The 57,671-nt window shown below is 55.0% G+C and carries 52 protein-coding genes (2 of these 52 running past the window's edge); 32 read left to right on the top strand and 20 right to left on the bottom strand.

Translation table 11 applies throughout. The annotated features are described in order from the left end of the window. Positions 1–705: the 3' portion of a GTP cyclohydrolase FolE2 gene (gene folE2, locus ACT3T6_RS10870; protein WP_193054254.1), read on the top strand. 186 nt of this gene lie to the left of the window's left edge; 705 of the gene's 891 nt are visible here — the last part of the coding sequence; the start codon falls outside the window, past its left edge; its stop codon occupies positions 703–705. Positions 706–719: 14 nt separating this feature from the next. Here folE2 and ACT3T6_RS10875 read toward each other — a convergent pair whose 3' ends face one another. Next, positions 720–1,760: a GlxA family transcriptional regulator gene (locus ACT3T6_RS10875; RefSeq protein WP_193054255.1), complete on the bottom strand. Its 1,041-nt coding sequence runs from the start codon at positions 1,758–1,760 to the stop codon at positions 720–722. Positions 1,761–1,882: 122 nt separating this feature from the next. Between ACT3T6_RS10875 and ACT3T6_RS10880 the strand changes: the two genes are divergently transcribed. Next, entirely contained in the window at positions 1,883–3,046 is a 1,164-nt protein-coding gene (locus ACT3T6_RS10880; RefSeq protein WP_193054256.1) for an S-(hydroxymethyl)glutathione dehydrogenase/class III alcohol dehydrogenase, read from the top strand. Between the two features lie 122 nt (positions 3,047–3,168). Here ACT3T6_RS10880 and ACT3T6_RS10885 read toward each other — a convergent pair whose 3' ends face one another. The 6 genes from ACT3T6_RS10885 to mtnB form a co-directional block, all read right to left on the bottom strand. Then, entirely contained in the window at positions 3,169–4,221 is a 1,053-nt protein-coding gene (locus ACT3T6_RS10885) for a substrate-binding domain-containing protein (protein WP_226913543.1), read from the bottom strand. 47 nt (positions 4,222–4,268) lie between these two features. Then, on the bottom strand, positions 4,269–5,357 hold the full coding sequence (locus ACT3T6_RS10890; RefSeq protein WP_287076845.1) for an ABC transporter permease: 1,089 nt from the start codon (positions 5,355–5,357) through the stop codon (positions 4,269–4,271). Beyond that, positions 5,293–6,786: a sugar ABC transporter ATP-binding protein gene (locus tag ACT3T6_RS10895; protein WP_193054257.1), complete on the bottom strand. Its 1,494-nt coding sequence runs from the start codon at positions 6,784–6,786 to the stop codon at positions 5,293–5,295. The genes ACT3T6_RS10890 and ACT3T6_RS10895 overlap by 65 nt, the downstream gene beginning before the upstream one ends. A 168-nt stretch (positions 6,787–6,954) precedes the next feature. After that, the gene (locus ACT3T6_RS10900) at positions 6,955–7,503 is read right to left on the bottom strand and encodes a 1,2-dihydroxy-3-keto-5-methylthiopentene dioxygenase (RefSeq protein WP_193054258.1); all 549 of its coding nucleotides are present in this window, start codon (positions 7,501–7,503) and stop codon (positions 6,955–6,957) included. Between the two features lie 34 nt (positions 7,504–7,537). Continuing rightward, a complete protein-coding gene (gene mtnC / locus ACT3T6_RS10905; protein WP_193054259.1) occupies positions 7,538–8,257 on the bottom strand; it encodes an acireductone synthase in 720 nt (239 codons plus the stop codon). Then, positions 8,254–8,841 carry a methylthioribulose 1-phosphate dehydratase gene (mtnB, locus tag ACT3T6_RS10910; protein ID WP_193054260.1) on the bottom strand — a complete coding sequence of 196 codons (588 nt, stop codon included), beginning with the start codon at positions 8,839–8,841 and terminating at the stop codon, positions 8,254–8,256. Before mtnB ends, mtnC begins: the two co-directional genes overlap by 4 nt. Before the next feature lie 126 nt (positions 8,842–8,967). On the opposite strand from mtnB, the gene mtnA reads away from it, so the two are divergent. Continuing rightward, on the top strand, positions 8,968–9,984 hold the full coding sequence (gene mtnA, locus ACT3T6_RS10915; protein ID WP_193054261.1) for an S-methyl-5-thioribose-1-phosphate isomerase: 1,017 nt from the start codon (positions 8,968–8,970) through the stop codon (positions 9,982–9,984). Positions 9,985–9,996: 12 nt separating this feature from the next. Here mtnA and recQ read toward each other — a convergent pair whose 3' ends face one another. The 7 genes from recQ to ACT3T6_RS10950 all read right to left on the bottom strand — a co-directional run bounded on the left by recQ (position 9,997) and on the right by ACT3T6_RS10950 (position 18,450). Then, complete coding sequence (gene recQ, locus ACT3T6_RS10920) at positions 9,997–11,817, bottom strand: DNA helicase RecQ (protein WP_193054262.1); 1,821 nt, start codon at positions 11,815–11,817, stop codon at positions 9,997–9,999. Positions 11,818–11,895: 78 nt separating this feature from the next. Then, complete coding sequence (locus ACT3T6_RS10925) at positions 11,896–12,756, bottom strand: carbohydrate ABC transporter permease (RefSeq protein ID WP_193054263.1); 861 nt, start codon at positions 12,754–12,756, stop codon at positions 11,896–11,898. Then, positions 12,753–13,637, bottom strand: coding sequence for a carbohydrate ABC transporter permease (locus ACT3T6_RS10930; RefSeq protein WP_087111098.1), 885 nt, complete (start codon positions 13,635–13,637; stop codon positions 12,753–12,755). Before ACT3T6_RS10930 ends, ACT3T6_RS10925 begins: the two co-directional genes overlap by 4 nt. A gap of 60 nt (positions 13,638–13,697) precedes the next feature. After that, positions 13,698–14,978, bottom strand: a complete 1,281-nt coding sequence (locus ACT3T6_RS10935; RefSeq protein WP_193054264.1) for an ABC transporter substrate-binding protein — start codon at positions 14,976–14,978, stop codon at positions 13,698–13,700. Between the two features lie 18 nt (positions 14,979–14,996). Beyond that, entirely contained in the window at positions 14,997–16,124 is a 1,128-nt protein-coding gene (locus ACT3T6_RS10940) for an ABC transporter ATP-binding protein (protein WP_193054265.1), read from the bottom strand. 162 nt (positions 16,125–16,286) lie between these two features. Further along, entirely contained in the window at positions 16,287–17,234 is a 948-nt protein-coding gene (locus ACT3T6_RS10945) for a hydroxymethylglutaryl-CoA lyase (RefSeq protein ID WP_193054266.1), read from the bottom strand. Between the two features lie 10 nt (positions 17,235–17,244). Then, positions 17,245–18,450 carry a CaiB/BaiF CoA transferase family protein gene (locus ACT3T6_RS10950; RefSeq protein WP_193054267.1) on the bottom strand — a complete coding sequence of 402 codons (1,206 nt, stop codon included), beginning with the start codon at positions 18,448–18,450 and terminating at the stop codon, positions 17,245–17,247. A gap of 150 nt (positions 18,451–18,600) precedes the next feature. Between ACT3T6_RS10950 and ACT3T6_RS10955 the strand changes: the two genes are divergently transcribed. From ACT3T6_RS10955 to ACT3T6_RS10970, 4 genes are all read left to right on the top strand, one after another. Then, positions 18,601–19,503: a LysR substrate-binding domain-containing protein gene (locus tag ACT3T6_RS10955; protein WP_193054268.1), complete on the top strand. Its 903-nt coding sequence runs from the start codon at positions 18,601–18,603 to the stop codon at positions 19,501–19,503. 300 nt (positions 19,504–19,803) lie between these two features. Further along, positions 19,804–20,790, top strand: a complete 987-nt coding sequence (locus tag ACT3T6_RS10960) for a TRAP transporter substrate-binding protein (protein WP_087111111.1) — start codon at positions 19,804–19,806, stop codon at positions 20,788–20,790. 57 nt (positions 20,791–20,847) lie between these two features. Then, a complete protein-coding gene (locus ACT3T6_RS10965; RefSeq protein ID WP_087111113.1) occupies positions 20,848–21,387 on the top strand; it encodes a TRAP transporter small permease in 540 nt (179 codons plus the stop codon). Then, a complete protein-coding gene (locus ACT3T6_RS10970; protein ID WP_193054269.1) occupies positions 21,384–22,679 on the top strand; it encodes a TRAP transporter large permease in 1,296 nt (431 codons plus the stop codon). The genes ACT3T6_RS10965 and ACT3T6_RS10970 overlap by 4 nt, the downstream gene beginning before the upstream one ends. A 57-nt stretch (positions 22,680–22,736) precedes the next feature. Here the strand turns inward: ACT3T6_RS10970 and ACT3T6_RS10975 are convergent, their stop codons facing one another. Further along, positions 22,737–24,314, bottom strand: a complete 1,578-nt coding sequence (locus ACT3T6_RS10975) for an aldehyde dehydrogenase (NADP(+)) (protein WP_193054270.1) — start codon at positions 24,312–24,314, stop codon at positions 22,737–22,739. Between the two features lie 11 nt (positions 24,315–24,325). Continuing rightward, the gene (gene araD1 / locus ACT3T6_RS10980) at positions 24,326–25,324 is read right to left on the bottom strand and encodes an AraD1 family protein (protein WP_193054271.1); all 999 of its coding nucleotides are present in this window, start codon (positions 25,322–25,324) and stop codon (positions 24,326–24,328) included. Between the two features lie 427 nt (positions 25,325–25,751). Here araD1 and ACT3T6_RS10985 point away from each other — a divergent pair, with 427 nt between their 5' ends. Both ACT3T6_RS10985 and ACT3T6_RS10990 read left to right on the top strand, forming a co-directional pair. Beyond that, on the top strand, positions 25,752–26,555 hold the full coding sequence (locus tag ACT3T6_RS10985; RefSeq protein WP_287076821.1) for a FadR/GntR family transcriptional regulator: 804 nt from the start codon (positions 25,752–25,754) through the stop codon (positions 26,553–26,555). Positions 26,556–26,594: 39 nt separating this feature from the next. Then, positions 26,595–27,521 (top strand): Gfo/Idh/MocA family protein, encoded by a 927-nt coding sequence (locus tag ACT3T6_RS10990; RefSeq protein WP_193054272.1) that lies wholly within the window; start codon positions 26,595–26,597, stop codon positions 27,519–27,521. 117 nt (positions 27,522–27,638) lie between these two features. On the opposite strand, the gene ACT3T6_RS10995 is transcribed toward ACT3T6_RS10990, so the two are convergent. From ACT3T6_RS10995 to ACT3T6_RS11005, 3 genes are all read right to left on the bottom strand, one after another. Next, complete coding sequence (locus tag ACT3T6_RS10995; protein ID WP_193054273.1) at positions 27,639–28,583, bottom strand: glycoside hydrolase family 43 protein; 945 nt, start codon at positions 28,581–28,583, stop codon at positions 27,639–27,641. Positions 28,584–28,615: 32 nt separating this feature from the next. Next, positions 28,616–30,016 (bottom strand): MFS transporter, encoded by a 1,401-nt coding sequence (locus ACT3T6_RS11000; protein ID WP_193054274.1) that lies wholly within the window; start codon positions 30,014–30,016, stop codon positions 28,616–28,618. 502 nt (positions 30,017–30,518) lie between these two features. Next, positions 30,519–31,487: a LysR substrate-binding domain-containing protein gene (locus ACT3T6_RS11005; protein ID WP_193054275.1), complete on the bottom strand. Its 969-nt coding sequence runs from the start codon at positions 31,485–31,487 to the stop codon at positions 30,519–30,521. A gap of 180 nt (positions 31,488–31,667) precedes the next feature. Between ACT3T6_RS11005 and ACT3T6_RS11010 the strand changes: the two genes are divergently transcribed. The 19 genes from ACT3T6_RS11010 to ACT3T6_RS11100 all read left to right on the top strand — a co-directional run bounded on the left by ACT3T6_RS11010 (position 31,668) and on the right by ACT3T6_RS11100 (position 52,927). Beyond that, complete coding sequence (locus ACT3T6_RS11010; protein WP_193054276.1) at positions 31,668–32,888, top strand: aldose epimerase family protein; 1,221 nt, start codon at positions 31,668–31,670, stop codon at positions 32,886–32,888. 75 nt (positions 32,889–32,963) lie between these two features. After that, complete coding sequence (locus tag ACT3T6_RS11015) at positions 32,964–33,956, top strand: arabinose ABC transporter substrate-binding protein (RefSeq protein ID WP_193054277.1); 993 nt, start codon at positions 32,964–32,966, stop codon at positions 33,954–33,956. Between the two features lie 40 nt (positions 33,957–33,996). Then, the gene (gene araG, locus ACT3T6_RS11020) at positions 33,997–35,490 is read left to right on the top strand and encodes an L-arabinose ABC transporter ATP-binding protein AraG (RefSeq protein WP_193054278.1); all 1,494 of its coding nucleotides are present in this window, start codon (positions 33,997–33,999) and stop codon (positions 35,488–35,490) included. 37 nt (positions 35,491–35,527) lie between these two features. Next, entirely contained in the window at positions 35,528–36,538 is a 1,011-nt protein-coding gene (gene araH / locus ACT3T6_RS11025; protein WP_172117992.1) for an L-arabinose ABC transporter permease AraH, read from the top strand. 57 nt (positions 36,539–36,595) lie between these two features. Further along, entirely contained in the window at positions 36,596–38,341 is a 1,746-nt protein-coding gene (locus ACT3T6_RS11030) for an IlvD/Edd family dehydratase (RefSeq protein WP_087111171.1), read from the top strand. Positions 38,342–38,407: 66 nt separating this feature from the next. Then, positions 38,408–39,934 (top strand): arabinosylfuranosidase ArfA, encoded by a 1,527-nt coding sequence (gene arfA, locus ACT3T6_RS11035; RefSeq protein WP_193054279.1) that lies wholly within the window; start codon positions 38,408–38,410, stop codon positions 39,932–39,934. Beyond that, positions 39,931–41,010, top strand: coding sequence for an ABC transporter ATP-binding protein (locus tag ACT3T6_RS11040; protein WP_193054280.1), 1,080 nt, complete (start codon positions 39,931–39,933; stop codon positions 41,008–41,010). Before arfA ends, ACT3T6_RS11040 begins: the two co-directional genes overlap by 4 nt. A gap of 116 nt (positions 41,011–41,126) precedes the next feature. After that, complete coding sequence (locus ACT3T6_RS11045) at positions 41,127–42,404, top strand: extracellular solute-binding protein (RefSeq protein ID WP_193054282.1); 1,278 nt, start codon at positions 41,127–41,129, stop codon at positions 42,402–42,404. A gap of 100 nt (positions 42,405–42,504) precedes the next feature. Beyond that, positions 42,505–43,383 (top strand): carbohydrate ABC transporter permease, encoded by an 879-nt coding sequence (locus tag ACT3T6_RS11050; RefSeq protein WP_193054312.1) that lies wholly within the window; start codon positions 42,505–42,507, stop codon positions 43,381–43,383. Next, the gene (locus ACT3T6_RS11055) at positions 43,380–44,279 is read left to right on the top strand and encodes a carbohydrate ABC transporter permease (protein WP_287076802.1); all 900 of its coding nucleotides are present in this window, start codon (positions 43,380–43,382) and stop codon (positions 44,277–44,279) included. The genes ACT3T6_RS11050 and ACT3T6_RS11055 overlap by 4 nt, the downstream gene beginning before the upstream one ends. A gap of 506 nt (positions 44,280–44,785) precedes the next feature. Continuing rightward, the gene (locus ACT3T6_RS11060) at positions 44,786–45,943 is read left to right on the top strand and encodes a carbohydrate porin (RefSeq protein ID WP_193054283.1); all 1,158 of its coding nucleotides are present in this window, start codon (positions 44,786–44,788) and stop codon (positions 45,941–45,943) included. Positions 45,944–46,331: 388 nt separating this feature from the next. After that, positions 46,332–46,631 carry a hypothetical protein gene (locus ACT3T6_RS11065; RefSeq protein WP_193054285.1) on the top strand — a complete coding sequence of 100 codons (300 nt, stop codon included), beginning with the start codon at positions 46,332–46,334 and terminating at the stop codon, positions 46,629–46,631. A gap of 172 nt (positions 46,632–46,803) precedes the next feature. Continuing rightward, positions 46,804–47,910, top strand: coding sequence for an acyltransferase family protein (locus ACT3T6_RS11070; RefSeq protein ID WP_193054287.1), 1,107 nt, complete (start codon positions 46,804–46,806; stop codon positions 47,908–47,910). 11 nt (positions 47,911–47,921) lie between these two features. Continuing rightward, positions 47,922–49,082 carry a serine hydrolase gene (locus ACT3T6_RS11075; RefSeq protein WP_319022145.1) on the top strand — a complete coding sequence of 387 codons (1,161 nt, stop codon included), beginning with the start codon at positions 47,922–47,924 and terminating at the stop codon, positions 49,080–49,082. Between the two features lie 86 nt (positions 49,083–49,168). Then, complete coding sequence (locus ACT3T6_RS11080) at positions 49,169–49,447, top strand: peptidylprolyl isomerase (protein ID WP_192527931.1); 279 nt, start codon at positions 49,169–49,171, stop codon at positions 49,445–49,447. A 183-nt stretch (positions 49,448–49,630) separates the two neighbouring features. Further along, positions 49,631–50,566, top strand: a complete 936-nt coding sequence (locus ACT3T6_RS11085; protein WP_172119067.1) for an ABC transporter ATP-binding protein — start codon at positions 49,631–49,633, stop codon at positions 50,564–50,566. Further along, positions 50,563–51,324, top strand: a complete 762-nt coding sequence (locus tag ACT3T6_RS11090; RefSeq protein WP_172119068.1) for an ABC transporter permease — start codon at positions 50,563–50,565, stop codon at positions 51,322–51,324. The genes ACT3T6_RS11085 and ACT3T6_RS11090 overlap by 4 nt, the downstream gene beginning before the upstream one ends. 58 nt (positions 51,325–51,382) lie before the next feature. Then, positions 51,383–52,387 (top strand): nucleoid-associated protein YejK, encoded by a 1,005-nt coding sequence (yejK, locus tag ACT3T6_RS11095; protein WP_193054289.1) that lies wholly within the window; start codon positions 51,383–51,385, stop codon positions 52,385–52,387. A 36-nt stretch (positions 52,388–52,423) separates the two neighbouring features. After that, a complete protein-coding gene (locus tag ACT3T6_RS11100; RefSeq protein WP_193054291.1) occupies positions 52,424–52,927 on the top strand; it encodes a tellurite resistance TerB family protein in 504 nt (167 codons plus the stop codon). A gap of 17 nt (positions 52,928–52,944) precedes the next feature. Here ACT3T6_RS11100 and ACT3T6_RS11105 read toward each other — a convergent pair whose 3' ends face one another. Next, the gene (locus ACT3T6_RS11105; protein WP_193054292.1) at positions 52,945–53,955 is read right to left on the bottom strand and encodes a serine hydrolase domain-containing protein; all 1,011 of its coding nucleotides are present in this window, start codon (positions 53,953–53,955) and stop codon (positions 52,945–52,947) included. A 204-nt stretch (positions 53,956–54,159) separates the two neighbouring features. Here ACT3T6_RS11105 and ACT3T6_RS11110 point away from each other — a divergent pair, with 204 nt between their 5' ends. From ACT3T6_RS11110 to fliD, 4 genes are all read left to right on the top strand, one after another. Beyond that, positions 54,160–54,456 carry a helix-turn-helix domain-containing protein gene (locus ACT3T6_RS11110; RefSeq protein ID WP_193054293.1) on the top strand — a complete coding sequence of 99 codons (297 nt, stop codon included), beginning with the start codon at positions 54,160–54,162 and terminating at the stop codon, positions 54,454–54,456. Beyond that, positions 54,453–55,691: a type II toxin-antitoxin system HipA family toxin gene (locus ACT3T6_RS11115; protein WP_193054294.1), complete on the top strand. Its 1,239-nt coding sequence runs from the start codon at positions 54,453–54,455 to the stop codon at positions 55,689–55,691. The genes ACT3T6_RS11110 and ACT3T6_RS11115 overlap by 4 nt, the downstream gene beginning before the upstream one ends. A gap of 1,136 nt (positions 55,692–56,827) precedes the next feature. After that, the gene (locus ACT3T6_RS11120) at positions 56,828–57,130 is read left to right on the top strand and encodes a hypothetical protein (RefSeq protein ID WP_193054295.1); all 303 of its coding nucleotides are present in this window, start codon (positions 56,828–56,830) and stop codon (positions 57,128–57,130) included. A 151-nt stretch (positions 57,131–57,281) separates the two neighbouring features. After that, positions 57,282–57,671, top strand: partial view of a flagellar filament capping protein FliD gene (gene fliD / locus ACT3T6_RS11125; RefSeq protein WP_193054296.1) — the 5' end (the start) only. It continues 1,014 nt past the right edge of the window; the window shows 390 of its 1,404 coding nt (coding positions 1–390); the start codon lies at positions 57,282–57,284; the stop codon falls past the right edge of the window.

Below are 57,671 nucleotides of genomic sequence, written 5' to 3' on the forward strand. Positions count from 1 at the left end.
TATCTAGCGCTGGATGCTCTAGAGAATGAGACATTGACACTACCTGTCGTTCACACGGTATTGGACACATTTGTAAAGGGCCAGGGCGGTCTGTCCCAACATGCGTATCTCAGTGTTGAGGGCAATATGCCTCTTAAACGCAGCGCGTTAATTAGCCCGCTCGCAGGATGGAAAAACTACCCGTTCTCGCTACATTGCCAACTGACTCCAGCGGGTTTCCAAGCGCAGTTGGATATTAAAATAGGCTACTCATCGACCTGCCCCTGCTCGGCGGCGTTAGCCCGACAGCTCATTCAGCAAGCCTTTGCAGAAGACTTCGAAGAAATACCGCTAACCAAGTCAGCGGTATCGGCTTGGCTCGGTAGTGAAGAGGGCATACTGGCAACTCCCCATAGTCAGCGAAGTGACGTCACCTGCTCGTTGCGTCTGTCACCAGAAAGTGGCGACACACTGCCGTTGGAAGCCACCATCGACCGGGTCGAGAACGCCCTGGGCACCGCGCTGCAGACGGCGGTGAAGCGTATCGATGAACAGGCCTTCGCCCTCGCCAATGGCCAAAACCTGATGTTTTGTGAAGATGCCGCCAAGCGTGTGGATAACACGCTGCGCAAAATGCCTTGGGTCACGGGATTTCAACTCAAGGTCGTGCATGCAGAGAGCCTGCATGCTCACAACGCCGTCGCGCGCAGCGAATGGCAGTGGTGATGTGATGATCGTAATCAATGAAGCGATAGGGGCGTGCGGGCGGTTTGAAAGCGTGCCCGATAGGCGGTAGGCGTCAGCGCGTAACGACGAGAAAACACCTTGCGCATCTGTTCGTCGGAGCTAAATCCCGCGCGCCAGGCAATGCTTTTCATGGGCAGCGCTGTGTCGAGCAGCAGCGACTTGGCGCGTTCACAACGGGCGTTTTCAAGCCAGGCCGATGGCGTCATGCCAAACTCGTCAAGAAACGTGCGGCTGAAATGGCGGGGGCTCATACCCGCCTTGGCGGCCATATCTGCAAGCTTTAAAGGTTTATCAAGATGAGTGATAAGCCAGCTCTGTAACTCGCGCATACTGGGCGAACCCGTCATTTGGCTGGTGAGGGCGGCGCTAAATTGCGACTGGCCACCCGGGCGTTTGAGATAAACCACCAGATCGCGCGCTACGCCCAGCGCCAGATCGCGTCCAAAATCCTGCTCGACAAATGCCAGCGTCAGATCAATCGCGGCCGTCACCCCGGCGGAAGTCCAGAAACGACCGTCCTGCACAAAAATCGCATCGGCATCTACCTGCAACGCGGGAAAACGCTGCTGTAGCAGGGCCGCGTAGTGCCAGTGCGTTGCCGCACGACGGCGGTTAAGAAGCCCCGCTTCAGCGAGAAAAAATGACCCGGTACATAGCGCGGCGAAGCGCTGAACATCATCTGCCCGACGGCGACACCAATCGATAAGTGCGGGTTGGCTGGTGAGTGCTTTTTCGATATCGGCAGCGCCTGCCACCATTACGGTTGAAAGCGGGCCATTTTCAGGCAGCCCGCTCTGTGCTTGAAGTGGCACCATCGTCTCCGACGCAATCACGCCAGGCTGTGGGGCGGCCAGCGTCACCTTGTAACGTCGCGGATCGCCTCGCTCGGCCAAGCGTTTGTTGGCGTAGGTGAATACGCTGAGCGGTCCGATGGCCTCCATGATTTTAAACCCCGGATAAATGATGAGATGTACACGGTCGCTGTTTTCGGCTGCTGTGATCCCTGGGATGTTATTGGCTTCGTCATTTTTCATGGGTATTACTCTTTCGAGGCCTGATTGCCGTGAACTCTGTCTTGATTTGACCGGAGTACTCGCTGGGGTAATTTAACAAAACGTTATAACGTATCATTTTGGCTCAAGTAAAAGGAGAGAAAATGAAAACGCGCGCCGCGATTGCATGGGAGCCGAACCGCCCACTGGAAATTGAAGAAATCGACCTGGAAGGTCCCAAAGACGGTGAAGTGCTGGTCCGCATTGTTACCACCAGCCTCTGTCATACGGATATGTTCACGCTTTCGGGTCGCGACCCTGAAGGGCTATTCCCTGCCGTGCTCGGTCACGAAGGCGTAGGGGTCGTCGAGGAAGTGGGCCGTGGTGTTACATCGGTTAAGCCCGGGGATCACGTGATTCCTCTCTACACGCCCGAAGACCCCAACTGCCCCTATATCAAGTCGGGTAAAACCAATCTTTGCCAGACGATTCGCGAGACACAAGGGCGCGGCGTGATGCCCGACGGCACCTCGCGGTTCTCTTACAAAGGGAAGATGATCCATCACTATATGGGGACCAGCACTTTCAGCGAATACACGGTACTGCCTGAAATTGCGGTCGCAAAAATTGCTAAAGAGGCGCCCCTTGCCAAGGCAAGTGTTATGGGCTGCGCGGTGCCGACCGGGATGGGGGCGGTGCGTAATACTGCCAAGGTTACACCTGGCGCGACCGTCGTGGTTTTTGGCTTAGGCGCGGTGGGCATGGCGGTAATTCAAGGCGCCAAAATGGTCGGCGCTGGCCGTATTATCGGTATCGATACCAACCCCAACAAGTTCCCGCTGGCACGGGACATGGGTGTCACGGAGTGCGTTAATCCCGCCGACTTCAGGCAGCCCATCCAGGAAGTCATCGTCGAAATGACCAATGGCGGCGCAGATTACTCCTTTGAATGCATTGGCAATGTCAACGTGATGCGTGCGGCACTGGAGTGCTGCCACAAAGGATGGGGCGAGTGTACGGTGATCGGCGTGGCGGGTGCGGGCGAAGAAATTTCTACGCGGCCCTTTCAACTGGTGACCGGGCGTGTATGGCGAGGTTCGGCCTTTGGCGGTGTGCTAGGGCGCAGCCAGCTGCCGGGGATGGTCGATGAATGGTTACGCGGCGACTTCGATGTCGACCCCTACATTACCCACAATATGGCGCACGATCAGATCAACACCGCCTTCGACTTGTTGCACGCAGGGAAATCGATCCGTTCGGTCATCCATTTCCAGCCCAAGGAGACGATGCAGCTGGAAGGATTGGCTGGCAAGATTGTTTCAAGCTGAACATATACGCTTGGAAGGTAGGCGGGTTCTGATTGAACCCGCCTCCGTGTAACCATAAAAAAGCCCGCTATCAGTTCCAGCGTTGCACAGCTTTTGAATGGCTGGTTTAGCACTGGGCAGGATTAACGCTCAGGCAGGGGCAGCCAGTCGGCAAGCGCTACTTCGGCATGGGAGAACTGCGGCATATTCTCGCCCAGCGTTCCCATATTGGTGATGGCGTTATCGTTCAGGAAGTCCTGAGTAATCAGTGTGGGCGGCACGATAACCTGCTGGCCGGGCGCTTCACCGGCCATTAATAGCGCCAGCGTACGTACCGAGACTTCACCCACCACGGTTGGGTTGGTGGCAACCGTTGCGGCCCAGGGCGAGCCGGGTTCACGCATGGCGGCAATGTCGGAGGTGGAGATATCGGCGGAATAAATAGCGATATCCTCACCCAGTCCCATTTCATCCACGGCTATTTTCACGCCCGCTGCAAACTCATTATAGGGCGCGAAGAACACATCAATCATTGGGTTGGCCTGAATCACCGCGCGGGCCTGATTGGCAACCGAGTTGGCGATCGGGTTATCCAGCGTGCCGAATACGGCGGCTTCGGTCACACCAGGGTGAGTTTCTTTAAAATCTTCCCAAGCGGCGTTGCGGCGATCAAGCGGCGCGATACCTGGCACGTAAACATAGCCTGCGGTAAAGCGGTCACCGTTATCCTGTAGCGCCTGGTTAAGTACCAACTCGCCCAGCAGGTAATCGGACTGCTCGACTTGCGGGATGGCGGGGTTGTCCACTTCCACATCGAATGCCACAACATCAATACCCGCCTCTACAGCGCGCTGGGCAGCGTCTTTCATGGACTCCGGCAGCCCGTGTTGAATGATGATGCCGTCCACGCCGAGCGCGATGGCCTGGTCCACCATATCTGCCTGCAGGGCCGCATCCTGGCGGCTATCCAGCACGCGCAGATCCACGCCCAGCGCAGCGGCTTGCGCCTCTACACCCGACAGATAGGCTTGGAAAAAATCGCCCGTGGAGATATAGCGGATAAGCGCGATGGTGACATCTTCCGGCGCATCGAAGGGTGCCGGGCGCTCCTCAGCTGTTGTCAGGCTCGTTCCCAGTAGCACCATGGCGGCGGTAAAACTTACAGCAAAGCGTTTGAGCATACGGTGTTTAAGCATAGCGGTGTCCCGATTGTTAACGTTTTTAGCGTTGATGCGTTTATTAATTAATGACGGCCTGATTGGCCACGCCGTGAGGAGAGATAAAAGGTGAACATGAGCGCCACCACCAGTACCGCGCCTTTAACAAAATCCTGGGTGTAGTAGGGTGCATTCATCATCGTCATGCCTTGAAGAAGAATCCCCACAAAAAGTGCGCCCATGGCCGTGCCAAATGCGTTGGGGCGTGCAGCGCCCAGTACGGCAAAGCCAATTAGCGCCGCGGCCACGCTATCCAGCAGTAGGTTGTTACCACTGGCAATATCTCCCCGGCCTAAACGGGCGGCCAGCAAAATACCGCCAATCGAGGCAGTAACACCAGAAATCATATACGCCGCGATCTTGTAGCGCTCTACCGGCGCCCCCACCAAGGCGGTCGCACGCTCGTTGGAGCCAATGGCATACATCAGCCTGCCGTGACGGGTGAAGCCTAAAAACAGCCAGATAGCGACCGCGATCAATACGAACACCACTACCGGCACCGGAATCAAACGCTCCAGAATCAGGTCAAAGCGGTGCCTGCCCAGCCACAGAAACGCCGCCGAGAACGTGCCTTCCGCAGTGGAGCCATCGGCCAGCGACATACCGGTGGCGATAGAGTTGCCCTGGGTAGGAATGCGCTGAAGGCCAATCAGCAAAAACATCATGCCCAGGGTGGCCAACAGGTCAGGGATGCGGAACTTGACGATCAGCAGGCCGTTAATAAGCCCGATGAACGCACCCATCAACAGGCAGACTGCCACGGCCACATAGGCGGGCTGTTCAAGCACCACCATGCAATACGCCGCCAGCATCAACGAGGTGGTGGCCACGGCACCAATGGATAGGTCAAACCCGCCTACCACCAGCGTGGTGGTCACGCCCAACGCCAGAATGCCGGTAATTGCCACAGACTGAAGCACAAATACCGCCGAACGCGGGTTCGCAAAGCCTGAGGCCGCCAGGCTGAAGTAAACGACTAGCGCCACCAGCAACAGCAAGAAACCGTAGCGAATGGCTAGCTCCAGGCAGCGAGCTTTCGCGGCGCTGGTGTCAGGCTTTTCCGGAGGCCTGGGCGACGAGGGCGTTGAGGTCGATATCTCGGTTGGATTGCTCACCAGCAATGGCTCCTTCATGTAACACAATAATTCGGTCAGCGATTTCAATCGCCTCGTCTAGTTCAGAGACAAACACCAGCGTGGCGCGCCCTTTGGCGGTTGCCCGTATATGACGGCCTATATCCTGCCGGGCACCGATATCCACGCCTTGAAAGGGCTCATCTAGCAGCAACACGCGGCTGGGCGATTGAAGCCAGCGCCCGATCATGACCTTTTGCTGGTTGCCCCCGGAAAGCGTGCCAATCGAATCCGCGTGGGATTGGCAGACGATCCCCAGCTGGGCAATCATCTGTTCCGTGCTAGCACGCTGCTGACGCGCGCTCAGAAACGCCCCACGGGTAAAGGCTTTTAAAAACGGCAGCGTCATATTGTCGGCGATATTGAAATCCCCAATCACACCGTTGGTCGCTCTGTCTTTTACCGACATGAACACGCCCCGGGCAAGCGCTTCACGTACATTGGCGGGCGCATAGGGCTGGCCATCAACCTGCATGGTGCCGCTGCTTAAAGAGCGCAGCCCAAACAGGGTTTCGACAAGCGCCGACATTCCACTGCCCAGCAGGCCGGCAAATGCGACGATTTCGCCGTCACCCACGCTCAAACTGACCGGCGCCGCCCCTTGAGCCAGTTCGACACTTTGCAGCGTGAGGATAGGCGCGCCCGGTGTGGCCGGTTCGATATCAGCATTCTTGATCGCTTGGCCCAGCATGGCGTGCACAGCGGCGGTAAGATCCAGCGGCGCTTGATCGAATACGCCGGAGATCTGGCCATCGCGCAGGCAGATGATGCGATCCGCCAAGCGTCTGATATCGGACATGCGGTGCGATATATACATAATCGCCACACCCTGGGCGCGCAAACGGTCGATCACCGTAAACAAGCGCTCGGCCTCAGAGGCGGAGAGCGATGAGGTCGGTTCATCCAGAATCAAAAGTCTGGGGGCGTGGGCCATGGCCCTGGCAATGCTGATCATCTGCCGGTCGGCCACCGAAAGATCGGCAACGCGGGCGTTCAGGTCGATATCCAGGCCCATGGCGTCGGCAACTTCGCTTGCCTGCTGACGAAGCTTCTTAGCGCTGACCCATAAGCCGTGCGCGCCGGAGGCTAATCTATCCAGCATCAGGTTGTTGGCCACGTCCAGGTCGGGGATAACGCCGTCATCGATGGATTGATGCACGGTCACCACGCCCTGGTGAATCGCCTCACGCGCATCGCGGGGGTGGTAGGGCATACCGGCAAGCTGCATCTGGCCGTGGTCGGCTGCGTGGTAGCCGCTAAGTACCTTAACCAGGGTCGACTTGCCTGCCCCATTGGCGCCCATCAATACGACGACTTCGCCAGCATTGATATGCATATCAATGCCACGCAAGACCTGATTGTTCCCAAAGGATTTATGAATCCCCTGGATATCAAGCACGCTCGCTTGCAAGACGTTTCTCCTTGGTAGGCATACGCTGTGAAGGGCGCAAGATCATCGGTAACGAGGGTTGGAAAGTCAATCGCCGTGGCAGGGCATATGGCAAGCACGAAAAGCCTGAGGCCAGCGCAAAAAAGGACGCGGGAATTGAACCCGCGTCCTTTTAGTTACTGCCGATATTTACAGCTGATCAATCCGGTCAAACTTGCCAGCGATATCGCTCTCGGTCCAGTGGGGCACCCAGCCTTCTACGTTGTCGAAGAAACGCAGCGCGGTAAATTCAGGCGCGGGGCCCATATCGAACCAGTGGGGCGTGTTGGCGGGTACGCTGATCAGGTCGTTGCGGGTGCACAGCACCTGATACACCTTGTCGTCGATATGCAGGCAGAAAAGCCCTTGGCCTTTGACGAAAAAGCGCACTTCGTCCTCAAAGTGGCGATGTTCGTTTAAAAACTTCTGGCGCATGGCATCCTTTTCAGGATGCGTAGGCACCATGTGCAGCACATCCACCGTCTGGTAGCCGCCCTGGGCTTTTAGCCGCTCGATATCATCCTGGTAGAGCGCCAGAATATCGTCCTGAGTGGCGTCGTCGGCAATTTCGCCCGGCGTTGCCCAGCGTTCAAACAGCACGCCTACACGGTTGAGCTCAGTCTTGATCTGCTCGCCGTCGGTAATATCGACCAGCGCGCTGTTCGGGTCTTGATCGGCAAATACTTTAAGTTGTGACATTAAGGCGCTCTCCGCTAGTTAAAAGCTTGAACCGTTACAGATCGATCTCATCGAAGCTTGTCACGCAAGCGTGCTGTGTGCCTGCCTGGGTGCCTTCACGCACCAGTTGCAGCGTCTGCATGCCCGCCTGCTTGGCGGCATCCAATTCTCCTACCACATCGGATAGGAACAGGATTTCGTCGGCGGGAAGCTGTAGCTTGCTGACGATACGCTGATACGCCAAGGCTTCGCGTTTGTGGCCAATATGGGTGTCGAAATAGCCGCTAAACAGCGGGGTTAAATCGCCCTCTGTGCTGTAGCCAAACAGCAGCTTTTGCGCCTGCACGGAGCCTGATGAGTAAACATAAAGCTGCTTTCCGGCCTCTGCCCATTGGCGAAGGCGTGGGGCGACATCGCTATACAGATGCCCTTTAAAGGCGCCACGCTGGTAGCCATCAGCCCACATCATGCCCTGAAGCGCTTTGAGCGGCGTAACTTTTTGATCAGTTTCGATCCAGTAGAGCAGGGTTTCAACGACTTTATCCAGCGAGGCGTCCGGTTCATTGAGCTCATTGCGTACCGCGTCTATCTGCTCTTCCACATCAGGTTGGGCCGAGTGGGTGTACACATACTCGGGCAACTGATCATGAGCGTAGGGGAACAGCACCTTATGCACAAAGCTGATATCCGTCGTGGTGCCTTCGATATCGGTGACCACGGCGCGAATGCTGGTGTTATCAAGACTTGGCTTATTAACATCTGGATGATTGATCATTTGGACCACCGGCTCTCTTCAAGGACACAGGCAAGTAAAAACTCAATGGCTTCCAAATGGCGGCGACACTCGGCAATGCTGCTGCCCACGGCATAAATACCGTGGCCCGCCACCAGAAAGCCCCAGGGCATCGGCCAACCTGCCCGTACATGGTCGGCCAGCTCGCTCATATCCTGGGAGTTGGGGACCACCGGCAAGTGAATGGTGGCGTCATGCGTGCTATTACCCTGTAGCGCCTTTTGCATTTCAAAGCCGCTTAGCGCAATGCCTTCAGGAAAACGACGCGAAAGAACGGTGCTTGCCACGGTGTGGGTGTGCAGTACGCAGCCAATCTGTTCATCCATCCGATAAAGTGCCGCGTGAAGGTCGCTTTCGGCGCTGGGTTTGCCACTGCCTTCAAGTACGCGCCCTTCAAGGTCGCAAAGCAATAAGTCATCGGCTTGAATGTGCGTTTTATCACGGCCCGAGGCGGTGACCAGATAACCTTGCGGCACTCGGGCAGAAAAATTACCGCCCGTGGCGGGCGTCCAGCCTTGTTGGGCCGCCCAAGAGATCGCTGCTAGCAGTTCGTCTTGTAATGTCATCGTAGGGTCAGTATCGCGTCGCTTTCAAAGGCTTTCATTCTATATGATATGCTCCGCGGCTGATAAGCCATGCGCCGTATTCGTTCTTTCCATACGTTCTTTATCGCAGTACTCAAGGAGCCCCTGATGCCTCATCTTCAGTCACGCAGTTTACGGGTGTACGCCGACTCGCTTGAGTACTTGGATCAGACTCGCCTGCCGCAGGCCGAAACGTGGGTACGCTGTGCAAGCCCAGAAGATTGGCAGGTGGCGGTAAAAAGCCTGGCGATTCGCGGCGCGCCATTAATCGGCCTGAGTGCGGCCTTTGTGCTGGCGCAGTATGCCGCGCAACATCCAGGGCAGGAGAGCGAATGGCAGCTGGTAAGTGATCACTTACGGGCTACGCGCCCCACGGCAGTTAATTTGATGTACTGCCTGGATGCCATGGAGGCCTGCTTTGCTCAAGGGCCGGCTGCGCTTGCTGAGCGCGCCGCCATGCTGTTTGAAGAGGACCGCGAGCTGTGTTTGCAGATGGCCGAGCGCGGCGCGGACTTACTGAATGACGGCGAGCGAGTGCTTACTCACTGCAATACCGGCGCCCTGGCCACGGCCGGTGTTGGCACGGCGATTGGCGCGCTGGCGGTCGCCAAAAAGCGCGGCGTAGCGCTGCATGTGTACGTTAACGAAACCCGCCCGCTGCTTCAGGGCGGCCGATTAACCGCCTGGGAAATGGCCGACCTGGATATTCCATATCAACTGATTGCCGACAGCATGGCCGCAAGCCTGATGGCCGCCGGCAAAGTGGATAAAGTAATGGTCGGCGCCGACCGTATCTGCGCCAACGGGGATTTCGCCAATAAAGTGGGCACTTACATGCTGGCAGTGGTCGCTAACTACCATAAGGTGCCGTTCTACGTAGTGGCGCCCTACACCACGGTAGACAAGGCCTGCGCCACCGGCGATGACATTCCGATTGAGCAGCGCGACGCCGCTGAAATACGTGGAGCCACCGGGGCATTCGGGGAGGTCGTCTGGGCGCCGGAGAATGCGCCGGTGTGGAATCCTTCTTTTGATGTTACGCCCGCCGCGCTAGTCACCGGCTGGGTGCTGGATACCGGCGTGTTTGACCAAGCCGCTATCGCCCGTGGTGAACACTGCCGATAACGGCCTCTATACTTAAAGCGTGGCATCGTCGTGGGTTTGAATCACCGCTAGAAAGCCTTCGCCATAATCCTCAAGTTTGCGTGCGCCAATGCCGGAGATATCGCCAAGCGCCTGCAAATTCTGCGGCTTCTGCTCGACCATTTCGGCAAGCGTGGCGTCGTGGAAGATAACGTAGGCAGGCACACCCTGGGCTTCGGCAAGCGCCTTGCGGTGCTGGCGCAGGGCTTCCCACAAAGGGCCGTGGCCGGGTGCTGCCGAATTGCTCTTGCTGCCGCGCCGGGCGGTCCTGGTTTTGCTGGGCTTGCGCAGGGTTAGCGGCTGCTCGCCGCGTAGCACCGGCTTGGCGTCTGCCGTTAAGCGAATCCCGCCATGACCTTCCATATCCACGCTTAGAAAGCCGCTGGCAATCAATTGGCGAAACAGCGCCTTCCATTCGTTGGCCGAGAGATCCTTGCCGATGCCAAAGGTGCTGATCTTGTCGTGACCAAAGCGGGTGATGCGCTCGTTGCTTTTACCCAGCAACACATCCACCAAGTAGGTGACGCCGAAGCGCTGCTCGGTGCGGTAGACACACGACAGCGCCTTTTGCGCGGCCACCGTGGCGTCCCAGGTCTCAGGCGGCGTCAGGCAGTTGTCGCAGTTACCGCAGGGCGCATCCAAATGATCGCCGAAGTAGTGCAAAAGCGCCTGGCGGCGGCAGCTGATTATTTCGCAAAGCCCCAGCATGGCATCGAGCTTTTGCTGCTCGATACGCTTCTGGTGATCATCTGCGCTGGAGTCCTGCTGCATCTGACGCAGCGTAATCACATCCTGCAAGCCGTAAGCCATCCACGCATCGGCGTGGAGGCCATCGCGCCCGGCGCGGCCGGTTTCCTGATAGTAAGCTTCAATGCTCTTGGGCAGGTTGAGGTGGGCGACAAAGCGCACGTCCGGCTTGTCGATGCCCATACCAAAGGCGATGGTGGCCACTACCACCACGCCATCTTCACGCAGAAAACGGGTCTGGTGATGCTGGCGCTGCTCGGCGGGGAGTCCTGCATGGTAGGGCAGTGCGGTTAGTCCTTGGCGCTCAAGCCAGGCGGCGGTGTCATCTACCTTGCGCCGAGATAGGCAGTACACAATCCCGGCTTCGCCTGCGTGGTTGTCGCGGATAAAGCGCAGCAACTGTTCACGGGCGTTGCCCTGATTTTCAGCGATATGGTAGCGGATGTTGGGGCGGTCAAAGCCGCTGTTATAAAGCGCTGCCTCGCCCAGTTGCAGGTGCTCAATGATATCGCCTCGCGTGGGCACATCGGCGGTGGCGGTGAGCGCGATGCGCGGCACCTGGGGAAAGCGCTGATGCAACTGAGAGAGTTGGCGATACTCAGGGCGGAAGTCATGGCCCCACTGGGAAACGCAGTGGGCCTCGTCAATCGCAAACAGGGCAATCCTGGCCTGCTCCAGAAGCGCCTGCATGCGCGGCGTGGCAAGCCGCTCGGGAGCGACATACAGAAGGTCCAGCTCGCCTGAGCGCAGGCGGCTCTCCACCTCGACCGCTTCATGATAGTCGAGGCTGGAGTTGAGGTAGGCGGCGCGTACGCCGTTTTGAACGAGTGCTGCCACCTGATCCTGCATCAGTGCGATCAGCGGGGAAACCACGACGGCGGTGCCGTCGCGCAACAGCGCAGGGACCTGGTAGCACAGTGATTTTCCACCGCCGGTGGGCATCAATACCAGTGCATCGCCACCGGCAACCACATGATCAATAATCGCCTGCTGCGGGCCGCGAAAGCTGTCGTAGCCAAAGACTTCCTGCAACACCTTGAGGGCCGCCGGGTTGGGTTCGCCGTGCATCCTCGCTCTCCTTTTTGCCGAGCGGGGATTGTCGCACGAAAAGCCGCTTGCCCGTTGATTAGGGTTCTCGTACTAAGCCTAACGGATGCCAGCCCGTAGGAAAGACTGCACAAACTGGCGCTGAAAGAGCAGAAACGCGACTAACATCGGCGCGATGCTGAGCAGCGTGGCCGCGCTGACGGTGGCCCAGTTAACCCCCGTTTCCGGGGCGGAAAATACGCCCAAGCCAACGGTTAGCGTGCGGCTTTCCACCGAGTTGGTGACCACCAGCGGCCATAAAAAGTTGTTCCAGTGATGGCTAATGGAAACCAGCCCATAGGCCAGGTAGGTAGGCTTGGCTAGTGGCACGTAGACCTTCCAGAGAATTTCCAGCCAGTTGCAGCCCTCAATGCGCGCGGCATCTTCAAGCTCGCGGGGAATGGTCTTAAACGTCTGGCGTAATAGAAAAATGCCAAAGGCGCTGGCCACATAAGGCAGCCCAATACCGGTGATGGTATTGATTAACCCCAGCTCGCTGGCGATACGGTAGTTCTCCACGATCAGCACTTCGGGAAAGACAAACAGCTGAATCAGCACCAGCATAAACAGCAGGTTTTTACCCGGAATGGGAAACCGTGCAAAGGCAAAAGCGGCCAGCGTACACACCACAAACTGGCCCAATACCACGCCGGTAACCAGAGCAAAGGTGTTGAAGTAATAGCGGGCGAAGGGCGCCTGCGCCCAAGCGTTAGCGAAATTATCCAGCGTCAGCGGGGCGAACAGATCAAAACGCACCATAAATTCGCTGGGGTGGAAGGCCGCCCAAAAAGCGTACAATAGCGGAAAAATCCAAATCACCGCCAATAGCCACGCCGCCAGAGTTTCAAGCGATGGCAGTGATAGTTGGCGAGATCGAGGCGCAGGTTTTTTGGCGCTTGAGTGTATTGTCGTTGAACTCATTGGTAGTGCGTCCTGCGATCTAGTACCGTGAACTTCAGCGTGGCGACCACCGCGAGTACCAGCAGAATCACCACCGTAATGGTGGCCGCCGTGGTGCGATCAAAAAACGAGAAGGCATTTTCGTAGACGTAATACAGCAGCAGATTGGTCGCGTTATTGGGACCGCCCTTGGTCAGAATAAACAGGTGATCAACCACGCGTACCGCATTGATTAATGCGTTGATCAGCACAAACAGGGTGGTGGGCATCAAGAGCGGAAACGTCACTCGCCAGAAGAAGCTCCAGCGGCTGGTGCCTTCAAGGTCGGAGGCTTCTTTAAGCTCGGGCGGAATGCCTTGAAGCGCCGCGAGATAAAAAATCATAAAAAAGCCGGCTTCTTTCCAGACCGACATCACCATCACCGAGCCCAGCGCGACGCTTGGGTCGCCCAGCCAATTCACCCCGGAAAACCCCAACGCCCCGAGCAGCTTGTTAAACAGGCCAATTTGCGGGGCGTAGAAAAACATCCAGATATTGGCGGCGGCAATCATGGGCAAAATAGTTGGTGTGAAGTAGGCCATACGCACAAGGCCGCGCCCCGGTAGTTTGCCGTTGACGAACAGCGCCATACCCAACGCTAGGGCGATGGAGGCGGGGATTGTGCCCAACGCGTAGATCAAGTTATTGCGCGCCACCTTCCAGAACTTGGCGTCATCGAACAAAAAACGATAATTCTCAAGCCCGACAAATTCCGGCGGGGCACCGCGAAAGCCGGGCAGAAACAGGCTTTGAATCACGGTCGTAATCGTGGGCAGGTACGCAAAAGTGGCTAACAGCACGGCAGCGGGCAGTAACAGCAGCGCGCCATACATCTGCATTTTGTGGTGGGCGGTTAATGCCATGGGGAACGGCTACTTATAGGAAACGCCGGGGCGAACCCCGGCGAATGGGTAAGAAAGGGCTTAACGTGCGTAACGCCGCAGTATGGCGTCCGCTTCCTGCTGGGCCTGGTTAAGCGCGGCTTCCGGTTCCATCTGGCCGGTTAACGCTGCCTGAACGGCGTTATCCAGCGTGCGACGAATGCGGCCACCCTGATAGGTGGAAAGCTCGGCAGTACCATATTCCAGCTGGTCGCGGGCAACAGCGGCGGGCGGGAAGCTCTCCACGTATTCGCGCAGCGCGTCAGTCTCGTAAGCGGCGGGGCTAACGCCCATGTAGCCTGTTTCAATCGACCAGTCGGCGGCGCGCTCGGGTGCGGTCATCCAGCGGATAAACGTCATCGCAGCGCGCTGCTCCTCTTCAGAGGCATCTTTAAAGACGTAGAAGTTGCCGCCGCCGGTGGGGCTGCCGCGCTGGGTGTTCATGGGCAGCATGGCGACGCCAAAATCAAAACCGGCTTCATTGCGCACGGCGGTTAGATTGCCGGTGGTATGCCACATCATGGCGGTAGATTGCTCAAGGAAGTTCTGGCGCAGCGTGCCCCATTCGATGGTGCCATCTGGCATGGCGTCATGTTCGGTTGCTAGCGACACCCAGTACTCAAGCGCTTCAACGGCGGCGGGGTCATCAAAATAGACCTCGGTGCCGTCTTCGCTCATCAAGCGGTGGCCGTTCTGAAACGCGAACGCCTGGAACATCCAGTACGGGTAGCCGGTAGACGGCACCATCACGCCCCACTGCTCCCCGTTGGAGGCTTCGCGAATCGTCGCCGCCATCTCGGCCATTTCCTGCCAGTTTTCCGGCGGGGTTTCAGGATCTAAACCGGCCGCTTCAAAAGCGTCCTTGTTCCAAAACAGTACAATGGTGGAGCGCTGGAAAGGAATGCCGTAGGTGTTGCCATCCAACTGGCCGTTTTCCATCAATCCTGGGTAGAAGCCGTCAAGCCAGTCGCGCTCTTCATCGGTTTCGACCAGATCATCGAACGCCACAATAGCGTCCTGTTCAACCAGTTCGTAAAGGTCGATGGAGAACATCACCGATAGCTGCGGTGTATCGCCTGACTCAATTGCCGACATGGTGCGCACGCGGGTGTCGTCGTAGTTGCCGGCGTAGATGGCTTCTACCGAAATGTCGGGATGCTCGCTCTCAAACTCGGCCACTAAGTCGTCAATGACGTTAGTTAGCGCGCCGCCCACTGAAACCGGGTAGTACATGGTCAGGTCAACGGTATTAGCGTTGACCTGGGTGGCGCTTAACATGCCAGCCACAAGCGCGGTGGTAGCGAAGGGGATACGCAAACGCATAAAAAGACTCCACGAATATCAGTCTTGGAAAGAGCCCACCGCCGGTGGACGAGAAACGACGCGAGGCGAGTCTGGTAACGCACTTGGCAAAACGCTATCCAGACGTAACCCGTTATTCGCAAACAAGTGGGCATTTTCTGGCGCCCAATAGAGCCGACAAGTGCCGTTAGTCAGTGCGGGTTTGCCGTTGATGCGTACGCGCAGGCTGTGTCCGCCCACCGCCACATGGACAATCGTGTCGGCGCCTAAATACTCTTCGCTAAGTACGGTGGCCAGCACGCCTGGCTTCGACGCCGGGCGCAGCTCAATATCCTCCGGACGAATACCTAGCTGACCGCCAACGGCTTCCAGCGGTGCGACCGTGGTGGTCGGTTCGCCGTCGATAACAGCGCCTTGGTCGCCTTTAACAAGTGGCAGCAAGTTCATGGCAGGGCTCCCTATAAAGCTAGCGGCAAAGGCGCTGGCAGGCTGGTTATAAAGCGCGTCAGGCGACCCGTCCTGAACGATGCGGCCGTGCTGCATCAGAATCACGCGGTCCCCCATGCTCATGGCCTCGACCTGATCGTGGGTCACGTAAATCACCGTCATATTCAGGCGGCTTTGTAGCGCCTTGATTTCCCGGCGCATATCGCTGCGCAGCCGCGCATCCAGATTGGAGAGTGGCTCATCCATCAAACAGATCGGGTGTTCCGAGATAATCGAGCGGGCCAGCGCCACCCGCTGGCGCTGGCCACCAGAGAGTTGGGCAGGTTTACGGTTCAGGTAATCGGTAAGGTCGACAAGCTCAGCCACCTTGGCCAGCCGCTCACTCTGTTCAGCTTTGGGCACCTTGCGGCTGCGCAGGCCAAACACGATATTGTCGGCAACGCTTAAATGCGGGAATAGCGCATAGGATTGAAACACCATGCTTAAGCCGCGGTCGCCCGGCGGCAAGCGCGTAACGTCACGCTCACCAATATGGATCTGACCGTTGCTTGCCTCTTCCAGGCCCGCAATCATGCGCAGCGTGGTCGACTTTCCACAACCTGAAGGGCCCAGCAGAATGACAAACTGGCCGGGCGTTACTTCAAAAGAAATTTCATCGACCGCAGCGGTCGCACCCCAGCGTTTAGTAACGCGCTCCAGGCGGATACGCGATTGGCTCATACACACAGGCCCATGTCTTCACCACCAGCGGTTATTTATTGTTGGCCAGCTTGCGGTGAAAATGTTGCCGTTGAGTGACGTTTGTATGGCGAAGTTGTGTCAGGTAATAGTTATATAGCTCTTTTGGCTAAAGGCCTCAATGTAGCCTGAGACTAGTGCCGTTCATTGTTGAAGAGCGGATGCTGGCATCGCATAACGCCGTGTCGATTTACCCGCTTTCACCACCTGCCCCGGTACCTCATGGCCGATAAGCTCGGGGAGAGTAGCGGCGACGTCAAGCAGGGCATCCAGGTCAACGCCGGTGTCCACGCCCATGGCTTCAAACATATGCACTAAATCTTCGGTGCATACGTTGCCGGTGGCGCCGGGGGCAAAGGGGCAGCCGCCCAGGCCGCCGAGTGCTGAGTCGAAGCGGGTAATACCTGCCTGCCAGGCTGCCAGCGCATTGGCCAGGCCCATGCCGCGGGTGTTGTGAACATGCAGGGTAAACGGCGTTTCAGGCCAGCGCTCAAGTACCGCTTCACACAGGCGTTTGACCTGGGCCGGGTTGGCCATGCCGGTGGTGTCGCACAGCGTTACCCCTTGGATGCCCAGCGTAATCAGCTTTTCAACCAGTTCCAGCACCCGCGTTTCGGGCACTTCGCCTTCAAAGGGGCAACCAAAGGTGGTGGAGAGTGAAGCGTTGATAAACACGCCGCTGCCCTGAGTCACGTCCAAAATAGCCGCAAATTGTTCAAGGGATTGCTCGGGCGTCATGCGCAGGTTGGCCAGGCCGTGGCTGTCGCTTGCCGACATCACCAGGTTGATCTCATCGACGTTGCAGGCAAGCGCGCGTTCGGCACCTTTTACGTTGGGCACCAGCGCGGTGATGTCCACGCCTTCCCGGCGCTGAATGCCGGTAACAACGTCGGCGGCATCGCGCAGGTTGGGAATCGCCTTGGGGGAAGTAAACGACGTCGCCTCGATGCGCTTGAGGCCCGTGGTGGAGAGTGCGTCAATCCAGCGGATTTTGTCCTGTGTGGGTACAAAACGCGCTTCAATTTGCAGGCCGTCACGGGGGGCGACTTCGTTGATCTCGATTTTCAAAGGGCAGGGTGATAACTGGCTCATAACAAACTCCTTAAATGATGCCTGCCTGGCGCAGTTTGGTGCGGGTTTCTTGATCGATACCCAGCTCGTCCAGTACGTCGTCGGTGTGTTGACCAAGCTTCGGGCCGCCATTGCCCAGGCGCCCAGGCGTGGCGCTTAGCTTGGGCAGTACGCCGGGCACTTTGAGCGGCTGGCCATTGGGGCGAGTAAAGGTTTGGATCATCTCCCGCGCCAGGTAGTGGGGATCAAAGGCGATATCTTCAGCGGTGTAGGGGTAGCCGGCGGGCACCCGGGCATCGTCCAGGGCCTGTAGAATGGCATCGCGCGGGCGTTCTAGCGTCCAGGCTTCAATGGCTGCATCAATCATGGTGGCTTGCTGGCTGCGCCCATCGTTATGGGCAAGTGCTGGGTCATTGGCTAAATCCTCGCGGCCAATCACGCCCATCAAGCGTTTAAAGATGCTGTCGCCATTGCCAGCGATAAGCACGTAGTCGCCGTTCAGGCAGCGGTAGGCGTTTGAAGGCGTAATGCCGGGCAGGGCGCTGCCGCTGGGCTCGCGGACCTGGCCGCTGGCATCAAATTCCGGCAGCAGGCTTTCCATCATGGCAAATACTGATTCATACAGCGCGACATCAATTTCCTGGCCCAGGCCGCTGCGGTTTCGCTCTTGAAGGGCCAGCAAGGTGCCGATCACCGCGTAAAGGGCGGAAAGTGAGTCGCCGATGCTCACGCCCACCCGCACGGAGGGTTCGTCCGGCTGGCCGGTAAGGTAGCGTAGCCCGCCCATTGCTTCGCCAATTACGCCAAAGCCGGGCTTGTCGCGGTAGGGGCCGGTCTGCCCGTAACCTGAGATATGCACCATGATCAGCCGTGGGTTGAGGGCTGATAACGCTTCCCAACCCAGCCCCCAGCTCTCCAGCGTGCCGGGGCGAAAATTCTCCACGACAACGTCTGCCTCGGCAGCAAGTTGGCGTACCAGGGCCTGGCCCTCTTCGCTGCGTAAATCCAGCGCCACCGAGCGCTTGTTGCGGGTTTGCACGTGCCACCAGATCGAGGTGCCGTCTTCAATCATTCGCCATTTGCGAAGTGGGTCACCGGTGCCGGGCGGCTCAATCTTGATCACGTCAGCGCCAAATTCACCCAGCAGTTTGGTGGCGAAGGGGCCGGCAATCAGCTGGCCTAGCTCAAGCACTTTTAGGTCCTGCAAGGGAAGCTTGCGCGCTTCAGGAGCATTCATTAAGGCTCTCCTCTACTTGTCGTTATTCGTAGTGAGCGCCAGCATGGGGCAGCCGTTTTGGGTCGACAATTAGGCAATGGGTAACAAAGGGTTCGTGGCTGGCGAAGGTATGCGTTAGCATAAGCAGACTGTTGGTTAAGAGATGTGATCATGCGCCGCTTCGACTTTGTCACCCTCAAGCTGTTTATTTCTGTGGCAGATGAAGGACGCCTGACGGCAGCGGCTGAGCGTGAGCATTTAGCGCTTGCTGCGGTGAGTAAGCGGATTAGCGACCTTGAGGCGCTGGTCGGGACCACGCTGCTGTATCGCCGCCCCAGAGGCGTTGAGCTAACCCCCGCTGGCCAGGCGTTTCTGCACCACGCCCGGCGCATTATGGATAATATCGAGCGCCTGGAAGCGGAGCTAAGTGAATATGGCGAAGGGGTACGCGGCCATGTGCGCATCCACTCCAACACCTCGGCCATTATTGCGTTTCTTCCTCAGGATCTCAGCACTTTCTCTCACCACTATCCCGATATTAAAATCGACCTGCAGGAGCGGGTGAGTAGTGAAATTGTGGCCGCCGTGCGCGATGGATTGACCGATATCGGCATCTTCGCTGGGCATGTCGCGGCACCTGACCTCCAACAGCTTTCGTACCGGAATGACCGGCTGGTATTGGTAACGCCTGGCAATCACCCGCTGGCGGCGCGTGAAAGTATTGCCTTCAATGAGGCGCTCGACTTCGATTTTATCGGCCTCCAGCAGGATGCCTCGCTGCAAGCACTACTGCATGAACAAGCCAATATTGCTGACAAGGCGTTACGGATGCGCATTCAGGTGCGTAGCTTCGATGCCATTTGCCGCATGATTCATCACGGGATGGGCGTGGGCATACTGCCTGAAAAGACCATCTATCGTGAACTGGGCGATCTGGAGTTGAACAGTATTCCGCTTAGCGACCCTTGGGCGCAGCGCGAACTGGTGATCGGTATGCGCCGTTACGCCACCCTGCCGGCCACTGCCCGTCATTTAGTGGATCATCTGATTAAGGCTGAAACGACGTCTTCTTAAATGCCACGCATCCCCCTTCGGGTTCGCGTTTGGAGAAAGCTCATTAGCATTCTGAGCCCTCCCTTATAGGCGGGCCCCTGAATAAACATGGCTAACGACTGCCAACGCCTCTCCATCTTTAGTCGTATGCTGTTTTACGAGAGCCCTCAAACGCCCGGTGCCATGGGGTCTCCAGCCATCGTATTTTGCGAAGTCAGCCTTCTTGAACGTCGATTTGAGCGTACCGGCGGCTTGTTTCAAGATCGATAGAACAACATCGCACCATTCTGCCTATAACGACAAATTGAGAGAGTACATCTCATGCAAAAATCACTGTTTGCCACGCTCACCGCGTTAGGCATTTTAGCGGTTGCTCCCTTCGCGCTGGCCAACCCGATTGAAATTCAAGTTAACAACACCATGAGTGAAGGCGGCTCTGAAAGTGCAGCGGTTGAACGCTTTGCGGAGTATCTGGAAGAGCAGGCGCCGGGGCGCTTCAACGTACGGCCTTTCCTCGCGGGCTCCTTGGGCGGTGAAGATTCCGTACTGGAGCTGCTCAACCTGGGCCAGACCCAGCTTTCACTCACCGGTGGCAACTGGCGCCAGCAATATGCGCCGGAGTACGACGCCATTACCGTGCCCTTCCTGTTCACGACCTGGGATGAGGTAGACAGCTATATCGATAGCCCATCGGGCCAGACGCTGATCGAACAGGCAGAACAGCAGGGCGGCCTTAAGTTTCTGGGTGTTCAGCACCGTGGCCCACGTCATATGACCGCCAATAAAGAAATCCATACGCCAGAAGATTTGCAAGGCTTCCGGCTACGCCTGCCGTCATTACCGATCTGGCTAGAGGTCTGGGAGGAACTGGGCGCGCAGGTAGTGAACGTGCCCGCGCCGGAAATCTATCTCGCCATGCAGACCCGCCAGGTTGATGGCCACGAAAACTCCCTCTCTTCGCCCTACACGCGGCGCTTGTGGGAAGTGCAGGACTATCTCATTACCACCAGCCACGTGCAGTTCCCCTGGAGCTGGGTTGCCAGCGCGCGTTGGTGGGACGGCTTGGAGGAAGAGGATCAGGCGCTGATTTCTGAGGCGGTTGATGTCGCTCGTGCCTACGGCACCGAGCAGGAGCTCGAACTGGATGATTTTTATCTGGATGCCCTTCAGGAAGAGGGTATGACGGTTGTCCAGCCGGATACTGAAGCCTTCCGTGAAGCGGCCATGCCCGCCATTGATCGTGTGCTGTCAGAAATGGCCGACGGTGTACGCGACGACGCTATCAGCGCGAGCCAAGCAAGCGACTGATCATCACCAGGTGGCGGCATGATGATGCCGCCACCGTCTTAGGTAAGGAGTTATCTTGTGGATGGAGCACTGCCACCCGCAAACGGAGCCGATCGTTTGGCTTTTTATACCCTGCGCTATGTCACCCGCCTATGCGATGCCGTGGGTGTAGCGCTATTAGTCGGCATTTTAGGCTTGATCGTGGCCGCCGTGGTTGCCCGCGATTTGCTCAACTGGGGCATGCCCTGGAGCGAGGAAGTCGTCTCGCTGCTGGCTATTTACGCCATTGGTTTTGGCTCGATCTCCGCTTGGGTGCGCAGCGACCATCTGGTAGTGGACCTGTTTAGTCACCGGCTGAGTGCGCTGGGTCATCAGGTGCAGTATCGGCTGACGGCCATTATCTCCGTCGGTTTTTTTGTGCTGGCGAGCTGGGGCGCCTGGATCATGTCCGATATGAGCGCCAACAATAAAACGGTCTCGTTGAGTATCAGCTTCTCCTATCTCTATTACGGCTTGTTATTCAGTTTTGTTGCCATGGCGCTGATCGCCACCTGGCAAACCTTACGTGGCCCCGTCACGTGGTTGAATAAACCCGCGCACGAGGAGATAACGCCATGATGGAACTTGCGATATTCGTCGGCGGGCTGCTGTTCTTAATGATGATCGGCCTGCCCGTGGTGGTGTCGATTGGGGTCACCTCGTTTATTGCCCTGGCGGTAACCGGGGCCGGTGGCTTGCCGGTTGAGCTGCTTTCACTGCGCATGGTGCAAACGCTTAACAACTTCACCTTGATGGCGATTCCGCTGTTTATCCTGGCGGCCAACATCATGAACCTGGGTTCGACCACCACCCGGATATTTGATTTTGCGACGGCTCTGGTGGGCTGTACCAAAGGCGGGCTGGGTCACGCCAACGTGGTGGCAAGCTCTATCTTTGCCACCATGTCCGGCACGGCAGTGGCCGATGCCGCCGGGCTTGGCAGTATCGAAATCAAGGCGATGAAAGAGCGTGGTTATGCGCTCGACTATACGACCGGAATTACCGCGGCTTCGAGCGTGGTTGGCCCGATTCTACCGCCGAGTATCGCGCTGGTGGTGTACGGGTGGCTTGCCAATGTGAGTATCGGCGGGCTCTTTATGGCGGGGCTTGTGCCGGGTATTTTAATGGCGCTACTGCTCATGGGCATGACCGTTTTACTCGGCGCCACAGGGAAAGTCGTGATGCCTGCTCCCGTACCGTTTGATGCAGCTGAAGTCGTACGAACCGGTAAGCGGGCTATTTTACCCTTGATGATGCCTGCAATCATCGTTGGCGGTATTTGGGGCGGCTTCTTCACACCAACTGAAGCCGGCGCGATTGCCTCGCTGTATGCGGTGATACTGGGTGGGGTGATCTATCGCGACTTGAGTTTGAAAAGCTTGTACGACGCGTTTCGGCGTACGCTGATGTTCAGCGCGGTCATTCTGCTGATCATTGCGGTATCAAGCTTTTATGGCTGGATTCTGGTGCGTATGGGCATTCCCCAGGCGCTGGCCGGGCAGGTCGCCAGTATCGATATGCCCACTATTGCGCTGCTGATCTGCTTTGCGCTGTTCTTCTTGCTGATCGGCTGCTTTATGTCGGTGATCGAAAGCATCCTGATCTTTACCCCCATTGTGGTGCCTGCCGCGTTGAGTGCAGGCTTGGACCCGATACATTTCGGTATCGTGATGGTGATTACCCTGTCAGTCGGGGTTATTACGCCGCCGTTCGGCACGGTGCTGTTCATGATGGTGGGTATTACCCGGCTGCGTTACGGCCAGGTGGTTAAGGCAGTACTGCCGTTTTTGCTGCCGATTATGGCGGCCATTCTACTGTTGATTGCTGTGCCGGGGTTGGCCACCTGGCTGCCTGGCGTGATGGGGTATTGATATAAAAATTGCCTCGCTGGTTTAACCAGCGAGGCAATCGTATGAACAGGCAGGCTGTTAGCCTTCCCGCTTGCCATCCACCAAGCGCGAAACCTTAAAAGGATTATCGTCGCGCAAGGCTTCAGGCAGTAAGCCAGCAGGCAGGTCCTGATAGCAAACGGGGCGCAGGAAGCGATAAATCGCGGCGCTGCCGACAGACGTGGTGCGGCTGTCGGACGTTGCCGGGAACGGTCCGCCATGCACCATCGCGTGACCCACTTCAACCCCGGTCGGCCAGCCATTGGCCAGGAGTCGGCCGGCGCGCTGCTCAAGCGTGGGCAGAAGTGATTGTGCGGCCTCCAGGTCGCCATCGTCCATTTGCAGGGTAATCGTCAACTGACCTTCGAGCTGGTCGGCAACACGCTGCATCTCCTGCACGTCAGCGCACTCAATGACCAGCGAGGCAGCGCCGAAGATTTCGCCCTGAAGCGCGTCATCGTTAAGGAAGTCCTGAGCACTGGCCACAAATAGCCCCGGTTGGCAGCTATGCGGGCCGCTACCTGACTGACCACGGGCCACTTCCTTGACGCTTGGTTGGCCCGAAAGGGCGGAGACACCGCTTTGATACGCCTCATGGATGCCGGGCGTCAGCATCGTTTGGGCGCCGCTGGCTTTAACGGCTTCCCCTGCGGTAGAGATAAACGCATCCAGGTCAGCGCCTTTGAGGCCAATGACCAGGCCAGGGTTGGTGCAGAACTGGCCGGCACCCATATTCAGCGAGGCGACAAAGCCTTCGGCAAGCTTGTTGCCGCGCGCTTTCAGCGCCTCGGGGAACAGGAATACCGGGTTGATGCTGCTCATCTCGGCATAAACGGGAATCGGCTCGGGACGCGCCTGGGCAGTCGCCATCAAGGCCATGCCGCCGCTGCGTGAGCCGGTAAAACCAACCGCTTTAATACGCGGGTCTGAGACCAGCGCTTGGCCAATATCGCGACCTGAGCCGAACAGTAGCGAAAACACCCCTTCCGGCATGTTGCACCTGGCCGCGGCGCGTTGAATAGCGCGGCCTACCAGTTCAGAAGTGCCGGGGTGGGCTGAATGGCCTTTCACGACCACAGGGCAGCCTGCCGCCAGCGCCGAGGCGGTATCGCCCCCTGCTACGCTGAAAGCCAACGGGAAGTTGCTGGCGCCGAACACGGCCACGGGGCCGAGCGGAATATGGCGCTGGCGTAAGTCGGCACGCGGCATGGGCTTACGCTCAGGCTGGGCCGGGTCGTAGCGCAAATCCAGCCATTCACCTGCGCGCACTACCGAAGCGAACAGCCGTAGCTGGCCGCAGGTCCGGCCTCGCTCGCCTTCAAGGCGCGCTTCAGGCAGGCCGGTTTCGGCCACGCCGCGCTGGGTCAAGTCAGCACCAATGGCCTCAATTTCTTCGGCAATGGTTTCCAGGAAGTGAGCGCGCGCTTCAAGTGAGGTTTCGCGGTATTGATCAAACGCCGCCTCGGCAAGCTGGCAGGCTTTTTCAACCTCGGCGCGGCTACCACCGGGATAGCGCGGCTCCAGCGTTTCGCCGGTGGCCGGGTTAACGGCAACAATATCGGCTTGAGTACCGGTGACGGCCTGTTGACCGATAAGCAGTGTACCTTGCAGTGTCATGTAGCCTCCTGTTAAAGCGCGTTGACGATGGTTGTTTCGTGCTTGTGATTCGTTGGCATGCGTAGCGTGTTACGTAGTGAGCGGCCAAAATCGTTAAGCGTGATCTCGAAACGGTCACCATCGCGGGTTTGAATCTGGTCAGCAAAGCTAAGAGTAGCCGTGCCGAAGAAGTGGACGTGGACATCGCCCGGGCGGCGAAAGCCTGCGTATTTGAAGTGGTGGTGCTCAAGATTGGCGAGGCTGTGGGCCATATTGGACTCACCGGTTAAAAATGGCTTTTCCCACAATGTTTGACCATCGCGCACAATGCGGCTGGTGCCTTCAAGGTGGGTAGGCAACTCTCCGATCAACAGCTCTGGCCCAACGCTACAGGCGCGCAGTTTAGAGTGCGCCAGCCATAGGTAGTTAAAACGCTCGGTAACATGGTCGGAAAATTCGTTACCCACAGCGTAGCCAATCCGCCACGGAGTGCCATCGTCAGCCACCATATAGAGCCCCGCAAGCTCTGGTTCTTCACCAGCATCCTGGGCAAACGCGGGAGAAGGCATGTCTGCTTCCGGCGCGACGATGCAGTCGCCATCGCCTTTATAGAACCATTCCGGCTGCGACCCTTCGGCGTTATCGGAAGGCTTTCCGCCTTCAACGCCGAGTTTGAACATGCGCATGGAGTCGGTCAGCTCCTCCTCGGCCACTTGGGTTTTGGCATGCATGGCGGATCGCGTATCGGCGCTGCCCAAGTGGGTGAGGCCGGTGCCGGTCACCAGGCAGTGGGCGGGGTCGGGATGCGTGAGCGGCGGCAGCAGGCGCTGCTCGTCGATGAGCGTTTGGTAATCAACCAGCGTGTCGCCAAGCCGTGATTTAATGGCTTGTTCAAGCGACTCCCCAGCGGCAATAGCGGCTTTGGCTAGCGCGTAAGTGCCGCCCTCTATGGCGATGGGGCGAACTTTCTCAGCGCTCTCTACCAATGCGACTTTTAGTGTTTCTTGTTCGGTGTACTGAATCAACCGCATAGCGACATGTCCTTGTTAATACATCAAGCGCTTGCTCATTTGCATGGCAAACAGCAGGCAACCCAATGGTGTCTTGAATGGCATGAGGCGGTGTCATGTCACCCCAAGCGGGCTATCCGGGAGAGTGCTAGCGCTGCTTGTTAGAGGTGGCTGACGCCATTATTTGGAAAGTGCTATTCATCGTAGACGAACTGTTGAGCTTATTGCCAGTATGTTCAACATATACTTTTGTATGTGTCGACGTTATCACAAAGAAAGCGTAACGTCATAGCGGCTCCCTGGATTTAAAGGGAGTTGCCAATATCACGATGTCGCCATGAGCATTAATCAAGGGGAAATCATCAGTACCATCCGCTTGTATTACGCCCATGCTTGGAGAGGTTGATTACGTTATGATTGAGAAGAATTGTAATAGGGTTGAATCATAGTGACGTCATCTCTCAGTAAGCCTGTTGCTCGGCCCAGTATTGCCGAACATCTCGCCGAAGCTATCTTCGCAGGGCATTATCAGCCCGGCGATTTTGTGCCTCGGGAGCTGGATCTGTGTGAACGCTTTGCTATTAATCGCTCGGCGGTACGTAGCGATCTTCGTCAGTTGGTGGATGCGGGTATTATTGAGCGTATTTCAGGGCATGGCTCCAAGGTTCGTGAGTATTCTGAGTGGCATATCCTTGATCCCCAGGTGACCCATTGGTTAACGCGGTATGCTGCGCCAAACCCTGATATCCAGCGTGAAATACTGGCTTTTCGTTTGGATGTGGAACCTTATGTGGCGATGACCGCTGCCAAGCGTGCCACGGCGCACGATTTGGTGGCTATCGAAGAAGCATTTGAAGGGTTGGGCCAGAACCTGCGTCATGCCACCTGTCTTGAAGAGCGGCGTCTGCATAGTGAATGCGATGTTGCTTTTCATGAAGCGATCTTCAAGGCGACTCACAACATCGTTTGGGCACAGCTTTCCCATATCTTGCGCCCTTCCATTTATATGTTGGTATCGATGTCCAATGAGAGCGCCCCGGACCCTGATGAGAGTTTGGAGCAGCATCGCCAGCTAATGGAAAGTATTCGCCTGCGCCGCCCTCGGGAGGCGTTTTTGGCGGCTCAGGCCGTGTTGGCGGGTACCGCAAAGGCGCTGGGGCTTGAGAACAGTGCCAGCACCCTGGAGCCCAGCTCTTTGGGACCCAGCTCTTTGGAACCCAGCTCTTTGGGGCTTAACATCGAGCGCCGCTGAACCTTACATTGATCCCACTTTTGCTAACAAGGCAAACGTATGTCTCACGTAATGATTGGCCTGGTCGGGGTGGGTAAAATTGCCCGCGATCAGCATATTCCTGCAATGGCGGCGGTCACTAGCTGCCAGTTTGTCGCCACAGCTGACCCTAATGCAGTACTGCCGGGCACTCCTGGCTATGCCTCGCTAGAGGCCATGCTGGATGCTCACCCCGAGATAACCGCCGTGGCCATTTGCACGCCTACTCACCTGCGCTACTCTCAAGCGCGCCTTGCGTTAATGCGTGGCAAGCATGTGCTGCTGGAAAAGCCGCCAGGGGCCACGTTAAGTGAAGTAGAGGACTTGATCGCAGTGGCTGACCAGCAAGGGGTTAGCCTGTTTGCTGCCTGGCATTCACGTTTTGCACCGGGCGTTGCCCATGCCAAACAGTGGTTAGCAGAGCGCAGTATTCGGCGAGTTGATATTGAGTGGAAAGAGGACGTAAGGGTATGGCATCCAGGCCAAGCGTGGATCTGGCAACCCGGTGGAATGGGCGTATTCGACCCGGGTATTAACGCGCTTTCCATTGCCACGGCCATCCTGCCGCAACCGTTTTTCCTGCGTCAGGCGCGGTTGCAGGTGCCAGAAAATTGCCAGACACCGATTGCCGCTGAGCTCTCTTTTACGGACCACCTGGATACGGCTATTGAAGCGGTGTTTGATTTTCGTCAGACCGGCCCGCAAACCTGGGATATTCACATTGATACTGATGGCGGGCGCGTAAGCCTGACCGACGGTGGTTGCCGCCTAACGATTGAAGGTCAGCAGATAGTCGACGCTGAAGAGAAGGAGTATGAAGGTCTTTATACTTACTTCGCCGAGCTTATCGCAGCGGGGCGCAGCGAAGTAGATGTCGCGCCACTGCGCCAAGTAGCCGACGCTTTCTTGTACGGTCATCGTGACGTAACGGATGCGTTTATCGAGTGATGGCCGTTCACGCTATAGAAAGGTGCCATCAACGACTCAAGCCAAACGCAAGGGCATATGGAGTCGTTGGTGGCGGGTTAACGCGGAACGTTAAAGCATTCGCAGGAAAATAAACCATTAATCAGGTGATGAGGGTTTTCCGAAAAGAGGGAATCCTTCTGCGTCCCATTGGATGCGTTTGACGTACGTATGTCGGTTCGGATCCCACAGGGGGTCGCCCTCAATCTCGGTATACGTGCGCGCGTGATACACCAGTAGATCCGTTTGGCCGTCTTCAGAAACGGTAAAACTATTGTGCCCTGGCCCGAAGAGCTTATTGGGCGAGTCGCTCTGAAAAACGGGGTTTGGCAGCTTCGTCCAGCTGGAAGGATCAAGCAAGTCGTCATCGGCATTGGCCCACAACAAGCCCATGCAGTAGTTTTCATCGGTAGCGCTTGCCGAGTAGGTTAATAACACTCGGCCATGTCGGCACAGAACCGCAGGCCCCTCGTTGACACTGAAGCCACGCGTCTCCCACTCAAATTCAGGAATACTCAAACGAACCGGCGGCCCTGATAGCGTGTCGGGCGCTTCCATGGGTGCAATATAGAGGTTGGAGTTGCCGGGGATGTCAGGCGACTTCTGCGCCCATAGGTAATAGAGTTTGTCATGATGAGAGAACGTTGTTGCGTCGAGGCAGAAGCTATCGATGCCCGTCTCGACCTGAATGGGCGCGCTCCATGTGCCGGTCAGAGGGTTTTCCGCGTCAGTGCTAATTGCGTACATGCGGTGCTGGAATAAACCGTCTTTAATCTCTCGGCTGGGAGCCGCCGCAAAATAGATAGTCCAACGCCCTGCATGAAAGTGCAGTTCCGGTGCCCAAATCAGTTCGCTTAAAGGGCCTGTATCTGGCTTGTGCCATACGCTGACGGTACTGGCATCGGCAAGGGCTTCGATGCTTGATGCCCGGCGTAACTCTAAACGATCATATTCAGGCACCGAAGCCGTGAAGTAATAAAAGCCGTCGGTATGCTTATGAATAAACGGGTCTGCGCGTTGTTCTATCAAAGGCCTCATCGTCATTATGGTCTCTCTTCTTATAGGTTCGTTGCGCGTTATAGGTTCGTTGCGCGGTAGATAGGCCGCTGTTGTTGCTTTGGCGGCGTTTCAGGTGGCGGGGAGCCCTCTAAAAGGTTTGCTTTCATTTTTTCATAATAGCGATCAGTAATATGGTACTTGAACATTAAGCTGCCCATCAGCGTATGAAAGACGCCAGGAATGATAGAAAGCATCAACGCGATACCGGTTAGCGTAAACGCACTCTGTTCAGTATTAGGCTCATAGTTAAAATAGGTTAACAAGATGCCTACCAGGAAACCGGCTGCCCCCATGCCTGCTTTTTGAAAAAATGAAATACCACCGAACGCCAGTCCTGAGACACGCCGCCCAGTCTTGGCTTCTCCGTAATCTACTGACTCGGCGATAGCCGACCAGAAAACCGGAGCATGCAGGTCAACGGCAAAGGAAATAAGGAAATACAGAATAAAGGCCAGCACGATATCGCCCGGAGAGACGGCAAAGAACATGATAACGCTCAGCACCCCGACGGCGAGTTGGCTCCAGCGGAAGAGGTTGAGTTTACAGTAGCGTTTGGTGATCCAGGTTGAAGCCACCATGGCCAAGATGGCTGCGCTAACGCCCACGGTTAAGAAGGCTGACAGCATTGTCGCGTTAGCATCGAGATAATATTTAGCGTAATAGGCCGCCACCGAGCTGCGAATCACATAACCTAGCGTGCCTGTAAAGCAGACCGCACATAGCACCATCCACTGATCGTTTTTGATTAACAGGCGAAACTGCTCTTTCAGTGGTTTCGTATCGATAGTGTGCTGGACGCGCTCGGTAGTCGTGAAATAACAGAACAGAAATAACAGGGTAGCGAGTCCTCCCATTAAGCCCATGGATACCTGGTAGCCCAAGGCAAGATTATCTCCACCCACAAATTCGGCAAGTATCGGCACTATGATCGTTACCAGGAAGGCGGCAATCTTGGCAAAAAACAAGCGGTATCCATTGGCAGATAGCCGGTCTTGCGGGTCCGGTGACAGTACTCCGATTAAGGAAATATAGGGGATGGTCACCGCCGTGAACATGAGCGTGACAAACAGGTAGGTTGAGTATGCCCACACCAGCTTAGCGTTATAGCTCCAGTCGGGTGTAGTAAAAAGTAGTAGTACCGAGATCCCAAAAGGTACTGAAAAAATCAAGAAGTAAGGGCGGTAACGACCATAACGCGTATTGAATTTATCGGTGATAATACCCATAAGCGGGTCAGTCACTGCATCCATTAACCGCGCTACTAGAAATAGAATCCCCATATGGCTGGGTTTTAGGCCAAAAATATCGGTATAGAAGTAAGAGATAATCAGAAACATCGAAGATATAACGACATTGATCGCCATATCGCCGCTGCCGAATCCAACCTTTTCCAGATACGTAAGCTTTGGAGTTTTCATGGGTAGAGCCTTAAATGATAGATATGGCGACTAAGAAATTAGTGACCGCCTCTATAGAAACCGAAGGAGCAAATCACCTGACGTCCATGGCAATTCACTTTCGATAGGCCCTGAAACACGGTATGCGATGTAGGGTTAAACGTAGAAATACGGCGATGTGCAGCATAGTGGCTCCAGTCGATTATTCTTTATTAGGATTGCCTATATGTTGAACATATGGAGAAAATGTTCAACATGGACTTTAGTCTGGTAGCTTATTCAGAGGCTTTAGAGGGACGTTTTTCTCAAGCACTGAGCAGGTTAAGCCAAGGCGAGCGGCGATGCCGACCGCTTGGCAATATCTGACCTGCCGGCTGTGTTCATGGGGCAGCCGCTACGCATCTTTCGATAAGGAGCGCAGTATTAATGTTGGTAAGGGTGCTGTGAGGATGTTTCTGTGAGATAGCAGCAGGCCTTTCACTGCTGCTATCGGGCTGGCCATGCTTGTTGTGCGGCTGCCTCGTTACGTTTCACTGCGCCCATCTTCGCGTTGCGCGTTCTGAGCGATAATCTCGCGGAGGGTGCTCATTAATAGCGCAGCCCCCGGTGAAAGTCGTTGGTGGCGTAAGCTGACCAGGCCGTAGGGCTGCACGCTAAGCGCTTCGACGAAGGGCAATTGGTGAAAGCGTTGCGGGGTGCAGAGTAGATCGGCCGTTTCGCGCGTGGTCACGGTGATGGTGTCAGATTTATCGACCAGTGCTAGTGACACCAGTAAGTCGGCAGTATCAACGACTTGCCGAGGTGGCGCGACCTGATGATGCAGAAACAGACTGTCAACACGCTGTCGCATGAGTGCGCCGGGTGGCTGCAGTGACCACGGATAGGCGGCCATGTCCGCCAGTTTTAACGACGTTTTGCCTACCAGCGGATGCCCTTCACGACACACAAAGCACAACTCCTCCTCGCCAATTTCTTCAAAGACAAAGCGCTCAAGATCGCTGCCTGGTGGAAGGCGTGTAATCGCAAAATCCAGCTCACCTTCCAGCAAACGTGGCACCAGCGCTTTGCTGACATCCACATCCACGCTGATTTTAAGCTCCGGGCGGTCTCTGTGGACCCGTTCAATAGCGCTGGTTAGAAGCGTAACGGCGGGTGCCATAACGGTGCCGATAGCCACGGTGCCCGTATTGCCGTTGCGCAGCGCGGTCAGCTCTTCAGCGGTGTGGTGTAGTGTCGACAGCACACTATGCGCATGACGAATCATGACCTCCCCATACCAGTTAGGGGTTAGCCCACGCGACTGGCGATCAAACAGACGTATACCCAGCTTGGCTTCCAGGTCGCTGAGCAGTTTTGAGGCTGCGGGCTGGCTCATGTTGAGTTGGGCAGCGGCACGATGCAGGTTGCGGTGCTCGTCAAGCGCCAAAAATAGCTGAAAATGACGCAACTTTAGTCGAGCGTTGAGAAACCAGTTACTGTCAAGAACGCTCATGGAATAAGCCTTTCAGTGCTTTTGATAGCAATAAGTGTATCGGAATTAACGTGTTCCTATATTGGTTAGTTATGTAAGAGCTGTCTAGTGTAGGGCGTGTAGTGGAAAAATTGGTAATGAACCTGGTAGTGAACCGCATACCGCACGAATAACAATAACGATGTTAACAGGAGGAACACCATGCCCTCTCATACAGGTAGCGTTGGCTCAAGATTGTTACTGAGCGCAGGCGTCATCGCGCTGATGACAAACGTAGCCCAGGCCCAAAGTGATAAGGAACCCATGGCGAACAGTAAAGCAGAGAACGCCGTCGAACAATCGACGTTCGGCCAGTTGCCGGACGGCCGTGAGGTGCAAAGCTACCGGCTGACGAACGCCAATGGCGTTGAGCTTCAGGTCATTAATTACGGGGGCACAATCGTATCCCTGAAAGTACCTGACGTAGACGGAAACATTGACGATATCGCGCTGGGTTTTGAATCGCTGGATGGTTATCTGTCTGACACTTACCAGCAAGCTAATCCCTACTTTGGTGCACTCATTGGCCGCTACGGCAACCGTATCGCCGAAGGTCAGTTTGCGCTGGAGGGTGAAACCTACTCGTTAGCCACCAACGATGGTGATAACCACCTGCACGGCGGCGAGCAAGGGTTTGATCGTGTGCTCTGGCAGGCCGAGCCTTTTGAAAATGATGAAGGGACGGGGCTGGTGCTGAGCTATGTCAGTGAGGATGGCGAAGAGGGCTATCCTGGAGAGCTGACGGTTGAAGTGACGTATACCCTTACCGATCAAAATGAACTGATTGTTGATTACCAGGCCGAGACCGACAAGGCAACGCCCGTCAATCTTACCCAGCACAGTTACTTCAACCTTAAGGGTGAAGGAAACGACTCCATCCTTGATCATCAGCTTATGCTCAATGCCGATGCCTTTACCCCGGTGAGTGAATCATTGATTCCGACGGGCGAACTGCAGCCTGTTGAAGGCACGCCGTTCGATTTCACCCAGGCCACGTCGATTGGCGAGCGTATTGAGCAAGATAACGATCAACTGCGCTTTGGGCAGGGCTACGACCATAACTTTGTGCTTAACCGAGATAACGCCGAGCAAGGCGATCTGGTGATGGCCGCGAGGGTGTGGGAGCCACAAAGTGGACGGCTGTTGGAAATTGAAACCACTGAGCCTGGTATTCAATTTTATTCGGGGAATTTTTTGGCCGGTGATTTAACGGGCAAAAGTGGCAATGCCTATCCACAGCGCTCTGGCTTTGCACTGGAAACGCAGCATTTTCCCGATTCGCCTAATCAGGATGCCTTTCCCAGCACGGTGCTACAGCCAGGAGAGACCTACCGTTCACGTACCATCTTCCGCTTCTCTGCCCAGGACGATATGGACGCCTAGCCAAGTGCCTGACGAGCAGCAGACAGTGATTGCAGCAATAACATCAATAATAATTGGAACATCAGGAGCACAACAATGAGCATCGTAACCACGTTTACGCGCCTGGCGCTGGGTAGCGCCGTCATGCTGGCCTCGCTGGGTTCTGTGCAGGCACAGGACGACGTGAAGATGGGCTTTATCGTCAAAAAGCCGGAACAAGCCTGGTTTATTAACGAACAGCGCGCCGCTACAGAGGCGGGCGAGGAACTCGGATTCCAGGTTGTTCGTTTGGGTGGTGAAGATGGTCAAGAGGTGCTTAGCGCGATTGATAACCTTTACTCACAAGGCGCTCAAGGGTTTGTCATTTGCCCGCCAGATGTACGTCTTGGGCCTGCGATCATGAATCGCGCCGAACAGTACGGCATGAAAGTGGTGACCGTCGATGACCAGTTTGTTAACGCCAGTGGTGAGCCTATGGAAGGCGTACCGCACCTGGGTATGTCCGGCACCAAAATTGGCCAGCAGGTTGGTGAGGCAATTGCCGCCGAAATGGAAGCCCGTGGCTGGGATGTTGAGAACGTAGGTGCGTTGCGTATTACCAATAACGAGCTACCGACTGCCGTTGAACGGACGGATGGAGCGACCCAAGCGCTGCTTGCTTCGGGCTTCCCCGAAGAGAACATCTTCGATGCGCCTCAACAAAGTACGGATACGAGTGGTGCATTTTCCGCTGCATCACCGGTGCTTTCTCAGCGCGGTGATTATGAGCACTGGATAATCTACGCGCTAAATGAAGAGAGTGTGCTGGGGGGCGTTCGGGCGACCGAACAGTACGGCCTGGCCGCTGAGGATGTCATTGGGGTGGGCATCAATGGTTCAGGCGCGGCATTTGCTGAGTTTTCCCGCGACAACCCCACGGGCTTCCACGGCACCGTTGCGGTGAGTTCTACCATGCATGGTCGACAAACGGCTGAAGACCTTTACCGCTGGATCAGCGAAGACCAGGAGCCTCTGGCGATTACAGAAACGTCCGGCACGTTAATGACGCGTGATAACTGGGAAGAAGTGCGCGACGCGCTCGGTCTGTAACTGACTTTTTGTGACGGGCTATTTGGTGGAGTGCTCACGTATGTCTGATCCATATCTTCGCTTTGACAATATCAGTGTTGTATTCCCTGGGGTGCGCGCGCTGGATGGGGTGAGCTTTGCTGCTCATACCGGTCAGGTGCATGCGCTGATGGGCGAAAACGGCGCGGGTAAGTCGACGCTTCTGAAGGTGCTTAGCGGGGTGAACCGCACTGCAGAGGGGGCTCTCTGGATTGATGGACAGCGCCACGTGTTCAGCAACGCCCGTGAAGCATTGCGCGAAGGGATCGCCATTATCTACCAGGAGCTAACGCTCTCGCCCAATATGTCGGTCGCTGAAAACCTGCTGCTGGGCCAGCTGCCTACGCGTCAGGGGTTTGTGAACCGGCGAAAGATGCGGGAAAGGGCGCTGGCGATTCTGGCTGACCTTGGCGAGGGTGACATTCATCCCTCGACCAAGGTGCGCGATCTCTCTATCGGTCAGCAGCAGATGATTGAGATTGGCCGTGCATTGCTGCGTGATGCCCGCGTTATCGCTTTCGATGAACCTACCAGTAGCCTTTCCATTCAGGAAATCCGTCAGCTTAAACGCATCGTCAAACGCCTGCGCGACGAGGGGCGGGTGGTGCTCTACGTGACCCATCGCATGGAAGAAGTGTTTGAGATGTGCGATGCGGTCACTATCTTTCGCGACGGCCAGCATATTCGTACCCACGAAGATATGTCGCAGCTGACGCATGATCTATTGGTTAGCGAGATGGTAGGGCGGGACATCGATGACGTGTACGGCTATCGCGCCCGCGAGCAGGGCGATGTGGTGCTGTCTGTTGACGAGATTCAAGGGCGCGGCCTGAATGCACCGGTTAGCTTCTCCGTAAAGCGTGGCGAGGTATTTGGCTTGTTTGGCCTGGTAGGCGCCGGTCGCAGTGAGCTATTGCGGCTGGTATGCGGGGTGGAAGCGCCTAAAGCAGGTAGCGTGACGTTCCAGGGCGAATCGCGACGCTTTAAAAGTCCCGCAGAGGCGATTCGTGCTGGTATCGCCATGTGCCCAGAGGATCGTAAATCTCAAGGGATTTTCCCCGTGGCGAGCGTTGCCGACAACCTCAATATCAGCTGTCGGCGGTTTTTTAAGCGCTGGGGTGTTTTCCGTCACCCTGGCCGCGAACGACGCAATGCTGAAGCCTATATTCAGCAGCTTAGCGTTAAAACCCCCAGCTATCGGGCACCGATAGGCAAGCTATCCGGGGGCAATCAGCAAAAGGTAATTTTGGCCCGCTGGCTCGCGGAAGAGATTGACCTTTTCGTAATGGACGAGCCCACGCGTGGGATTGATGTGGGCGCGCGTAGAGACATTTATAGCCTGCTTTATGACCTGGCCGAGCAGGGGAAAAGCATTGTCGTGATTTCCAGCGACCTTGCCGAAGTTAGCTCCATCTGTGACCGCATCGCAGTGATGCGCGACGGTGAGCTGGTCGACGTGGTGCCAAGAGACGCCGCCACGCCCGAACGACTATTAGGCCTGGCACTACCCGCCTAAGCGGTACCCATTATCGAACACGTTCAGGACACCTGTGATGACATCGAACAAATTAACCCAAGAAGGTGTTGAGCCAACGCGCCCTGCGGGGCGCCAAGGGCTCGTTAAACCGCTGCGCACGCTGTTGGACACCTCTGGGCTGATCGCCGTTTTTATGCTGCTCTTTATCGCCTTGGCGGTGTTTATCCCCGACTTTCTTACCGGGCGAAACATGGTGGGGCTGCTGCTTTCGATCACCCTGATAGGCAGCCTGGCGACCACCATGATGCTGGTGTTGGCGCTGGGCGAGGTGGACCTTTCGGTGGCCTCAATCGTGGCGTTTGCGGGGGTAGTGGCAGCGGTTGTGACCTCTAGCACCGGTAGCGTTTTTATCGGCGTTATAGGTGGCGTTGTTGCCGGGGGCGCGGTGGGGGCCTTTAACGGGTTTGTGATTGCCAGGTTTGGTATTAACTCGCTGATTGCCACGTTGGCGGCGATGGAGTTTGTTCGCGGGCTGGCCTATATCACCTCGGGCGGCGATGCGGTGATGATTACCGTGCCGGGTTTCTTTGACCTGGGTAGCGCTTCATTTCTAGGCCTGACGCTGCCGGTGTGGACCATGTTGGCCTGCTTTGTCATCTTCGGTGTGGTGCTCAATATGACCGCCTTCGGACGCAATGTGCTGGCCACGGGCGGTAACTCGGAGGCCGCGTCGCTCGCGGGGGTCAATGTCCGCCGACTCAAGATTATTGTCTTTGGTTTACAAGGCGTTGTTGCGGGCGTAGTGGGCGTGTTACTGGCCTCGCGGATGGGCTTGGGCGACCCCAATACCTCCATGGGGCTAGAGCTTGCGGTGATTTCTGCCTGTGTACTGGGTGGGGTGGCGCTATCGGGCGGCGTTGCCACTATCACCGGTGTAGTCGTCGGCGTGCTGATTATGGGCTGCGTGCAGAACGCCATGGGGCTACTCAACGTACCAACGTTCTACCAGTACCTGGTACGCGGGGCAATTCTGCTGCTGGCGGTAATGTTTGACCGCTGGAAACAGACGCGACGCCAGCGCGCCTAACGACACTTTTTTCCTGTTTTGTTTCTATCTTTTACCGAATTGTACGGAGAGACGTCCATGTCTGAACGAAAGCCGCCCCTACGCTCTGCCCAGTGGTTTGGAACCGCCGATAAAAACGGCTTTATGTACCGCAGCTGGATGAAAAATCAGGGCATTCCCGACCATGAATTCCAGGGCAAGCCGATTATCGGGATCTGTAACACCTGGTCGGAACTAACGCCTTGCAACGCTCACTTTCGCAAGCTGGCGGAGCACGTAAAGCAAGGCATACTGGAAGCGGGCGGCTACCCGGTGGAATTCCCGGTCTTCTCCAGCGGTGAATCCAACCTCCGCCCGACCGCAATGTTTACTCGTAACCTTGCCAGCATGGATGTTGAAGAGGCGATTCGCGGCAACCCGATTGATGCGGTGGTGCTGCTGGTAGGTTGCGATAAAACGACCCCGGCGCTGTTAATGGGCGCGGCGAGTTGTGATATTCCCACCATCGTCGTGACCGGCGGGCCCATGCTTAACGGCAAGCACAAGGGCAAGGACATCGGTTCGGGTACCGTGGTCTGGCAGCTTTCTGAGCAGGTCAAAGCGGGCGAGATTTCATTGCACGACTTTATGGCCGCTGAAGCGGGCATGTCGCGCTCGGCGGGCACCTGTAACACCATGGGTACTGCGTCTACCATGGCTTGCATGGCGGAATCCTTGGGCACCTCACTACCTCACAATGCGGCAATTCCTGCGGTGGATTCACGCCGTTATGTGCTTGCGCACCTTTCCGGTAACCGCATTGTCGAGATGGTTAATGAAGACTTAAAACTCTCCAAAATTCTTACAAAAGAAGCGTTTGAGAATGCCATTCGTACCAACGCAGCGATTGGCGGCTCCACTAACGCGGTGATCCACCTGAAAGCGATTGCCGGGCGGATGGGGGTAGACCTTAAGCTGGACGATTGGAGCCGGGTGGGGCGCGGTACGCCCACGGTGGTAGATTTACAGCCCTCCGGGCGTTATTTGATGGAAGAGTTCTACTACGCCGGGGGCCTGCCTGCCGTGCTAAAGCGCTTGGGGGATGCCGATCGTCTGCCCTTTAAAGACGCTCTCACCGTTAACGGTAAAACCCTGTGGGAAAACGTCAAGGACGCCCCGCTTTATAACGACGATGTGATTCGTCCGCTGGATAACCCGCTGACCGCAGATGGCGGTATCTGTGTGCTGCGCGGCAATCTTGCACCCAATGGCGCGGTGTTAAAGCCCTCGGCAGCGACCGCCGAACTGATGCAGCACCGTGGTCGTGCCGTCGTGTTTGAAGACTTCGACGATTACAAAGCGCGCATCAACGACCCGGACCTGGACGTTGAAGCCAACGATATCCTGGTAATGAAACACTGCGGGCCTCGCGGTTATCACGGCATGGCGGAAGTCGGCAATATGGGGCTACCGCCCAAGGTCCTTGCTCAGGGCGTCACCGATATGGTGCGTATCTCTGATGCGCGCATGAGCGGGACCGCTTACGGCACCGTGGTGCTGCACGTGGCACCAGAAGCCGCTGCTGGCGGCCCCTTGGCCGCGGTGCGTAACGGCGACTGGATTGAACTCGACTGCGCCAGCGGCCGGCTGCACCTGGACGTCAGTGAAGAGGAGATTCAGGCACGCCTCGCCGCGTTTGATGCCACGGCGGCCTCGACCCTTATCGCAAGCCAAGGCGGCTATCGCCAGCTCTATATTGAGCGAGTGCTGCAAGCCGATGAAGGCTGTGACTTTGACTTTCTGATCGGCTGTCGGGGCTCTGACGTGCCGCGTCATTCGCACTAGCCCAGTCCCTGAGCTGATTAATAAATAATCAACTCCATCAAAAAAAACAACAGGAGAAACGTGTTTATGCGCGTACGTGCATCGTTACACCGCGATTTCATCATTAGCCAGATTGATGATCGTCTCTATTCGGCGTTCATTGAGCATATGGGGCGAGCGATCTACTCCGGGATCTATGAGCCAGGACATCCGCAAGCGGACCTTAATGGCTTCCGCAAGGATGTACTGGCACTGGTACGTGACCTTAACATTCCTGCTATTCGCTACCCTGGCGGCAACTTTGTGTCCGCCTATAACTGGGAAGATGGCATTGGCCCCAAGGAGCAGCGTCCTGTAAGGCTGGATCTCGCCTGGCGCTCAAAAGAGACCAATCAGGTGGGCATTAATGAGTTTGCCCAGTGGGCCGAGATGGCCGGCATTGAAATGATGCTCGCCGTCAACCTTGGTTCGCGCAGCCTTGAAGATGCGCGCAATTTTGCCGAATACGCGATTCATCCCGAGGGCACCTACTGGTCAGACCTTCGCCGTAGCCATGGTGTTCAGGAACCCTATAACGTCAAGATGTGGTGCCTGGGTAACGAGATGGACGGTCCTTGGCAAATAGGCCAGAAGGAGGCCAAGGAGTATGGTCAACTGGCGAATCAAACGGCCAAGGCGCTCAAGGCACTCGATGGTAATATCGAAGCGATCGTATGCGGCTCCTCCAATGATCAAATGCCAACCTATCCTGACTGGGAGCGTGAAGTTCTCGAAGAGTGTTACGAGAATGTCGACTATATCTCGCTACATAAATACTTCGGTAATTCGAGCCGCGATACGCTGAATTACTTTGCCAAAATTGAGGAAACCGGTCGGTATATCCAGGCCATCGGCGGCGTGATCGATTTTGTGAAAGCCAAGAAGCGCGCCAAAAACGATGTCTATATCTGCTTTGATGAGTGGAATGTCTGGTATCACCGACGCGAGGAGGATTCCAAGCGTTGGCGTGAATGGAACTGGCCGGAAGCCCCTGAACTACTTGAGGAAGATTATAACTTTGAGGATGCACTGTTCGTTGCAGGGTTGATCAACGAATTTATCCGGCGTAGTGACCGCGTGCGAATTGCCTGTATTGCCCAACTGGTGAATGTCATTGCCCCTATTCGGGCCGAAAAAGGTGGCCCCGCCTGGCGTCAAACCATCTATTACCCCTACCAGTTTGCATCACTTTATGGCCGTGGCACGGCGCTTAACGTAGCGGTCGATGGCCCTACCTACGACTGCAACGTGGCCAGCGATGTGAACTACCTGGATGCCGCAGCGGTGCATGATGAAAAGGCCGGCATGGTGACGCTGTTTCTGGTTAATCGTCATCTTGAGGAGGACGTTGACCTTGATATGACGCTCACCGGGTTTGCTAATGCACGTTTGGTTGAGCACAACGTTATGGCGGGGTTTGGTCTACGTGATACCAATGGGGCGAATAACCCGGACGCCGTCGCACCACGTAAGGGCTCCGGAATAGGCGTCGAAAATAGCCGTGTTAAGGGTAAATTGGCAGCGCTCTCGTATCACGTTATCCGCCTTGATGTGTCAACGGGAGCCAGCGCATGACGGGGGTGACGCTATCATCTGTCGATAAATCCTTTGGCTCGACCAACATTATCGACAATGTGTCGATGGAGATTGCCAAGGGCGAGTTTGCGGTTTTTGTCGGCCCTTCGGGCTGCGGTAAGTCGACGCTGCTCCGTATGATAGCGGGGCTTGAGGAGACCAGCGCAGGTACTGTCGAAATCGAAGGCCGGGATGTTACTCAGGTTGAGCCTGCTCAGCGAGAAGTAGCGATGGTTTTCCAATCCTATGCCTTGTATCCGCACTTGAGTGTGTTTGACAACATGGCGTTCAGTTTGCGGCTGGCCAAGACCCCCAAGCAGCAGATTACGGCCCAGGTCAATGAGGCAGCGCGCATCCTCAAAATCGAGGAGCAACTGGACAAAAAGCCCTCCAAACTTTCGGGCGGGCAGCGCCAGCGAGTGGCGATTGGACGGGCCATTGTGCGTCAGCCCAAGGTGTTCCTGTTTGATGAGCCGCTTTCCAACCTGGATGCCGAGTTGCGCGTCCAAATGCGCCTTGAGCTTTCTCAGTTACACCGGCAGCTTGGCTCAACCATGATTTATGTGACCCACGATCAGGTTGAGGCAATGACGCTGGCCGACAAGATTTTTGTCCTGCGCGGAGGCGTCGTTCAACAAGCCGGCACGCCATTGGAACTGTATGACAACCCCGCCAATCAGTTTGTCGCCGGGTTTATTGGTTCGCCTGCAATGAATTTTCTGACGGCAACGGTTAGCGCTGTGACTCCCGACGGCTTGGCAGCCATCATCGAAGGCAGTGAGGGCCAAACAATAGAGGCCCAGCTGCAAAACAGTGCTCTTGAGATAGGCCAAACCGTGGTGTTGGGCATACGTCCGGAGCATTTGCATATTCGCGAGGGAGGGTTTAGCTCCACGGTTGAGATGACCGAAAATCTCGGCGGCGTTGCCTACCTACACGCCCGCTTGGCAGATGGGCAAAAAGTCGTGATTGAGCGGCGTGGTGAACGTCAGTCATATCAGTCCGAGCCTATTTCCACTTGGGCTGATGCCAAGCATGTGTTGGTCTTTGACCAGGATGGCCAGCGTTTGCGCTAGCGCAGGGGCATTGGCATGCAGAGTTTGAAAATAGTGCTGAAAGCTAAAACAAGAGCGAGCCATTAGCGCAAATTATCGCTCGCCAGATAAGCATTCGTCTTTAGGAGACAATAACAATGAAATTACTAAAATCAATTGTACTGGCAACCGCCACCTGCGCCACCGCGACTTCAGCAATGGCCCAGACCGACGTCGTCTGGTGGGACTTCTTTGTGGGCGGTGATGGGCAGCGCATGAAGGCGTTGATCAGCCAGTTTAACGACGAACATCCGGATATTAATATCGATGCCACTTCGTCAGAGTGGGGTGTGCCGTTCTACACGCGGGTACGCACGGCTGCTGCCGTAGGCCAAGGTCCCGATATGGTCAGCTATCACCTGTCCCGAGTGCCGCTGGCGCTATCGGAAGGCATATTACTGCCCATTAGTGACAGTGACTTGGAAAATGCAGGTCTTGCTCGTACTGACTTTTACGAGCGCTCAATAGAAGCCGCTTCTGATGATGAAGGGACGCTATATGCGGTGCCCTTCGATATCCATTCGATCATCCTGTATTACAACAAAAGCTATTTAGAGGGCAGCGAGTATCTTGATGAAGAAGGCAATTTGGTCGGTATTGAGAATCTGGATGATCTTAATGCCGCGCTAGCGCTTGCTCAGGAAAATGGTTCTCAAACACCGCTCTCCTATCAAACGGGCGGGCCTGGTGGTATCTGGCGCATCTTCCATACGTTGCTTAGCCAGCAAGGTGGCACGCTGATCGAAGATGGCGAAGTGTTACCTGGCGACAACTTCGATAAGGCCGTACGGGCCATCTCGATCATGCAAGAGTGGGGCGATAACGACTATCAACCCGAGCATGCCGAATACGAAGCATCGGTTGCCCTGTTCACCTCGGGTCGTTCGGCTTTCTTCATCAACGGTGTGTGGGAGGTTCCAACGCTGGTCGATATGCAAGAGGCGGGCACACTCGGTTTTGAATGGGGTGCGGTCAAGGTGCCGACCTTGCTAGAAGAAGACGCTATCTGGGCTGATAGTCACGCGTTCGCCATCCCGATCCAGGGAGATGACGAAATGTCGGACGAAAAGCGTGAAGCGGTAATGACCGTTATTGGCTGGATGCAAAATCACTCTATTGACTGGGCAGCTGCCGGTCATATTCCCGCCTATCTTCCTACCGCCGAAAGCGAAGAGTTCGCGCAAATGGAACCCAACGCGACCTATGCATCGCTTGCCGATAACGCCGTATATGACGCGCGTTCAACCATCGCGGGTGTCGCCTCTCCTGTCTACGATGCAGCGCTAAATGTAATTGCGCCCGCCATCCACGGTTTCCTGGAGCCAGAGCAGGCTGCGGAGCAGATGCGTCAAGAGCTGCAGGCGCTCATTAATTAAGCGCCTAAAAGGCTAAAAACACTATGGCTGCTCGCACTGCCGATACACGAAAGATAGACGTATCTGCAGTGCAGTACTTAAGGGAGTTCCGCCATTGGCTATGATCACAAATCGGCGTAAGCATGTCGTGGTGGCGATGACACTGATTGCGCCCTTCGTGTTTATCTTTGCACTGGTATTTCTCTACCCGACGGTGCAAATGATAGGAATGAGCTTTACCAACGCGCCACTCATTGGCTCGGGGGAGTGGGTAGGGCTGGATAACTATCGACGCCTGCTAAGCGATAACCTGTTTTATACCTCGCTCAAAAATAACGGCTATTTTGTACTGCTGACGGTTGTGCCGACCACAGTGATTGCTCTGGCCATTGCGCTGGCGGTTAATCGCCTCTCTGGGCGCATGCAGGCGTTGGTCCTGGCGATCTTTTTTCTGCCCTATATTCTGCCTGTCTCGGTGGTCACTCAGATTTGGGCCTGGATGCTCGATTTCCAGTTCGGCATACTCCAGCCGCTACTTGAATGGGCGACCGGAAAGCCAGTCGCCGTCTTTAATAACCCTTATTGGGTTATGCCGACGGTTGCTGCTATTACCATCTGGTGGACGAACGGGTTCAATGTTCTGCTGTTCATTGCGGGGCTGCGCAATATTTCCACTGACTTGTATGAAGCGGCAGCGTTGGACGGTGCCTCTCGGCGTCAGCTGTTTATGAAAATTACATGGCCATTGTTATGGCCGGTTACAGCGCTTGTATTGACGCTGCAGCTTATTCTCCAGCTTAAACTGTTCGACCAGGTGTACCTACTGAGCGGAGGCGGCCCTTTCAACTCCTCTTACGTACTGTTGATGATGGTTTACCGTGAGGCTTTCCAGCTTAACCATGGCGGCTATGCCTCAGCAGTAGCACTGGTGCTATTTGTTCTGATCATGGTCGTCTCGGTACTGCAATTCCAGCTGCTGAGAATCGGAGGACGCAAGTGAGAGTTCAAAGAGTTTCCAATCCGCGTTGGCAAGCTGCTAAACACGCCGCCAAACCGCGAGGGACGAAAATCGGCACTCGAAAAGTAGAAAATACCGTGCTGCTGGTCATTACCTTGCTTGCCGCTGCTATCTGGATATTTCCGCTTTACTGGGCGTTTGTTACCTCAATCCGCAGTGAAGGTCACGTAGTTAGTGAGGCGGCAGGGCTGCTGCCCGATATGTTCAGTATGGCCGCCTATCACGATGCACTGTTCAACTCCAATTTACTGACGTGGTATGTCAATTCTATTGGAACCTCGGTCATTATCACTGTGCTGGTGCTGATAACCGGCATGATGTGCGCTTACGCGTTATCGCAAATGCGCTTTCCGGGCCGAAGAGTGCTGTACGCCGTTGTGCTGGCCAGTTTCATGATTCCCACTCAGGCGCTCGTGGTCACTCAGTTCGTACTTATGAGCGACCTTGGGCTGGTGAATACCTGGGCGGGGATTATCCTGCCGCAACTTATCGTCCCTGTGGTGATTATCGTCTATAAGCAGTTTTTTGACGCGGTACCTCAGGAGATGCGCGAGGCCGTGTTACTGGACGGGGGCGGAGAATATACGCTGCTGTTTAAAGTGTACCTGCCGCTTAATTGGGGGATCACCACGGCGCTGGCGATTATTACCTTCATTATGGCGTGGAACCAATTCTTCTGGCCTTTCCTGGTCATTACATCAGAAAACATGATGACGATCCCCGTCGGGATCACCCAAGTACGGGATACTTTCGGCGTTAATTACGCCCGGGTGATGGCGGTGGCGCTATTAGGAGCAGCTCCCGTAGCGATTGCTTACCTAATCTTCCAGAAGAAAGTAACGGAAGCGGTCATGATTTCTTCGGGGGTTAAGGGATGATTATTCGTCATGATAAAAACGATTATCAAGGCGAAGCAGGCGATAATACCTAAGAGGTCTGTGGTTATATTACAGCCAACTTTCGCTGATTAAATAGCACGGTTAAAAACGGTTTGGGGAAAAGGTGTTTTTAAGTAGTGATTACTCTTATTGTATGCCTTTTGTTAACGCAATTGATGGCTTTAATGGTTAAAGCTATCTATGAGAGGAGAGCTTATGTAAAAACACCTTGGATCGTCCATTAATAGTTGTTTGACTAATGTTGTTAATGGCTTAGCGAGTATCAGACGTTATCTGCCTTGCTTGGGTGTGGAGTGTTTATAGCACTCTACAGGGGACGTTTTGCCCATTTGTAAGATTAGGGCGGCTGATGCTGATGGAATAATTACTACTGGTAAGAGTGAGTGGTTATATCTGTCCATAAAATACTTCTAATAAGAGTGTGGGAGTAAGGGCGCTTCGCTCCTGTTTGAACTAACTAAAACAATCAATAAGGATAAATAAATATGCTGTTTTCTCGATATAAAAAACTACCTTTGGTAGTCGCTATCTCTTTGGGAACCACGACATCAGCAATGGCTGCTGTGACTTATGAAGATGAGAGGGGATCAATAAGTTTTGGTGGTGATGTAGAGTTAGATATCAATGCTTATAACGAGCATGAAGGTGGTGTTTCGCTATTCCGAGGCCAAACCAATGAGCCGCTTAATCGCGATGACCGCTTTAATCAAGATGGCCGTATCCTGTTGGATATTAGCGGTGAACGCCATCATGGAGATAACTATGCCAGGTTCAAGTTACAGCCGCTTTGGGGAACCAGCGGTAATGCGGGGTTAGACGATGCCTGGCTGGCAATTGGCAGTGAGCAAGGAACCGAAATCAAGGTCGGTCGCTTCGAAGCCTATGACCTGTTTCCGCTAGGGCATGATATTTTTATTCAGTACAGTGGAACGACCTCGGACAAGCTATACAGCGATGGTCAGAGCTATGTTTATCAAACCAGAGAAGGTCGAGGGCGTGGCGATTCAGGGCAAATTGCGCTGAGCCACCGCTTTGATAATGGCTTATACGCCGAAGTAGCCACACTGTTGGGTAATCGCTCAGGCCTTTTTGATGGTGATACCTATCATGGCTACCGTATTGCCGACGATACCAAAAGCGCTGCGATCGTTCGCCCGGTTATTGCTTGGCAACCCGGCGACTGGTCATTTGCCTTAGGTATGGAAACCAATGTCGTTAAAGACTCGGTGGTAGATATACGAGGAGAAGACATTGGTGATCGTACGGGGTACGGTGCTACAGCCTCTTACAACGGAAACGGCCTGGTTCTTAACTTCAGTTTGGCCCACTTGGACGCTCATAAAGAGACGAATAGCTCAGTGGGTGTTAACACCATCTGGAACAATATCGGGCTGGGGTATATTTATGCTCGTAACCAAATTGACGAGGTCAACCCAGCCGCTGAAATGGAGTTTATGACCCCTGAAGGGCGTAATGAGTCGAATACGGTTTACACATCGTATCGCTTTGCCGATACGCTGGGGTTGAAGGATTTTGATACTTATATTGGGGCTTACTACAGCTACGTTGATCATGAGAGTGATGCTAATAGCGACGACACCGGCCGCTATGGTGCTCGGGTACGCCTCAAGTACTTCTTCTGATAACGATAGCCTGCCCCAGGGAGGGGGTGGTTACTTTTGCTGATTTGATCTTTAGCGCCCAGTGATCCTGGGCGCTTTTTTAGTTATCAGCGCAGCTAACGGTTGTAGCATTAACCGCACCTGGCATGACCAAAGCGGGCTCATGTGCCACGGTTAAACAGTAAATTATTAAATATATTTCATAAAATCAATAGGTTGGCATGCTTTTGTTGAGTTTAAGTTTTTGACTTTATACATGTTTTTTATTTTTTAGAAAAACCTGGTACGACGCGTGCAGTAACCAGGACAAGAACGCAGCATCAGGATGATGGTTGGTTCTTGGCTAGATGTTCCTTGTTTGATTTATTTTTACGAAGCAACAGAAAGCAGATTACTTAGGAGGCACGACATGAAAATGGAAGCTCTGAAAAAACTAGGTATTTTAGGCGTATCGTTTGGTCTGATCGCAAGCCCACTTGCGTTTGCTGAAATGGAAAGTGGCACTGAGCAAGAGCCCGTGCCGCAAGAAGAGACGACGCAGGACGAGCAAGGCAGCTTTAATTCGTATGACACTGAGCAGCAAGATCAAGATGTAACCACTGAGTATGAAGAGGAAGAGCAAGAGCAAGAGCAAGAATTCACCTATGAAGAAGAGGAAGAGGAGCAGGAGTACGAAACCACGGATGACGATGACGACACCCAGTGGTAATTAACCCGCTAATGGAATAACACTTGCTCTGGCTTACGGATGAGCCACAAAATGCCCCGCCGCTTGCGGGGCATTTTTGCGTTTAAAGCCCAAAGAAAAAGTTGTTGCCTTATCGTCTATTGTTAACATTACGTACCCCTTGGCCCGTTATGACTATAAGGAAGCCTGTATCGTGGTGAACTGGAAAGAGGCGCCGCAGCTTCCTAAAGCGGAAGGGCGAATCGCGGCTATCGATTTGGCGCGAGGCATTGCGATTGGCTTAATGATTGTCAGCCACACGGTTAGCGGGCTGATAGGCATACGTAATGTGCCTGACTGGGGCATGGTGCCTATTCATCTATTGACCAAATTTTCCTCATCACTGTTTATTTTGGTATTCGGCATTGCCCTGGCAGTGGCCTTTCTTTCTCACACCCAAAGCGATGATTGGCCTAAACGACGCCTTAAGCTATGGCTACGCGCGATTGAAGTGTGGTTCTGGTACAAGGCGCTCATTATTATCGAGATGCTGCCGTTTAGTAGCCCTGGCGATATTGTCGATACGCTGCTTTATGGGCGCTTTGGAATCTGGGTCGAGATTTTAGGCTTTTATGCCATTGCCCTGCTTTGGGTGCCGCTTATTCTACCGCTATGGGCACGGGCGCCTCTTTGGAGCCGGATTGCCACACTGGTTGGCTTAACCGCACTTTCTGCCTGGTTACAAGGGCTGAGCTTTGGCGGTAACGATATCCTGAAAGCCTTACTGGTCGACCACCCGGACCACTATGCCTGGGGGCAGATTAGCCGGGCGCCCCTTATCCTGGCGGGATTGTTGGTAGGCGAAGCGCTATTGCGCTGCTACTTTACGGCTCACTTACGCCGCCGCTTGGTGTTAATACTGCTGGCGGTAGGCGCGTTAATGGTAATGGCGTTTTATGGTCTCGCGTTGGCGGATGGCCGTGTTTATGCCGCCATGATGGCCGTTGCCAATAACGCAGGCAAACATCCGCCTGGCCTGGAATTCATGCTGTTTAGTGTAGGTGGCGCGCTTATTTTGCTCGCACTGGCACTGGCCGGTGGAGCGGCTGCCGCCAGGGCACTTTTGCCGCTCACCGTGGTCGGCAGCGATGCGCTAAAAGCGTTTATTTTTCATATTGTGATGATCTTTCTCGTGCTGCGCTTTTTGCTGCAAGGCGAGGGCATGTATACCTATCCACAGGCGCTGGCGATTAGCGGCGTGTTGATACTGGGCGCCGCCGTGTGGATTTGGGTGACACGTTGGATCGCAGCGCACCGCTAAGAGGACATGGTTTGCAACGACAGCAACGACAGCAACGACAGCAACAATGGCAACGCTGGCTGTTAGCCGTAGTGTGTTTAATGGCACTGCCAGCCTATGCCGACGGTGCTCAAACACAGGAATGTGAAACACAGGCTTTTGAGACGAACTGGTACTACGAGGTCGATAAACAGAGTACATGGCAGGCTGACTTGAATACCCGAGTCGCCGCTATTGAGGGCATCTTTGAAGGCACGTTAGGGGTGTATGTACAAAACCTGGCCACCGGAGAGGCCTACTCGTGGCACGCGGACAGGCCCTGGTATTTGGCCTCGTTGGTAAAAGTGCCTATTGCCGCCCAAGTGCTTGCTGAACGTCAAGCAGGCACGCTGTCACTGGATGAGCGCTTAACGCTTTCGCGCAGTGACTTTGTGGATGGCGCGGGGCCGGTGATCTGGCACGACCCAGGGGCGCCGATCTCGATTCGCTACCTGCTTGAACAGATGATTACCGTCAGTGATAACACGGCATCCGATATGTTGATTGACCGCGTAGGCCTTACCGACGTCAATGCTCGGGCGAGAGCAATGATTGCGGATAGTGGAGGCAACCCTGACGATATCGGCCCGATTACCAAACTGGTTGGCGTTCGTCAGGGCGTTTATGGGCAGTTACACCCTGACGCACGAACGCTGGACGGCATGGATTTTATCGCCTTGCGCCAGCACCGGTTAAGCCAGCGTGCGGCGGCGCTGGCTCAGCGGCTGGATGTTGATCCCTCCACGCTCAAGCAGCCTGACTATGACCACGCGTTCGATGCCTATGAGGCGACCGGTGAAAACGTAGGCACGCTGCGTGCCTACGGCGACCTGTTGGCAAGTGTGTATAAAGAGGCAGCGAGCGGTGGCTTAGGTGCCCAGCCGAGCCAGGCACTTCTGGAGATAATGCAGCGAACAACATCAGGCAACAATCGATTAACGGCCGGGATGAGCGATACCACCCGTTTTGCACATAAAACCGGTACCCAGCATCGGCGCAGTTGCGATGCGGGCATTGCTACGCACGAGGAGGCTAATGGCCCCTGGGTGATCGTTGCTTGCAGCCGGGGGCCGGTAGCAGTGAATGACCATGAACGTGCGTTGGCGCGAGTAGGCGATGCGTTACGCTATAGCGGTGCGCTCGGGAAGCCTTGAGCATGCTGTGTCGCAGGTACACCCGCCGCCAAGGCGAGCGTGATAAACTAGCGGCTTCATTTCATTGATACAGGCAGGAGGTTGTTATGGCACGCGCCAGCGCCCGTCATATTTTGGTTAGCAGCGAAGAGCAGTGTTTAGCGCTTAAACAGGAAATCGAAAACGGCCGTGACTTTGCCGATGTCGCCAAGCAGCACTCTAGCTGCCCTTCTGGCCGCCAGGGCGGCGACTTGGGTAGCTTCGGCCCCGGCCAAATGGTGCCTGAGTTCGATAAGGTGGTGTTCAGCGGTGAGTTGGGTCAGGTACACGGCCCGGTGAAAACGCAGTTTGGTTATCACCTGCTCGAGATCACTGACCGCACCTAAACGTTGCGTCTCTATAGCCGTGCAATGCGATAAGACGTCTGCACGGCTATTGTCGCTTTGGCATTCGGTCCTGCCTGAAAAGCGCTTATGTTCGGCCACTTTTCAGACAGAATCGCATGTTTAATCTCGCGTTAAATCGCCTCCAGCGTCGTGGCGTTTACGTTGCGGTGTGAGGAGAAAGCCATGAACGATCCCATTATTTCGATTAACGGCCTGAATAAAACCTACGAAGGCGGCTTTCAAGCGCTCTCGCGGGTGGACCTCACCATTCAGCGTGGTGAGATTTTTGCGCTGCTTGGCCCCAATGGAGCAGGCAAAACCACGCTGATCAGCGTGGTGTGTGGGCTGGTAAACCCGACCCAGGGCGAGGTGGTGATTGACGGCTTTAATAGCGTTAGCCAGTACCGCCAGGCGCGTGAGCGTATCGGCCTGGTGCCACAGGAGTTGACCAACGAAGCCTTTGAAACGGTGTGGAATACGGTCAGTTTTAGCCGTGGCCTGTTCGGTAAAGCGCCTGCCCCTGCGCATATTGAAAAAGTGCTTAAGTCGCTGGCGTTATGGGATAAACGTCATAACCGCTTAATGACCCTTTCCGGCGGAATGAAGCGCCGCGTGCTGATTGCCAAGGCGCTCTCTCACGAGCCGCGCATTCTGTTTTTGGATGAGCCAACGGCGGGTGTCGATGTTGAGCTGCGCCGGGATATGTGGGAAGTGGTTCGCGGGCTGCGCGAAAGTGGCGTCACGATTATTCTCACCACCCACTATATTGAAGAAGCCGAAGAGATGGCCGACCGCATCGGGGTGATTAATCGAGGTGAAATCGTGCTGGTGGAAGAGAAAGCGGCCTTGATGCAAAAGCTGGGCAGCAAGCAGTTAATTCTTCAACTGCAAACGCCGTTAAAGGCGCTACCTGCCGCTTTTCAGCAAACGGGGTTAAGCCTGACCGCCGATGGGCATGAGTTGGTGTACAGCTATGATGGCCGTCAGGATGAAGAGGGCCACAAGATATCAGCGCTGTTAGCGAACCTTGAGCGTGAAGGCATCGCCTTTAGAGACCTGCATACACGGCAGAGTTCGCTTGAGGATATTTTCGTCGACCTGGTTAAGGAGCGTGCATGAATCTGTATCCTGTTCGCGCCATTTATATGGCAGAAATGGCGCGTACGCGGCGCACGTTATTGCAAAGCATTGTGTCGCCGGTTATTTCAACCTCGCTCTACTTTGTGGTGTTCGGCGCGGCCATCGGCTCGCGTATCAGTGAGATTGGTGGGGTCAGTTACGGCGCCTTTATCGTGCCTGGGCTGATTATGCTCATGCTGCTGACCCAAAGCGTGTCCAATGCCTCTTTCGGGATTTTCTTTCCCAAGTTTTCGGGCAGTATCTATGAAATTTTATCGGCGCCCATCTCCTACCTTGAAATAGTGATTGGCTACGTAGGCGCGGCAGCCTCGAAGTCGATTCTATTGGGGCTGATCATTCTTGGGACATCGAGTTTTTTTGTGCCGCTGGAAATTGCGCACCCCTTCTGGATGCTGACGTTTCTGGTGCTCACCGCCGTCACGTTTAGTTTGCTGGGGTTCATTATCGGCATTTGGGCGGATGGCTTCGACAAGCTGCAGCTTGTGCCCTTGCTGATCATTACGCCACTGACCTTTCTGGGCGGCAGTTTCTACTCGATAGATATGCTGCCCCCTTTCTGGCAGACCGTCACGCTCGCCAACCCCGTGGTGTATCTGGTCAGCGGCTTTCGGTGGAGCTTCTACGGGATTAGCGATGTCAGTGTGGTAGCCAGTGTGGCCATGATCAGCCTGTTTTTACTGGCGAGCCTGGCCACTATCGCGTGGATATTTCGTACCGGCTATCGCCTGAAACCCTAACGCGCAGTATTTTTTTGCATAGCACTTCTTTTTATTGACGCCAGGAGCCAAGGCCCTTATGCCACTACTGCAAAGCATTGTTCACCGCCTGGACCCTTCGCTTGACGGTGAACGCTTAACGCTAACCGCTGCGCCATCGCTTGCCGAAAGTGATGACCCGGCCATGACAAGCCTGGTGAATACGCTGAACGACACGTATAACACCAAGGCTAAAGGTTGGGGGCGCTTTGCTGCAGAGGGCGAGCAGGCTGGCCCACTAGTTGCCTGGCTGCGCGACTATAGTGCGGGTGCCCAGGACTTTACCCAGCTTTCGACCGCAATTGCTGAGCGCCTGGCGCGTGAGCTGCAAGAGCAGCTATCCGTCAGTGGCTATTTGCTGCTTGCGCACATGCGCCAGGGGGACACCGAAACGCTATTTATCGCGTTGGTACATCAGCGTGAGGGCATTGGCATTAACCAGGCTCACCAAGCTGTGCCTGCCGCTCAACTGAATACCAGCCAGCTTACCCTGGCGGCCCGGGTCAATTTAACCCAGTGGCAGAGCGAGTCGCCTGGTGCGCAGTACGTCTCTTTCTTGAAAGATCGTGGCGGTAAAAAGCTTGCCGAAGGCATGGTAACCCTGTTGGGCATGGAAGAAGGGATCGATGCGCCCGCTGAAACCCGCACGCTGCTCAAGGCCTTCAGCGACTACGTGGAAAAAGAGGATTTCGACGACGAGGCGAGTCGAGAAAAAACCGACACGCTGGTGGACTACGCCAATGAACAGCTTCGCCGTGGCGAGCCAATGACCTTGGAAGAGCTTTCTGGGCTGGTAGACGAACAGCAGCCGAAAGCCTTTTACGACCATATTCGCAACGCCGATTACGGGCTTTCGCCGGAGATTCCCCCCGATAAGCGCACCTTAAGCCAGTTCCGCCGCTTTACCGGCCGAGCGGGCGGTGTCTCGATTAGTTTTGACTCCCACCTGCTGGGCTCAAGCATCGAGTACGACGCCACTCAAGATCGCCTGATTATCAAGCAAGTGCCCAAGCAGTTAAGAGAGCAGCTTACCAAGAAAGATTGAGGTAAGGACGATGCTGTAGCAACCCAGGAGCCCCTTATGCTGAACGCTATTAGTGATTTCTTCCAGCGCACGCTTGCGCAGCCCGAGCAGCGCGAAAATCAAACGCTCACCCTGGAACTGGCCACCGCAGCACTGCTGTGTGAAATCGTCCGCGCCGATTACGACACCACCAATGAAGAGCTTGCCGCGCTGCGTCTTATGCTTACCGAGCGCTACCAGCTCAGCACAAGCGATGTAGAAGAGCTGATGACGTTGGCACAAGCAGAAGTGGATGAGGCCGTCGATCATTACCAGTTTGTGAGCCTAATCAAAGAGCACTATAACTACGACCAGCGCTGCGAGCTGGTGGCGCTGATGTGGCAACTGGCGTGGGCCGACGGTAGCGTAGACCCACTTGAAGAGCACCGTATTCGGCGGCTGGCCGATTTACTGCATGTTAGCCACAGTGATTTTATTCGCACCAAGCTACAGGTTGAAGTACAGGTTGAAGAGCGCCGAACAGCGCAAGAAGGGCCTGAACGAGGCGGCGTATCTCACTAACGTATTAGTTTCCTGCGTTACTGTTCTTCAGGTGCGCTGAGCAGGCCCTCGACCAGGCGATGCAGCTGTTGCTGAAATTGGCCGCCTGGGGAGGGCGGCGTGGGGTCTGCGGTGATCACGATGGTCATATCGCGCTCAGGGACCACGTACAGCGCTTGCCCGCCATAGCCACGCCCGTAGTACACCGCCTCCCCCGCGAGTTCGGTAATAAACCAGCCATACCCATAGCCATCACCCGTCCAGGCAGAGATACCACGGGGTGTCCATGAAGCCTCTACCCAACCCTCTGGCAATAGCCGCACGCCCTCCATCACGCCGTCGTTACGATAAAGCTCACCCACCTCAATCAACGCGCGTGGCGAAAGTTGCATGTTGTTGCCGCCAAAATAAATGCCTTGCGGGTCACGCGGCCATGCGGGAATCGAAATAGTAAGCGGCTCCCCCAGCAGGCGTTGTGCGAGCACATGCGTGGTTTCACCGCTTGCCTGGGTAAGGGCTGCTGAAAGCAGGTGGCTAGTGCCAGTGGAATACAGCATCCGCCCGCCGGGCTCATCGACAAATGGGCGAGTAAGGGCATCGTTAACCCAGTTTGAGCTTGCCACCCAAGCGCTGTAGTTACCGCCGGATGTACGCTCCAGCCCCGCCTGCTGAGCCAGCAAATGCCCTACGGTAATGTCTTCCACGCGCGGGTCCAGCCCGGCTGGCAATGGCTCACCCAGGAGCATTACCAATCGCTGCTCAGTGGATTCAATAATGCCCTCTTCAATAGCTGCGCCTGTTATCGCCGCCAGCACCGTTTTGGAAAGTGATTTGATATTGGCAGGCTGCGCAACGCCGGGGCCACCCTGGTGGAGTTCGTGGATAATCTCGCCGTCGTAAGCGACCACAACGCTGTGAAGGCGGTTTAATTGGCGGGTTTGCTGATCCAGCGCCTGGAGTGCATGCGCAGAAGGTTCATTAGCGGCTGCATAGGCGGTGGGTAACAATGAAGTAACAGCTAATGAAACAAGCAAAGCAGTGGCGCGCATCACAACACCTTCGGTATAAGTGGCAAAGGTTCGAGGTTTAGAAGTGAGAGAGGTTCCACCATACACAGACGCTAAAATTAAAGTGCGATAGCACTCTCTAGATATAAAGCTAATCGAATAATTATTAAAGGTTATATTTGAGCTTTTAAAGTCAATTTTAGTCTATAATGGGTTATAAATAGCCCATTATATAGAGGTTTTTTTATGGCCCTTACTCACTCCTTGCTTGCTCCTGGCGAACTGTCTCAGCGGGTCGGTGCCAATGCACGAGAAGCACGATTGGCGAAGAACCTCTCCCGTAAAACCTTGGCGCAGATGACGGGTGTTTCCGAGTCCACCATTAAACGGTTCGAATCCAGTGGGCAAATAACCCTCGATATCTTGGTGCTCATTGCCACGGCGCTGGGCGCCACACGCCAAATTGCCGAGCTATTCACATATGAGCATCCCATATCACTTGAAGAGATCAAGCAGGCAGGGCGTGTTCGGGGGCGAAAATGAAGCGTATCAACACCGTAGAGGTGCTGTTAGCAGATAACCGTGTGGGTGAGCTGGTCGCTAGCCGACAGGGCACCTACTTTGCTTATGACCCTCAGTGGGTGGCGGAGGGCTTTAATTTATCGCCTCTGAACATGGATTTTACTACCCAGCCACAGAAGGCGCCCGATCCCCTCCTTTTTGCTGGTCTACCAGGCGCATTTGCTGACTCACTGCCAGATGGTTGGGGAATGCTGCTCATGGATCGCTATTTCCTTGCCGAACATGGAAAAGACCGGAGAGATATTTCCCCGCTTGATCGGCTGGCTTATATGGCTGACAAGGGAATGGGGGCGTTGGAATACCGTCCCGTTATCGAGCATACCGCGGATGAAAATGATATTGACCTGGCCCAGCTCTATCAGGCAGCTAATGCTGTCTACGAAGGTGAAACCACGACTACTCTGGATGCCTTGCGACTAGCCGGTGGTTCCCCGGCAGGTGCCCGGCCCAAGGTGGTCGTTGCGTTATCTTCTGATGGTAAGCAGTGCAGTACGTCTTTCCAAGAGTTTCCTGTGGGCTATCAGCATTGGCTAGTGAAGTTCCGTGCCCCTGCCGAGCATAGGGATACGGGCGCCATTGAGTACGCCTATTCGGTGTTGGCTAAGCATGCGGGTGTGAAAATGGCCTCGAGCAAGCTAATTGAGGTCAGCTCCTCAACGGGAACCGAGCGTTTCTTTTCTACTCAGCGCTTTGATCGCAACGGTAATCGCAAAATCCACATGATGACCGCTAGCGGCATTCTATATGCCGATCACAGCGCTCCATCGCTGGACTATTTAGATCTGCTCAAGGCAACCAGCACGTTTACCCGCCACGCAGAAGACGTTGAGCGCATGGCGAGATTGATGGTGTTCAACGCCCTGACCCACAATCACGATGACCACGCTAAGAACTTCGCTTTTTTACATGATCAAGGGCGATGGACACTGGCCCCTGCATACGACCTGACTTACGCCCCTGTTCGGGGCTATGCAGACGAGCATACAACATCTTTCAGTGGGGCAGGTTTGGCTACGCGTAAAAAGCTCAAACAGGTTTGTGCTCCCTTCAGGTACTTAACCCCGGATCTCTATATTGAACAAGCCCTTGATGCTCTATCCGAATGGTCGTCCCTTTGCTATGAATTAGAAATCGATACCCAGCAGCAGAAAGTTATTCAGCGAGCATTCGACGAGAACCGCCAGCGTCTCGGATAACGCTAGCCATGCGGCCACGCAAACCCAGCCACCTTCTGCCTTCTGGTAGGGAAAGGCAGGGCATTACGCAAAAAGTTGAAAAGCCTGCTAGGCTTTAATCGTTACTGGGCGTAAGCAACCCTTTGATTTCACCCAAAACGCAAACTAGCAAGGAGTGCCAACATGCGTAATATTATCTATATCGTAGGCCTAATCGTCGTTGTACTGTTTATCCTTTCACTGCTCGGCCTGCGCTAACATCAGCGACTGCCAGCACGCCCGCAGATTTCCCCTGCGGGCTTTTTTACGCACCCGCCTAAGCAATCTAGTGACAAAAGTGACGCGGTAAGCACGACATAAGCGTTATTAGCCTCACTCTTCAAACAAACGTTTCATATATTTACTCTCGCCGCATCGCTGCCATAACCCAGCGGCTATAGGCATTAAACGTAGCCGCGTGCCTGCCTCGAATAGCTGTTATCGCTCAGTAAAAAAGTGCTGGGCCACCGGAATATGCGTAAAGCCGTCACCGCGTCACCGGTATCGCAAAGCGAGTTCTATTGCTTAGAGCAGCAGTAGCAAAGGCCAGGTTGAGCGCTGAAGATACCCATTTTGGAGCATTGCAACTACCGTTAACCCAAGGCTGAGGCCGAATAAGCCGATTAATAATGTTGCAGAAAAAAAACAAAACTTCACAAACGCGACGGATTAAGCAGGCATACTAAAAGCCAAAGTATGGTGTAGATATGTTTTTTTGCTGACGGTAAGGCGTTGTATAATTATCCAGTATTATTTTTTTTATTAAAAATCAAATGGATAGTATTTTTTTATAACGCGCTAGGGCGATAAGTAAGCGATGCAGTATATCGTTGCTATATAAGATATTTTGTCGTAAATAGGCATGTCGTTAATTTTTATTAAATTAAAATTTAACGCGGAAAATATCTGATATTAATCGGTTAAGCTCATGTTTTTTATCGAGGATCGTTTTAAGTGGCAGCGTTTTAATGGTTCAAACGTTTGCTTTAAAGGTGGTTAGTGGCAGGCTGCCGCCACAGGGGGATGATTGATTTTAACCGATAAAAAAGCAGTAATAGCTGTGCGGTACCGTTGATAGCCGCAAAAGAGTGAATGATGTAGCGATAAAGAGGGGTGGCGTGCTGGATATGAATAAAATGTCTTTAAACGTTACAAACGAACCTGAAGCATCTAAAAAAACGCTAACGAGTACAAAAAGTGAAACAAACAAGAGGAATACTCTTTTCCGCATACGTAAAGAGGATGAAAGAATGATTTTTTCCAGTAAAGCCTTTTCAGAAGAGGTAAAGGACGTATCAGAAGGGCAGTGTCATCAAGCGCTCTCGAGTTCCCAGTTATTGCAACTAGAAAGGCTAGAAATACAAATGATGGCAGCCAGCCAATACTTGTATAAGCAATACATAATGTGCCGTGAGGTTTGAAAGCACAAGCGTGTGGTTTGGGAGGTGGGTAGGCGCTACTCAGTAATTCGGCTAGGATTATCAAATACGAGCGCATAGGGGCTAAAGTTAATTCCTTTTCGGCCGATAGAGTTTATAGAATTCATGTTTTTTGTCTGCGAGGACTGTACTGATGGCAACAATTACCTCCCTTGGTGTTGGTTCAGGGTTAGATCTCACCGGTTTGCTGGATCAGCTTCAAGATGCCGAGCGCGGTAAGCTTGAGCCGATTACGCAGCAAAAAGCCGATCAAGAAGCCAAAATTTCCGCTTACGGGCAGTTGCAAACGTCGCTCAACGCATTTAACGATGCGGTGGCCAAGATTAACGACCCAAAGCTTTATCAAAGCCTTTCCGCCAATGTGCGTGGCGATGATATAAAAGCCACTACCTCGGCGAACGCGCTGCCGGGCAGCTACCAGGTAGAAGTTAGCCAGGTCGCGACATACGGCTCGCTTGCCTCTGAGAGTATTACTGAGATAGATAAACCCTCAGATCCATTGGAGCTAAACGGTGCGACCGCT

Origin of the sequence: Halomonas sp. 72 (assembly GCF_052379785.1) — a bacterium.
In the GTDB taxonomy this organism is placed as follows: domain Bacteria; phylum Pseudomonadota; class Gammaproteobacteria; order Pseudomonadales; family Halomonadaceae; genus Vreelandella; species Vreelandella citrativorans.

Bases quoted from the DNA above. Each gene is read 5' to 3' on its own strand.
- ACT3T6_RS10875 (WP_193054255.1), bottom strand. From the start codon at position 1,760: ATGAAAAATGACGAAGCCAATAACATCCCAGGGATCACAGCAGCCGAA.
- ACT3T6_RS10880 (WP_193054256.1), top strand. From the start codon at position 1,883: ATGAAAACGCGCGCCGCGATTGCATGGGAGCCGAACCGCCCACTGGAA.
- ACT3T6_RS10885 (WP_226913543.1), bottom strand. From the start codon at position 4,221: ATGCTTAAACACCGTATGCTCAAACGCTTTGCTGTAAGTTTTACCGCC.
- ACT3T6_RS10900 (WP_193054258.1), bottom strand. From the start codon at position 7,503: ATGTCACAACTTAAAGTATTTGCCGATCAAGACCCGAACAGCGCGCTG.
- mtnC (WP_193054259.1), bottom strand. From the start codon at position 8,257: ATGATCAATCATCCAGATGTTAATAAGCCAAGTCTTGATAACACCAGC.
- mtnB (WP_193054260.1), bottom strand. From the start codon at position 8,841: ATGACATTACAAGACGAACTGCTAGCAGCGATCTCTTGGGCGGCCCAA.
- mtnA (WP_193054261.1), top strand. From the start codon at position 8,968: ATGCCTCATCTTCAGTCACGCAGTTTACGGGTGTACGCCGACTCGCTT.
- recQ (WP_193054262.1), bottom strand. From the start codon at position 11,817: ATGCACGGCGAACCCAACCCGGCGGCCCTCAAGGTGTTGCAGGAAGTC.
- ACT3T6_RS10925 (WP_193054263.1), bottom strand. From the start codon at position 12,756: ATGAGTTCAACGACAATACACTCAAGCGCCAAAAAACCTGCGCCTCGA.
- ACT3T6_RS10930 (WP_087111098.1), bottom strand. From the start codon at position 13,637: ATGGCATTAACCGCCCACCACAAAATGCAGATGTATGGCGCGCTGCTG.
- ACT3T6_RS10935 (WP_193054264.1), bottom strand. From the start codon at position 14,978: ATGCGTTTGCGTATCCCCTTCGCTACCACCGCGCTTGTGGCTGGCATG.
- ACT3T6_RS10940 (WP_193054265.1), bottom strand. From the start codon at position 16,124: ATGAGCCAATCGCGTATCCGCCTGGAGCGCGTTACTAAACGCTGGGGT.
- ACT3T6_RS10945 (WP_193054266.1), bottom strand. From the start codon at position 17,234: ATGAGCCAGTTATCACCCTGCCCTTTGAAAATCGAGATCAACGAAGTC.
- ACT3T6_RS10950 (WP_193054267.1), bottom strand. From the start codon at position 18,450: ATGAATGCTCCTGAAGCGCGCAAGCTTCCCTTGCAGGACCTAAAAGTG.
- ACT3T6_RS10955 (WP_193054268.1), top strand. From the start codon at position 18,601: ATGCGCCGCTTCGACTTTGTCACCCTCAAGCTGTTTATTTCTGTGGCA.
- ACT3T6_RS10960 (WP_087111111.1), top strand. From the start codon at position 19,804: ATGCAAAAATCACTGTTTGCCACGCTCACCGCGTTAGGCATTTTAGCG.
- ACT3T6_RS10970 (WP_193054269.1), top strand. From the start codon at position 21,384: ATGATGGAACTTGCGATATTCGTCGGCGGGCTGCTGTTCTTAATGATG.
- ACT3T6_RS10975 (WP_193054270.1), bottom strand. From the start codon at position 24,314: ATGACACTGCAAGGTACACTGCTTATCGGTCAACAGGCCGTCACCGGT.
- araD1 (WP_193054271.1), bottom strand. From the start codon at position 25,324: ATGCGGTTGATTCAGTACACCGAACAAGAAACACTAAAAGTCGCATTG.
- ACT3T6_RS10990 (WP_193054272.1), top strand. From the start codon at position 26,595: ATGTCTCACGTAATGATTGGCCTGGTCGGGGTGGGTAAAATTGCCCGC.
- ACT3T6_RS10995 (WP_193054273.1), bottom strand. From the start codon at position 28,583: ATGACGATGAGGCCTTTGATAGAACAACGCGCAGACCCGTTTATTCAT.
- ACT3T6_RS11000 (WP_193054274.1), bottom strand. From the start codon at position 30,016: ATGAAAACTCCAAAGCTTACGTATCTGGAAAAGGTTGGATTCGGCAGC.
- ACT3T6_RS11005 (WP_193054275.1), bottom strand. From the start codon at position 31,487: ATGAGCGTTCTTGACAGTAACTGGTTTCTCAACGCTCGACTAAAGTTG.
- ACT3T6_RS11010 (WP_193054276.1), top strand. From the start codon at position 31,668: ATGCCCTCTCATACAGGTAGCGTTGGCTCAAGATTGTTACTGAGCGCA.
- ACT3T6_RS11015 (WP_193054277.1), top strand. From the start codon at position 32,964: ATGAGCATCGTAACCACGTTTACGCGCCTGGCGCTGGGTAGCGCCGTC.
- araG (WP_193054278.1), top strand. From the start codon at position 33,997: ATGTCTGATCCATATCTTCGCTTTGACAATATCAGTGTTGTATTCCCT.
- araH (WP_172117992.1), top strand. From the start codon at position 35,528: ATGACATCGAACAAATTAACCCAAGAAGGTGTTGAGCCAACGCGCCCT.
- ACT3T6_RS11030 (WP_087111171.1), top strand. From the start codon at position 36,596: ATGTCTGAACGAAAGCCGCCCCTACGCTCTGCCCAGTGGTTTGGAACC.
- arfA (WP_193054279.1), top strand. From the start codon at position 38,408: ATGCGCGTACGTGCATCGTTACACCGCGATTTCATCATTAGCCAGATT.
- ACT3T6_RS11040 (WP_193054280.1), top strand. From the start codon at position 39,931: ATGACGGGGGTGACGCTATCATCTGTCGATAAATCCTTTGGCTCGACC.
- ACT3T6_RS11045 (WP_193054282.1), top strand. From the start codon at position 41,127: ATGAAATTACTAAAATCAATTGTACTGGCAACCGCCACCTGCGCCACC.
- ACT3T6_RS11050 (WP_193054312.1), top strand. From the start codon at position 42,505: ATGATCACAAATCGGCGTAAGCATGTCGTGGTGGCGATGACACTGATT.
- ACT3T6_RS11060 (WP_193054283.1), top strand. From the start codon at position 44,786: ATGCTGTTTTCTCGATATAAAAAACTACCTTTGGTAGTCGCTATCTCT.
- ACT3T6_RS11065 (WP_193054285.1), top strand. From the start codon at position 46,332: ATGAAAATGGAAGCTCTGAAAAAACTAGGTATTTTAGGCGTATCGTTT.
- ACT3T6_RS11080 (WP_192527931.1), top strand. From the start codon at position 49,169: ATGGCACGCGCCAGCGCCCGTCATATTTTGGTTAGCAGCGAAGAGCAG.
- ACT3T6_RS11085 (WP_172119067.1), top strand. From the start codon at position 49,631: ATGAACGATCCCATTATTTCGATTAACGGCCTGAATAAAACCTACGAA.
- ACT3T6_RS11090 (WP_172119068.1), top strand. From the start codon at position 50,563: ATGAATCTGTATCCTGTTCGCGCCATTTATATGGCAGAAATGGCGCGT.
- yejK (WP_193054289.1), top strand. From the start codon at position 51,383: ATGCCACTACTGCAAAGCATTGTTCACCGCCTGGACCCTTCGCTTGAC.
- ACT3T6_RS11100 (WP_193054291.1), top strand. From the start codon at position 52,424: ATGCTGAACGCTATTAGTGATTTCTTCCAGCGCACGCTTGCGCAGCCC.
- ACT3T6_RS11105 (WP_193054292.1), bottom strand. From the start codon at position 53,955: ATGCGCGCCACTGCTTTGCTTGTTTCATTAGCTGTTACTTCATTGTTA.
- ACT3T6_RS11110 (WP_193054293.1), top strand. From the start codon at position 54,160: ATGGCCCTTACTCACTCCTTGCTTGCTCCTGGCGAACTGTCTCAGCGG.
- ACT3T6_RS11115 (WP_193054294.1), top strand. From the start codon at position 54,453: ATGAAGCGTATCAACACCGTAGAGGTGCTGTTAGCAGATAACCGTGTG.